Source organism: Bradyrhizobium sp. SBR1B (assembly GCF_014198205.1).
Lineage (GTDB): Bacteria > Pseudomonadota > Alphaproteobacteria > Rhizobiales > Xanthobacteraceae > Bradyrhizobium.
Genome location: NZ_JACIHC010000001.1, coordinates 725,713 through 783,244, shown reverse-complemented (window position 1 = coordinate 783,244; position 57,532 = coordinate 725,713). Strand labels below are relative to the sequence as shown.

The following is a 57,532-nucleotide window of genomic DNA, read 5'->3' as shown; positions in this document are numbered from 1 at the left end:
CCTCAAGTCATCCTTGCGGGCCGGCGCATCAATGACGACATGGGTGCATGGATTGCGCGAGAGTGCATTCGGCGTCTCCTGAAGAGGGGATTGCGCGACGGGGTTGTCACGGTACTGGGCGTGACGTTCAAGGAGAACGTGCCGGACCTCCGCAATTCCAAGGTCGTCGATATTGTTCGGGAACTGGAATCTTTCGGCATCAAGGTTCAGGTTAGCGATCCTTGGGCGAATCGCGCCGAGGCCCTTCACGAGTATGGAATTGAGCTCTCCGATCACAAACAGCAGCAACCGGCCGACGCGGTCGTACTCGCCGTCGCGCACGACACTTTCGTCCATCTGGGCTGGCCATTCTTGCAGTCGCTCCTGAAAGAGGGGCACGGTCTAGTCTTGGACGTCAAGTCCCGGCTGGACCGGGCGAGCAAGCCGGCCGAGATAGAACTCTGGCGACTCTAGCTCTTAAGCAGGTAACGGGCGCAATGACTGATCAAAAAATACTGGTGACCGGCGCCGCCGGATTCATAGGTTTTCACGTCGCGCATCGGCTTGCGTCGGCTGGTCGGGAAGTCATTGGTCTCGATATCATCAATGACTATTATGATCCCACGCTGAAGGAAGCGCGCCTTTGTTTGCTGCAGGAATTTCCATCCTTCCGTTTTGTTAGAATGGATCTTGCCAATCGCGATGCAATCATTTCACTTTTTTCCGAATTCCATTTTTCCCATGTCGTGCATTTGGCGGCTCAAGCCGGCGTGCGATATTCTCTCGAGAACCCGCGTGCTTATGTCGACGCGAACGTTCTAGGCTTCATGAACGTGCTTGAGGGCTGTCGGCATACGCAGTGTCGGCACCTTCTTTATGCTTCGTCATCCTCAGTGTATGGCTCGAACGAGAAGCTGCCATTCTCTGTCCACGACAACGTGGATCATCCAATAAGCCTCTACGCGGCTTCCAAGAAGGCGAACGAGTTGATGGCGCATGCGTACAGCCATCTCTTCTCCGTGCCGACCACGGGTCTGCGGTTTTTCACGGTGTATGGACCGTGGGGCCGGCCCGACATGGCGATGTTCATATTTGCAAAAGCGATCGTGGAAGGAAGGCCCATAAAGCTTTTCAATCACGGGCAGATGTCGCGCGACTTCACCTATGTCGACGATGTCGTGGAGGCCATCGTGCGGCTGATTGATCGGCCGCCCGCTCCCGGGCAGCAGGCTCCGACTGATGCTCCGGATCCCTCACGTAGCGCTGCGCCTTGGAAGATCTACAACATCGGGAACAACAGACCAGAGCAGCTCATGCATGTCGTTTCCCTGCTTGAGAAGGAGCTGGGCCGTGTTGCAGCGAAGGAAATGCTTCCGATGCAGCCCGGCGACGTTCCGGCCACATACGCCGATGTCGATGATCTGATGCGCGATGTCGGTTTCCGGCCGTCGACCAGCGCCGAGGAGGGGATCCACAAGTTTGTCAAATGGTATCGAGGATATTACAAAGTCTAGTTGAAGCGGTAGCCGCGGTGATCTCCCTTCTGACTACCAATCACGTCCTAAGGAGGGCTTTCCCGGCAAAATGAGTTGGATCTGCCGCATGATAGGCAAAATGTTGAGCTCATCACACGGACAGAACGCAAGAGGTTTCGTAGTCTCACTAAAGCCGAGGAGCATCCTTGCGGTGAGGAGTCAAGACGTCATCGGAAATCGTTGGCGCACAGGAGAATAGCCAAAATTGGCTCCCTTCAACACAACACTTGGCTGTACTACAGTCCTGAGCCCAAGCTTGACCGTCCGGTCCCCTGCAAAGGTAGCCTTCTTGCGTAGCGAGGTAAGCCAACGATGGAATGGTTGATTGCACTCGTTGCCACCTTCCTATTCGTCGGTGGACAGGATCGAGGCGCGTTCTGGATCATGGCACTCGCTGTAGTTGTGGGGATCGGCAGTATCGTGTTGCGTCTTCGCAGTGGCTATTCCGAGTCTGGATCGTGGCTTCCGCCCAAGCTGGTCATCTTGGCAGTCTTAATGAGCGCAGCGCTGTGGCTCGGTGCCCGATCTGCAATGATCTGAGCCGCTCCTCCCAGGCTGTATCCTTTCTACCGTCCTGATCAAGTAGATCGTTGCGGAAGCTGCGGAAGCGAACTTGCGCAGCCGCAGTTGCCGGCGAGAGGCGTTCGAAGCGACTGCAGGTCCAGCGGTACTAATTTTATTGCTAGCGCCGTCAATATTGTGTGGCAAGGATACGTCGATCCCAGTATCCATTTCCAATTGAGCTTGGCTTGCTCAAAAGAACCAGTCCTTGCCGCCACCTACTGCTTACGAGCGCGAGGGCAAATTGTTTGTATTTCAAGAGGGCACCGCTATATGAACAGGCGTATTGCTTTGATCACCGGCGTAACTGGCCAGGATGGGGCCTATCTAGCCGAGCATCTGCTGTCGCTCGGTTATGTCGTGCACGGCATCAAACGGCGTTCGTCCTCATTCAATACTGCGCGCGTAGATCACCTCTATCAGGACCCGCATGCCGGCAATGTGCCGTTCCTGATGCACTATGGCGACATGACGGATTCAACCAATCTGATCCGCCTGGTGCAGCAGATCCAGCCGACCGAGATCTACAATCTCGCCGCCCAAAGCCACGTTGCCGTCAGCTTCGAGACTCCTGAATATACTGCTAACGCGGATGCGGTTGGCGTGCTGCGGCTTCTGGAGGCGATCCGCATTCTCGGTATGGAGAAAGAGACGCGGTTCTACCAGGCCTCGACCTCCGAACTCTACGGCCTCGTGCAGGAAATCCCGCAGAAGGAGACCACGCCGTTTTATCCGCGCTCGCCTTACGGTGTTGCAAAACTCTATGGCTACTGGATCACGGTGAACTACCGCGAAGCTTACGGCATGTTCGCATCCAATGGCATCCTGTTCAACCATGAGAGCCCGATCCGCGGCGAGACCTTTGTAACGCGCAAGATCACCCGTGGCGTCGCCCGCATAGAGGTCGGGCTGGAGGATATACTCTACCTTGGTAATCTGGAGGCCAAGCGCGACTGGGGGCATGCGCGGGACTACGTCGAGGGCATGCATATGATCCTCCAAGCCGACAAGCCGGACGACTTTGTGCTCGCCACCGGCGAAATGCGCTCAGTGCGGGAGATGGTCGAACTCGCCTTCGCACATGTCGGCCGCCGCATCGAATGGCGCGGCAAGGGCGTTGATGAGATTGGAGTCGATGCCAAGAGCGGCAAAAGTATGGTTAAGATCGATCGCACCTATTTCCGACCCACTGAGGTCGATCTGCTCGTCGGCGACGCCAGCAAGGCGCGGCAGGTGCTCGGCTGGAAGCCGAAGCGGACCTTTGCCCAGCTCGTCGAGGAAATGGTAGCGAGCGATCTAGCGGAAGCAAAGCGGGACGCCGGAAGTGGCAAGCATACCGTTTGAGCTCAAGGTAAGAGGGTTTATGTTGCCGGCCATCGGGCATGGTCGGTGGTGCACTCGTGCGCCGGCTCGCCCGAGAGGACATCAGACTCGTGACGGTCGCTTGGCGCGAGGTCGATCTCTGCAACCAGGCCGCCGTGTTCGACTGGTTCGCACAGATGCATCCGCAGGTCGTATTCCTCGCCGCCGCCAAAGCCGGAGGAATTTTCGCCAACGATATGTTGCGCGCTGAGTTCATCTACGACAACACCGTAATCGCGGCGAACGTTCTCCATGCTGCGCATCAAAGCGGCGACGATTGTGGCCCTTTGAGAAAAGGAGGCCGAAAACATGCTCATGCCATTCCTGGCTCCAACATCGATGATGACTGGCGATGCATCGATATGAGCAAATATGAGCTCTCCGACTGTCGCGCCTTCGTGAGCCACAGGCAGAACAGAGAAAAAGCAAGTGCTAGCATCAGGGCGATCGTTCCCTCAGCGCCCTAGTAGGCGATAAGACGCCCCATAGAGTAGGGGAGCTAATTTGTACGCTCCAAGACTCCAGAGAAGGCGGACGGCTGCGGGTTGGTGCAAGCCGAAGGATTTGCCCCACGTAGCCTTCATTGCTATGCGATTGCGCTCATCGAGGACAAGAACACCGATCGAAGATGCTTCGAGTGGACGAACTGCTCCGACCCGCCTCGCATGATCGACATCTCGGCGGCGGAGTTCAACCCAATTGGGACCAGGGTTTGGGATAGCGTTCTCGTAAAAAATGCTCCCATCGCCAATGCTGGTAAAATAATCGTACTCCATACTGCCCTGGTGCAGATTATGGCTGGCAACAACGGAAACATGATCAGTCAGCGCGGCGGCCATCATGGAGATGGCAGGGGCGCCTTTTGGGCCGTCTGTGAGGAAGGCCGTTCGCTCTCGGGAATCTAGAGCGTAGCGCCCGAATTCCGCGTACGCGTTACCGCGGACTAAACGGAGAGATTTATAATTCACAAGGCGAAGACGGCATGCAACTGCGCGGTCTTGATCGCTCTCCAGGTCTATGGAGATTATCTTGGCTCCGGTGCGATCACCCCAGTCGCCAAGGATGGCGGTCGAGTAACCATCCTGTCTGCCGCTTTCGATGACTTTTTTTATCTTTTGGGAGTCGCAAACGGCTAGAAAGAACGCCATTTCGCTAGGGAAAATCGAGCCTTCAACCCATCTTTCAACGTGGCCGCCATCGAGTATGAGCTTCGCAGCAGATTCTGCCGCCTCAGAAAGGGTAAGATTATGGGTCATCAATGCGGGAACTTGTCGGCGGTGAGCCAAAGACAGAATAGCGCGAAAAGGACCGCGGCAAGGAAAGCCATGGTTCCGACCTCATCGGAGTGGTAGAATTTTCGCTCGTCTGGTTTCATGTAGAGCACTCTGCCAGAGCAGGCCAACTACGTAAAGCAGTCCAGCCAGCGAAATTGCGCTGCGGAAATGAGGCAACGAGCCGCCTTGGGGCGGCTTTTCTATGGAGAAATGAAAATGTCCTGGCGCCTCGTCGAGGGCTCGTGGCGCGCTACTTGTGAGTATCAATCACGCGGGTGAGTGCTGGATGTGTCCGGTTCTTCACCTTGATCCAATCCTTCGACCGGCCGGCGCATACCGCCGTTCGCGTCGTTTCGAGACGAGGCCTTCAAGCCCCATCTCGCAGGCCATGCGAAATAAATCTGTCCGATCTTGCCAATCTCAAACGGGGCGACGAACATGCCGTCAGAACGTCCTCTCAATAGGCGTGCTGCGTTGGCCTTGCGATCGTCAGGGGAAGCGGCGCAGGTCCTCGCCGTCGAGTGCGAGGATATGGAAGGCGTAGAGCTGCACCTCGTCGTCGTGCTGGCTGGAGTGCAGCGCGTTAAAATCTGATGCGCCATCGACCCCGAGCACTACAGCCTCGCCGTCGATGATGAATTGCTGCTCGCGGTTCTTGAGTGTGGCCTCGTGGCCATTCTTGGTGATCAGCCGCACGGCCTCGCCCTTGCGCCCGACGTGCAGGTGATAGCCGTCGCACCTGATTTCGTGGAGCCAGTCGTGGCCGATGGGAACGGCTTTGGCGGCCTTTGGCAGGCAGAACTCGAACGCGTGGGCAGATCGGGAGATAGTGCGGTACCGGCGCGGCGGAGTTCGTTGGTGCTGGGTCGGCTCTTCCGGGATCTCCTGGCCGTGCAGATGGTCGAGGGCCTCGCCGAGCTCGCGCATCTCCGGGCCTGCATTTTCCGAATCGGCTTCCCCTGCTCGCCCTGCCCAGTGCGTATGTTGAGGAAGTTGGATTGAGCCAGTTTCTATCGATGCTGCTGATTGTCCGCCGCAGTGGTGTTGACGGTCTGTTTCGGTGTGGCTGCATGGCGCCTCTCCGACGAGAGAGACGATGACATTACGGGCCGAATCCCGCATCAGTCCTACGGCTGGAAGTCGAAGCCAAGCAGCTGATCCTTGCTCCTCAGCACTGAAGCTGGTTATTTGGCCGTCCCAGTATAGTATCCTTCTTTATTGCCGTTCTTTGAGAATCTGGGACAGACGCAAAAGCTACCCGGCGAGCTGCGGGTAGGGCACATGACCCTTGGCGCTCCCGGCGGCAGTTCGGCCGCGCTCACGAGGCACTCTGAGTTGGGTCTCGGATCGTGCGGCGCGCTCTTGGCGAACGCGCCGGGTTCAGCGCTGGCTAGGAAAATTAGCAGCATCTGAAAGAAGCGCACGCGGATCTCTCCTCTGTTCCAGCCCTTAAACTGGCGATCCGCCGAACGCTAGGGGTGGGTCCCGAGGGGTATCGAAACCGCCCACATTACTGCACCGGGGATTGATCAAGTTGCACCGAAGATAAATCCGCGTTAACCTTGTCGAGGGCCGCAACGGTGATTGCCATTGGTCCCGGTTTCGATCTAATTGGCCCCAGCTCCTCAAGCTCTACTGAGGCCATAAATGGAGACACCGGTGAAACTTCTTGCAATTGGCTGGATCGCGTTCGCGATGTGCTGTGGGTTGGTGCTGAAACTCAATATCGACCAGGTCAAAGAGTACGAAAACGCGATGCCGAAGGATAGAAACTAGCGCTCGGACCTGCCTGTTTTCTTTTTGTCTAGGACACTCGATGTCGAACGCCTAGTCAATCGATTGATCGTTCAATATCTCATCGAGCGCATGGCGCGACGGGTGGCGGCTTTACGTTCGGCATGAGCCGTGCGAAGTATTCCTCAATACTTCTGGAGAGAAATGCTTTGCAACGCTTCGGGGACGCTGGAGATCAACGCTATCCTTGGCTGGATGCAGTACGAGGCCTCGCGGCGTTCATCGTGGTTCTGAGCCACACCGCAGCATTCGTAATGTTTGACAACAAGGATCTTTGGGCGACCGCCCAACTCCCGCCATTCGGCCTCCTATTTTCCGGCCATCAGGCCGTGATCGTGTTCTTTGTTTTGAGCGGCTTTGCGCTGTATCTCATGTGCGAGAGAGCTTCGCTTACAGCCGGAACTTTCCTGAAGGCCAGATTCGTCCGAATTTACCTTCCATACCTTGCCGCCCTCATCATCGCAGCCGCCACGCTCAAGATCCCGTTCTGGTCTGGCGTCGAATGGCCGCGACTGGAAACGGGCTTGGTACCGCGTGGCAGCTTTTCTCTGAGTGCATTCGTAAACCACGTTTTTCTGATCGGCCATTTCAGTCCAAAGCTCATAAATCCGCCCATTTGGTCCCTCGTCTATGAAATGCGCCTGTCGATAATATTTCCATTCATATTCTGGATCGTCGCGCGAACCTCCGCTGCGATCCTCGTTGGCCCGATACTGTTTTCTTGCGCTTTATCGGCGGCCCTTTACTTCCCAGCCCTCAACAAAACGATCGTCGATGACGGCAAACTGCTGGATTCTCTACGCACCATCCACTTTGCCGGGATGTTCTTCATTGGGGCTTACGTCGCAAAGTATCGAACACAGATCGTACGTTGGGCAATTCACAGATCGAGAGGCGTGCTCTGGGCTTTTGGGGCGACGGCGGTTGGCGTTTATTTCTATTCTTTTGGCTACTCCTGGCCCCAATGGCCTCGATACATCGGCGAGTTGTTTACTGCCGCTGCTGCTGCCGGATTCATCTCGCTAGCCGTTGCCTCGCCAATTGCAGTCCCAGCACCACTGCGAAGACTAGGCCGCATATCTTTCAGCTTGTTCTTGATCCACTATCCCGTGATGCACATTGTCGAGATCTACGGACACGGGCGGTTGAATGGCTGGACACTCTGGATCGTCGCGGTCTCTGGCTCCTTGATTTCAGCCGATCTATTTTTCCGATTTGTTGAGCGTCCGTCTCATTCAATGTCCAAGCGTATCCAGAAGGAAAACCAGTCTCTAAAAGCCGCATCGCTAGTAGAGGACTTTCCTGGCGCCGCAGCTTCGTGACCGTGCGACCGTGGGAGCTAAGCCCGAACGCGCATGCCTTAAGCACAAAGAGCTGCCACCCTCCTACTCCTCTCCGCCTGCTGGTCTCGGCTCAGCGGCGGGCATTTGTCGGTATTCCACAGATGCTCAAGCCGGGGTTGAATGGTGTAGTCGTTCAGCAGCGTCGTTTGGCCGCTCATTTGTCGTTCAGGATTCATTCGTCATAATGGCCCTTGGTCAAAAGAGGAGACGGGACAGTGAGGTTTTTATTGGCGACGTTGATTACAGCATCGGCGATTACGATGTCGATTATGCCAGCAGCCGCCCAAATGGGGTACCCCTACGGCTACGACCGATACGGTCGGAGTTTGGATCCAGATTGTTATCGGGGACCAAATCAGGTGTACGTTTGCGGCCCTCCGGGCGCCACCCTTCGGCGCGATCACTATGAGCGCCGCTATTATCGGAGAGCGCCGGGCTACGATCTCGACCAATATGGACGAAGCACTGATCCCAATTGCTATCGCGGCCCGTACGGTGCCTACGTCTGCTAACGTTCAAGGTTTAGAGCGACCAGCAACGTGTAGCCCCCTGATTAAGAGTCTGTTAACCATCAGCAGTTGATCGTTTCTGCATTGATTCTGTTCGGCAGCGTCCATTGCCAAGGTTATGGGAGACCACTATGGGGTTGCTTGCGTATGGCGTCACCACCATCGCTGCGGTTGCATTGACGGTTACGGCATTTACCTTGAACGAGGAGCGTCATGGATTGCCCACCTGCGATTCCGCTCTCGTGAAGAAAATTATCAACGAAAACGTCAACCAGGAAACGCAGAATTTAGTCGTCAGCGGATTGATTGACGTTACCAGTGAGCAGCGCGATGGCGCTTTGGATTGCGCGGCTGCGCTAGACACTGACCGCGGACCGATCCCCATCAAATACTCGCTAAAACTTGTTGGCCCTGGGAATCTGCAGGTGTCGATGGCGGCTTCATTGCCTAAGTGAGTTTGGTTAACCCTGATGGCCCCAGCTCCGTGCCCCCACGGTATTCCCGGCGAGCTGGGGCGATTTTGACGCAGAGGACGTCAGCTCATTTCTATTGCTCAAGACTTGGGGTCTCCTCTGGCAAGGGCCCGTAATGAAAGAGGCCAACCAGCCGATGAAATGGCGACGCTAGAACTAGCGAACCCTGAAAGACGCTGACCGCCGTGATCCGGTCGTCATTCCCGCGGGAGGACGATCGAAGCTTTCGTTGCGCTTCCTCGCGTCCGGCCTGGACATTGTTAGCAAGACGCTGAGCCAGCAGGAAATCGCTACCATCCAGACCACCCTGATCGAGCAGATCACGGGCCGGATCCATCTCACCACCCTGCTTGCCCATACCTCCGGAGAATGGATCTCCCCGGACCTGAGCGAGGGCAGCCGCGATGGTCCCGATCCTCTCACTGGACTGGTGCATCGAAGCCCACCGTCAACTGGGCCTCGAAGCTCACCGCGCCGGATTTGGAGCGCTTGCCTTTGATGCCGTGGCCCGTTGCGTCAGCTTCTTCAGATGCACCTTGGCGGTTTCATGCTTGCCATGCGCCTCTCGGGTTCGAAGGTATATCGCAGCATGCGCGGCCCATTGAATGGACATCGACATGTCGATGTCTTTAACCGCTTCCAAACGCGGGCGCGGTGTCCCGATACTGAAGAGTGCAGCGGCTCGCCGACCCTGGACGCAGCGCTAGAATTTTTTCTCGGCTGGTAGCAATAGATGCCGGTAGAGCGGATCGGCGGACTTTGATCTCGACCCACTTTCCGCCGTCGGCGATGATGCACCCACATTTTGTGTTGCAGCTGCTCCATGTGCTTCTCGGCAGCGGCTTCCTCGGTAGAGGCCCAGGGCAGCATGAATTTGGCCTCGAAGATTGCACCGGTCTGTTCGACCTCCTACGCAAGGCCAAGCGGCTTACTTGCCGCACTGTCTGAAGCCCCGCGTCCGCGAGGCGAGATACCGGCGCTATGATGGTCGCTGGCGCCCGGTCGAATCGGTAACGCTCCAATCGCCGTTGGATGCCAGTCCTTTCTGCAGCAATATCATTGCTCGTTTTAGCCGCGGAATAGCTCTTGTTCTCGCGCGCTGAAGGCAGGGACGACCGGAGGCCGACCAGCATAATGCGACAAAACGAAGCCAATTTACGCCTTAAAGGCAAATAGATGGACGCAAAAGGCACCGCGCAGACAAGGATCCTGTCTACGCGCGACATGTTGAAATAAAGCAGTCATTGTCGGAAGATCGGTAGTATCCCTTCCAGCGTGGGCAAGAGAGCTTTATGCGTCCGGCAGTCTTCTTTGATCGTGACGGCGTCCTCAACGAGGACGATGGCTACGCTTTTGATCCGAACAAGATCCGGTGGGTTGAGGGAGCCCAACAGGCCGTCAAAGCGGTCAATGACGCCGGGTATTTTGCATTTGTGGTGACGAACCAATCAGGAATTGCGAGGGGGTTTTACGAGGAACGTCATGTTCGCAATTTGCACGAATGGATGTCGCGTGAGCTTGGAAGCTTTGGCGCGCATATCGATGCGTTCGAGTTTTGCCCACATCACCCAGATGGCCTGATTGAGCGTTACCGTGTCCTCTGCAATTGTCGTAAGCCGCAGCCGGGGATGATCAGAGCCCTGCTTGAGCGGTACCCGGTTGATATCGATGCTAGTTTCATGATCGGCGACAAGCAGAGTGATCTTGATGCGGCGCAAGCGGCCGGCATCGCGGCCTACCTATTTGATGGGGCAAACCTCCATTCGTTCATCGCCCAGCTGTTAACAGACCGGCCCCTGGATCCCCTGCCTCAAATACATTCGCGTAGCGGAGCTGCGAGGAATGAGGATTGATGCCGTCGATTTCGCGACCTGACGAATCATATCGCTAGCTAGTGAAATCCGAGGGGAAGTTGGGGTCAAAGCGATGATCGAAGCCAATCGCGCAAACGCAGCGAAGCGTACCGGTCCGCGAACAAGCGCTGCTGGGAAAGCAATATCGGGCCGCAACACTCGTCGGCATGGATTATCTCATTAGGCCGAAGCGGATCTTTATGGTTCGATCGGTTCGATGCAGTTCTTGCCGAGAATCTGGCGCGGATATGGAAGCCGCACTTCAAGATCTGACTCAACCCAGGAGTCGGCTGGATCGCCTGCGAGCTCCTCAGGCTAGGTCTGATCCCAGTCGTGGTTGAGGGCGCTGAACAAAGGAATGAGATTGCTGTCGAACTTGGAGCGGTATGACAAGGCTGCGGCTTTCGCTCAGATGCTTATAGCGGCACAACGTATGAGGATCACAAGCGGGTTGGGACCGTAGAGGCGGGACTCAAAGCGCGTGCGCAAGCCGGGGAACTTCGTCCGATTGGACAGCTCGCAATCCGCTGCTAGTATTTTCATAGCCTTGGAGGGTGCATGAACTACATTTTCCCACTGCTGGCCGTCGCCATCACCATGAGCCTTTTTGTGCTCTACGCGATGGTGCGGCAGAACTTTGGTCGATCCGGTCCCACCGAATGAGATTCCTTATTGGCCTGACTCCAGCCTGAGATAAGGCGTCTCAGCGACTTACACCAGCCATTCGGTAGGCTTCGGCCCAAGATCCAGCGGTTCGCCAAAAAGGACACATCGAAAAAACCGAAATTTCGCTTGCTCCGTCGGGCAAAACAGTGGTTCATGAGATGCTGGTCCAGCCGCTAATGGAGCCCAGCCAATGGCCGACGAATGCAAGGCTTTGTCCGATCTGCCGGAAGTAGCTAAGCTTAACGGAGAATTCCGAAGGAACTACGGGAAGCTTCTTGGAGCTTTCTTATATCTGCGTTCTATCAGTGCCGCCCGCGGACGGTCCTGGTTTTGGACCGCTTTGCTTTCAGCCGTTTGCTCCGCCGCGCTGGCGTGGCTGGGGAAGCGGGGGGTCTCGCTATGAGCCGCAGGTGATCGGCTGGAACACAATTGGCCGTCGGCGGTGCATGATTTACGCCCGCGCTCTCTCAATCAAAGGGCGACGCACCTCATGACCAGGCGAGCGATTTCTCCAAGCGCTGCGGCGAGATCGCTGCAAGGTGCAGACATGCTGACGAGGGGCCCGTTAAACCACCCCGCCGAAGTCGATGCCTTCCTTGGCGAGCTTCTCGGCTTCCTCTGCGGAAGCAGTGGGCTTCGTGTCAAGGTAGGGATGTTCAGAAGCCGGCAGGATGGTGCGGATGTTTTGGCCATCCGCCCGCGTGATGCGGGCAACCCAGCCCCGCGGACCGTGCTCAACTCGCTCGATGTGGTACTGCTTGTACGTAATCATGACTCTCAAACGCAACTGACGCTGAAGGCCTTATCTATATGAGCCGGCGCCGCTGCACAACAGGTGTTAAAGCCAAGTTAATATCCCGCCAGTCCGGACCGGCGCCTCATCGTTCTTAAGGTTCATGGAAAAACCCGCCGACTTGGGAGCCGGCGGGAGTTAACTGAGAATGCGACCGCGTTAGTGGTCGCCTGCTGTCCATAGCACGGCGGCTTGCCAGTGTTAAACGGGGGGCTTGCCCGTTTTTTGCTCATCCATGCACGGTCTGCGGCCGGCGACGACGGCGTTGTGGTTTACAGCAGCCGAAGCTGAGATTGCTGACCCGGCAGCAGCCCGGTCGGTACCACCCGCCCTTTCGAGCCTGACGCGATCCGCGCTCTGCAACTTGCCGACGGAGGTCGGGCCGGCTCGGTGGCGCCCCAATACTTGCTTGGCCGGTCGTCGAAGCAGCACCTCGAGAGGAGGCTAGTCGCGACCTGGGCCTAGGGCGGCGAAATCACGAGCGGCAAGCTCCAATTCGAGCTCGGTGATCCGCTCGAAGATGCGAGCAGCGATCCTCTCCGACTCCTGGACAGTCAGCGACCGGATACCCAAAGAGGTGAGTTCGTCCCTTAGGATTTTCGCGACAATTGACCTAACACTCATACTTGGCACTCATAGAGGCATATCCTAAATGCGAGCATCAAAGCTGACCCTGAGCGTCGGCACAAGTTCTCAAATGCGGTCTGCCTGACGTCGACGTCGTCGGTGGATGTTGCTGGCTTTGAGTTGCGGCGCTTTCGGCCGCCCGCTCCTCGGCTTCTGGGCGTGGGACGTAAAATCCGGTTTTGTTAGTCGTCGGGCGATGGCTTGGACGAGGCCATTGATCGTCTTGAAGCGCGCAATTCCCCGCCGCGCTCGCGCTGATTAGGAAAAGCGGATCGTGCGTCTTACTTTGCCGTTGGTCGGCAACAATACGTAATCGAGTACGGTTTTGTTGTGCTCGGCTAGCCGGATAGCGGCAATCCAGCCGTCAGGGAGGCACGCCTCGCGCTGGATGCTCCAGTGGGGGCATGGCTTGGCTTTCGACCAGGGGTCCAGCGGGCCGCCCTAACGGAGAGACAGGCCATCCCGTTCACCCGCAGGCAATCGCTCCAGCCGCCCGAACTGATGCGCCCGCCTGCCGCCTTAATCGCGGCGGCGGTCTGTTCGACAAGCTTTGACCTCAACTCGGACCAGACAGGACGAGCGTCGAGAAATTCGTAACTCCGCTTCGGTGTGTAACCGAGCAATCGATAGAGATTTTCGAAAATTGCCGAAATGCGTTTGACACGTCACAGGAGCTGGGAAGTCCCGCCGTCCGATCCATGTTGGCGTCAAACCCCTTTTTGAGGAGAGTCTTCCGCAGCCGAACGAGCATCTCTGCCTCGGAAAGATCGGGGCGCCGGTCCTCGATAATCCTCCCGACGCTGAAAACGACCTCGCGATCGATGATGGGTTCGATGCAGCTCTTGCTTTCGACTCATTGCTCAGGAGGGTTTTTCACGGTGTTCTGCCGTAGCTTCCGGACTTCCGGCTGAAGATCAGGTTTCCGATATAGCTCTCTGAGCACAATACCAACCGCAGCGCGGTCCATGGCGCTCTTCTGTGCTCGAGACGAGTCCTTCTGGTTGAGCTCCCAGGCAATCACAGTTTCGGACCAAGAAGTTTTCGAATATCAGGTTTGGAATTCCCTGTTATTTTCCACCCATGCTCGCCAGAGACGCGCAGTCAGGATATTCCGTGGTTTTTGCGCGGATCCACGCCTGAATAGAGCTCAGCTTGCGAAATATTCGCTGCTAAGGAACGAAATTCAGCGTTATCGTTCGTCCGCGATCACCTTGCCGTCGTTCGGTAGCGCGCCAGGACTGACGAACTCGACGCTTCCGCCAAGTTTCGTCACGGCGCGCAAGCTTGTCGCGATCTCCTCGCGCAACGCCTCGCTCGCCGCCGCCGTTTCCGCTTTCAGCGTCATTGTGTCGGTCTCGCCCTGCCGTGTGACGACGAGGCGTAGTCTTCCGAGCGCAGAATGACGCTTGCCGATCTCGGCGATCTGTTCGGGACGGATGAACATGCCCTTGACCTTGGTGGTCTGGTCGGCGCGGCCCATCCAGCCCTTGATGCGCATGTTGGTGCGGCCGCACTTGCTTGGCCCCGGCAGCGCTGCGGTGAGGTCGCCGAGGGCGAGCCGGATCCAGGGATGGTGTTGATCGAGCGACGTCACCACGATCTCGCCGACGTCGCCCGGCGCAACGGGATCGCCGGTGCCGGGCTTGACGATCTCCATGATCAGATCCTCGTTCACGACCATGCCCTCGCGCGCCTCGGTCTCGAACGCGATCAGGCCGAGGTCGGCGGTGCCGAAGGCTTGGTAGGCATCGATGCCGCGCGCCTTGATCTCAGCCTGCAGCGAGGGCGGGAACGCCGCGCCAGAAACCAGTGCGCGCTTGATCGAGGAGACGTCCCGTCCCGAACTCGCTGCGGCATCGAGCAACATCTTCAGGAAGTCCGGCGTGCCGCTGTAGCCGACCGGGCGGTAGGCCTCGATCAGCTCGAATTGCTGTTCGGTGTTGCCGGGCCCTGCCGGGATTACGGCGCAGCCGAGCGCACGCGCCGAGGCATCGAAGATGAAGCCACCGGGGGTGAGATGGTAGCTGAAGGTGTTGAGGACGATGTCATCGGGTCGGAACCCGGCCGCGAACAACGCCCTTGCGCCGCGCCAGGGATCGGCCTGCCGCCCCTCCGGTTCGAAAATAGGGCCTGGGGAGGTGAAAAGGCGGGCGAATGACCCCGGCGCCGCTGCCACGAAGCCTCCGAAGGGCGCAGAGGCCTTGTGCAGGGCGGGCAGTTCCGACTTGTGCAGTACCGGCAGGCCCGCCAGTGCCTCCCGGGAGGTCACTGCGGCGGGATCGAGGCCTCTCAGCCGCTCGGCATAGGCCGGAGCGGCCATCGCGGCTCGCAGCACCTCTGGCAGGCGGGAGAACAGATCGGCCTCGCGGGCGGCTTGTTCGCGCGTCTCGCGGGCATCGTAGTGGGCGGTCATGGCTGTTCTTTCCGTGTTGGCATCCGTTGCGCGCCGCCGCTGGCGTGGGTATCAGACGGCCATTGGCGAGGCCTGGAGAGGACGCGATGCCGGACGAAGGAATCATTGCGGCGGAGGAAGCGACGGACGTCGTCGCGCGCCTTAAGCGCCGCATGATCGAGAAGGCGCTGCCGCTGTGGTCGACCGTCGGCTGGGATCCTGCCGCAGGCGGTTTCATCGACCGGCTGCACCGCGACGGCACGGCGGATGCGGCCGCGCCGCGGCGCGTGTTCGTGCAGGCCCGCCAGATCTATTGCTACGCCAAGGCCGCACAGATGGGCTGGTACACTGAGGGCCGCGCCATCGCGCTGAAGGGGTTGGAGCATTTGCTCGGCAAGGCCAAAGCGCCCGATGGCCGGCCCGGCTATGTGCACCGGTTGACGCCGGAAGGTGCGGTGCTGGACGGCCGGCGCGATGCCTACGACCACGCTTTCATCCTGTTTGCGCTCGCGACCGTCTACGCGCTCGACCAGGATGCGCAGGTTCGTGCCGAGATCGACGCGCTGCTGGCTTTCCTCGACGGCCATCTCCGCTCGCCGCATGGAGGCGTGCACGAAAGCCTTCCGGTGTCGCTGCCGCGCCGGCAGAACCCGCACATGCATCTGTTCGAGGCTATGATCGCGTGTTTCGAGGCGACCCACGACCTGTCGTTCCAGAACCGTGCCGGCGAGTTTTTCGCGCTGTTCCTGGCCAATCTCTACGACAAGCAGAAGCGCATCCTGACCGAGTATTTTGAGGAAGACTGGTCGAAGATCGAGCCGGTCAGCGTCGAGCCGGGCCACCAGGCGGAATGGGTATGGCTGCTGAAGGGGTTCGAGCGCATCACGGGATGCCCGACCGGTCAGCGCCGTGCCGAGTTGCTTGCGACCTCGATGCGCTATCGCGACGAGGTCACGGGCTGCTTGATCGACGAAGCCGACGACATCGGCAATATCCGCCGCAGCACGCGCCGGCTGTGGCCGCAGACCGAGATCGCGAAGGCGTGGATCGCGCAGGCCGAATCCGGCGAGGCGGGTGCGGCGGACGAGGCGCGCGCGGCGCTGGTGCGGCTCGAACGGCATTATCTCAGCCATCCCGTGAGGGGCGGCTGGTACGACCAGTTCGATCGCGACGGCAAATCGCTGATCGACACCATTCCTGCGTCGTCGTTCTATCATGTTCTCTGCGCGGTCACGGAAGCGGAGCAGGTGCTCGAACCCTAAGAGTTCAGAGCCAGCGCTTGCGCCGCTTGAAGCTCTTGAGGTTCTTGAAGCTCTTGCGCTGGTCGCCGGCCCCGCCGAGGTAGAATTCCTTGACGTCCTCGTTGTCGCGCAATTCGTCCGCGGTGCCGTCGAGCACGACCTTGCCCTGCTCCATGATGTAGCCGTGGCTCGCCACCGACAGCGCGGCGCGTGCGTTCTGCTCGACCAGGAGGATGGTGACGCCGAGATCGCGGTTGATCTTCTGGATGATGGAGAACACCTCTTTCACCAGCAGCGGCGACAGGCCCATCGACGGCTCGTCCATCAGGATCATCTTCGGGCGCGCCATCAGCGCGCGGCCGATCGCGAGCATCTGCTGCTCGCCGCCGGAGAGATAGCCGGCAAGGCCGGTGCGTTCCTTCAGGCGCGGGAAATAGTTGAACACCATGTCGAGATCGGCATCGACCTCGCGGTCCCTGCGGGTGAAGGCGCCGAGCTTGAGGTTCTCCAGCGAGGTCATGTCGGCGACGATGCGCCGGCCCTCCATCACCTGGAAGATGCCGCGGCGGACGATCTTGTCGGGGTCGATGCCGTTGATCCGCTCGTTCTCGAACACGATTTCGCCGCGTGTGACCTCGCCGTCCTCGGTCTTGAGCAGCCCCGAGATCGCCTTCAGCGTCGTCGATTTGCCGGCGCCGTTGGCGCCCAGCAGCGCCACGATCGCGCCCTTGGGTACGTCGAGGCTGAGGCCGCGCAGCACCAGGATGACGTCGTCATAGACGACCTCGATGTTGCGCACGGCGAGGAGGGCGGCGGCGGGCACTGCTGTGGGAGTGGTGCGAGTGGCTTCTGCGATCTGACTCATGCTTCAAAACTCCGCTGCTGTCGCCCGGCTTGACCGGGCGACCCAGTATTCCAGAGACGCCTGACGTTCCCCGAGAGGCCGCGGCGTACTGGATCCCCCGCCTTCGCGGGGGATGACAGTTGTGTGTAGGGAAACAGCGTGCCTCACCAGCCCAGCAATTCCGGCTTGCGCGGCAGCTCGACGGTCTTGACCTTCTCGAGCTTGATCGTGCCCTTGGCCATGAGGTCGTTGAGGTCGCCGTCGGTCGCGCCCGAGACCTTGGTGCGATAGAGATCGACCTTCAGCGTGCCGCGATGGTCCTTGTCGGTCCAGGTCGAGGGATTGCAGACGCCTTCCATGCCGGCCGGCACCCAATCCTTCTTCTGGTAGAAGCCCTTGGCGACGTTGTCTCCGGTGGCGCCGCCGTTCTTGGCAGCCCAGTCGATCGCCTCCTTCATGTACAGCGCAGAGCAGACCGCCGCCACGTAGTGCACGGGACGGTAGACCTTGCCGCTGGCGTCGGACATCTTCGAGATCTCCATCAGCGTCTTCATGCCGGGCGCGTCGCCGCCCCAGCTCACCGCGGTGCGCAAGGGGAAGATCACGCCGTTGGCGGCGTCTCCGGCCGTCTTGGCGGCGTTCTCGTCCATGCCCCAGACATTGCCCATGAACTGGATCTCGACGCCGGCAGTCTTGCAGGCCTTCATCACCGAGATGTTGGAGGCGGCGGTGTTGCCGAGATAGGCGTAGTTGGCGCCCGAGGATTTCAGGCTCAGGCACTGGGCGCTGTAGTCACCCGGCGCGAGCGCGAACACCAGCGGCGGCAGCACCTCGAAGCCGAGCTCCTGCGCCATCGCTTCACCGGCGGCCTTCGGCGCGTTCGGATAGGGATGGTTGGCGCCCATGTGCACGAATTTCGGCTTGCCGGACTTGCCCTTGGCCTTCCAGTCCTCGGCCGCCCATATCAGCATCGCGCGCAGCGAGTCCGAATAGCTAGGGCCATAGAAGAAATTGTAGGGCGCGGGCTTGGCCTTGCCGCTGACGCCCTCGGGGTCGGTGAGGGCGGCGGCATAGGAGCCGGACATGTCGGGAATCTTGTCCTGGGCGAGGAAGCCGGTCAGCGCCTCGGTGTCGGCGGTGCCCCAACCCATGATCGCGGCGACCTTGCTGTCCGGCGCCGACCACTTCTTGTAGAGCGCGATCGCGCGCGGCACCTGGTAGCCATAGTCGTTGGTGTCGACGTTGATCTGCTTGCCGCCGACGCCGCCGTTCTTGTTGACCCAGGCGAAGGTGTCGGCGACGGCCTGGCCATAGGGCGTGCCGACGTCGGAGGTGCCGCCGGAATAGTCGGCGAGGTGCCCGATCGCGATCTGCGCCTGTGCGCCGGCCGAGAATGCGGCGATCGCGACGGCGAGCGATGCGGTGCTCAAAAAGGATTTCATCGTCATGGGTCGGTTCCTCCTGTTTATTGTTTAAGTGAAGTTGCCCGCGCTCAATGCGAGAACGGGTAGAGTTTCCAATACGCCTTGATCTGCCGCCAGCGATGCGCGAGCCCGTCGGGTTCGAACATCAGGAAGGCGATGATGATCACCCCGATCGCGATCTCGCGCAGGAAGGTGATGTTGGTGTTGAGCGACAGCGCCTTGTCGATCGCGCCGCCCTTCAAATAATGGCTGATGAACTCCATCCCTTCGGGCAGCAGCACCACGAAGGCGGTGCCCATCAGCGTGCCCATGATCGAGCCGGTACCGCCGATGATGATCATGGCCAGGAACAGGATCGAGCGCTCGATACCGAAACCTTCCTGCGACACCACGAGCTGGTAGTGCGCATAGAGCGCGCCGGCGATGCCGGCGAAGAAGGCGGCGAGCCCGAACGACAGCGTACGGTATTTGGTGAGGTTGATGCCCATGATCTCAGCCGAGAGATAATGGTCGCGGATCGCCACCAGCGCGCGGCCGTCGCGGGTGCGCATCAGGTTGGTGACGAGGATGTAGCTGAGCAGCACATAGGCCAGAACGACGTAGAAATACTGTTTGTCGCCGCGTAGCGTGTAACCGAAGATCGAGAACGGGTTGGCGCTCGCCGGCACCGAGCCGCCGGTGAACCATTCGGCGCGGGAGAAGAAGTCGAGCAGGATATACTGCGCGGCCAGCGTCGCGATGACGAGATAGAGCCCCTTCAGCCGCGCCGCCGGGATGCCGAAGATCAGGCCGACCAGCGCGGTGACGATTCCGGCGAGCGGGATCGCGAAGAACACCGGGATCGGCGCGTTGTTGGAGATGTAAGCCGAGGTGAAAGCGCCGAGCAGGAAGAAGGCGGCATGCCCGATCGAGATCTGGCCGGTGAAGCCGACCAGGATGTTGAGCCCGAGCGCCGCGATCGAGAAGATGCCGATCTGGATCAGGACGCTGAGCCAGTATCCGCTGAAGAATTGCGGCGCGAGGCATAGCAACAGCACGCCTGCGATGGCGAAGTTGCGGCTGGTCGTGGTCGGGAAGATCGTGGTGTCGGCCGCATAAGTGGTGCGGAAATCACCAGCAGGAATGAGGGCAGGGCCGGCCATGGGTCAGATCCGCTCGATGTCGTGGGTGCCGAACAGCCCGTAGGGCTTGATCATCAGCACGATGATGAGGACGTAGAACGGCGCGATCTCGTAGAGATTGCCCCAGTGCAGGTACTCGCTGTCGACATATTGCGCGACATTTTCGAGCAGGCCGATGATAATGCCGCCGAGCACGGCGCCGCCGACGGAGTCGAGCCCGCCGAGGATCGCCGCCGGAAACACCTTGATGCCATAGGCGGCAAGGCCCGAGGACACGCCGTTCACGACCGCAACGACGACGCCCGCGACCGCCGACACCGTCGCCGAGATCGCCCAGGCCATCGCGAACACGCTTTTCACGGAAATGCCGAGCGATTGGGCGACCTGCTGGTTGAACGCGGTGGCGCGCATCGCAAGGCCGTATTTGGAGGCGCGGAAGAACCAGGCCATGCCGATCATCATGGCGACGGAGACCACCAGGCTCATGACATAGACGGTCTGGATCTGTAAGCCCAGCAAGCTGACCGACTGGCTCTCGAACACGCGCGGGAACGGCTGCGGATTGACGCCGAACATCCATTTCAGCGTTGCCTGGAGCACGGTGGAGAGGCCGATCGTCACCATGATCACGGAGATGATGGGCTCGCCGATCATCGGCCGCAGGATCAGCACCTGGACCGCGATGCCGAACACGAACATGAACACAAGCGTCATCGGCATGCCGATCCAGAACGGCACCTGATATTTGGCGAGCAGAGCCCAACACACCCAGGCGCCGACCAGCAGCAATTCACCTTGCGCGAAGTTGACGACCTGCGTCGCCTTGTAGATCAGCACGAACGACATCGCGACCACGCCATAGAGCGTGCCGACCACGAGACCGTTGACCAGGAGCTGGATGAGGAAGGCGGTGTTCATGTCGGTTGACCCAGCTCGTCATTGCCGGGCTTGACCCGGCAATCCATCGATGCGGAAGGAAGATTGTTCGGAAGAGGATGGATGCGCGGGTCAAGCCCGCGCATGACGACCATTTGTTTCACTCCGCAGCCTCCGCCATATGCCCGTGCCCGCCGAGGTCGACCACGCGCAGTGTCGTCCGCACGCGCTGGGTGGTGCCGTCCTGGAAGCGGATCACGGTGTCGACGGGGATGTCAGCATCGCCGCGGTAGATGGCATCGATGATGCCTTCGTATTTCTCGTTGATGACGCTGCGGCGCACCTTTCTTGTGCGGGTGAGCTCGCCGTCGTCGGCGTCGAGCTCCTTGTAGAGCAGCAAGAAGCGCGAGATGCGCTGGGCCGGCGGCAGCGTGGCGTTGACGGTCTCGACCTCCTTCTGAAGCAGCGTATAGACCTCCGGCCGCGAGGCGAGATCGCTGTAGGTCGTGAAGGAGAGGCGATTCTTCTCCGCCCATTTCGAGATGATGGAGTAGCGGATGCAGATCATCGCCGCGAGCGCATCGCGGCCGGCCCCGAGCACCACGGCTTCGGCGATATAGGGCGAAAACTTCAGCTTGTTCTCGATGAACTGCGGCGAGAAGCGCTCGCCGCGCGAGGTCTCGGCGAGATCCTTGATACGGTCGATGACGACGAGCTGCTGGTTCGCGTTGAAATAGCCGGCGTCGCCCGACAACATCCAGCCGTCCTTGATGTCGGCGACGCTTGCCTCGGGATTCTTGTAGTAGCCGAGGAACATGTTGGGATGCCGCACCACGATCTCGCCGACGCCGTGGACGTCGGCATTGTCGATGCGGATCTCGACCTGGTCGGACATAGGAACGCCCGTGGTGTCGGGATCGACCTTGCCCTCGGGATGCAGCGTATAGGCCCCCAGCAGCTCGGTCTGGCCGTACAGCGTGCGCAGCGGCACGCCCATGGCCTGAAAGAACTTGAAGGTCTCGGGCCCGAGCGCCGCGCCGCCGGTCGCGGCCGAACGCAGCCGGGTGAAACCGAGGCGGTCGCGCAGCGCCCGGAACAGGATCGCGTCGGCAAGGCTCGAGCGCTTGCCGTGTTCGAGCGCGGCGAGGCCGCTCTTCATGCCGACGTCGAACAGGCGCCGCTTGAGAGGCGTCGCGTCCATCACCTTGGCGCGGACGTCGGCGGCGATCGATTCCCAGACCCTTGGGGCAAAGAGCACGAATGTCGGCGCGATCTCGCGCAGATCGTTCATCATCGTGTCGGGCTCTTCGACGAAGTTGATCTTCATCCGGCAGAGCAGGCCTTTGCCGAGCACGTAGACCTGCTCCATGATCCAGGGCAGCGGCAGCACCGAGACGTATTCGTCGTCCGGGCCCTTGGGATCGAAGGCAAGATAGGTCGCGCAGTGGCCGAGCACGCGGCCGGCGGCGAGCATCGCGAGCTTGGGATGGGACGTGGTGCCCGACGTCGTGCAGAGGATCGCGACGTCCCCGCCCTTGGTGGCATCGACCAGTCTGTCGTAGAGCTCCGGCTCACGCGCGGCACGTGCCCGGCCGAGCTCGGCAAACCTCTCCGCCGACATCAGCCTGGAGTCGTCATATTTCCGCATCCCGCGCGGATCGGAATAGATGATGTGCTTCAGCTTCGGCGCGCGGTCGGCGAGGGTGAGCAGCTTGTCGACCTGCTCCTCGTCCTCGGCGAAGACGAGCTGCGCCTCGCCATAGTTGAGCAGATAGGAGGCTTCCTCGTCCAGCACGTCGCGATAAAGTCCGAGGCTGAGGCCGCCGATGGCGTGCGTCGCCACTTCCGCCGCCACCCAATCCGGCCGGTTATCGCCGATGATGCCGATGACGTCGCCGCGGCCAAGGCCCAATTCGAGAAGGCCGAGCGCAAAATCGCGCACGCGGGTCTGGTAGTCGCTCCAGGTGAACAGCCGCCAGAGCCCGAGATCCTTCTCGCGGAGCGCGATTTCGTTGCCATGCTCCTTCGCGTTGAGCCGGAGCATCTTCGGATAGGTGTCGGCCCGTGCGACGCGGCCTGCGTAATCCATCATGCCGCGCTCTCCTGCGCGGGTGCAGCGTCATCCGGATCGACCAGCACCTCGTCTTCTTCACCAAGATAGGCGCGCCTGACGTGAGGATCGGCGAGCACCGTCGCCGGATCGCCTTCGGCGATCTTCTTGCCGAAATCCAGCACCATGACGCGGTGGGAGATGTCCATCACCACGCCCATGTCGTGCTCGATCATCACCACCGTCATCCCGAATTCCTCGTTGAGATCGACGATGTAGCGGGCCATGTCCTCCTTCTCCTCGAAGTTCATGCCGGCCATCGGCTCGTCGAGGAGAATGAGACGCGGCTCCAGCGCCATGGCGCGGGCGAGCTCCACGCGCTTGCGCAGGCCGTAGGAGAGGGTGCCGGCGGTGGCCTTCCGCACCGATTGGAGGTCGAGGAAGTCGATGATCTCCTCGACCTTGCGGCGGTGCTTGAGCTCCTCCTTGCGCGCGCCGGTGAGCCAGTACAGCGAGCCCGTGAGGAAATTGTTCTTCAGGAGGTGGTGGCGGCCGACCATGATGTTGTCGAGCACGCTCATGTGGTGGAACAGCGCGAGATTCTGGAAGGTGCGGCCGATCCCGAGCGAGGCGCGGGCGTTCGGCGTCAGGGCGGTGATGTCGCGGCCCTGGTAGAACAGCTGGCCTTCGGTCGGCTTGTAGCGGCCGGAAATACAGTTCACGATCGAGGTCTTGCCGGCGCCGTTAGGGCCGATGATCGAGAACAGCTCGCCCTCCCTGATGGAAAAGCCGACGTCGGTCAGCGCCCGGACGCCGCCGAATCGCAAGGACACGTCGCGCACTTCAAGACTGGTAGCCACCAAACGAAACCCTCCCGGTGATGGCGCTTTTTAGCGGCGCTCTTCGTCCGTTCCTTCCCAGCGATCCTAGTACGGTGGTGCCGGTGAGGCCATGCAGCAGATGGTCTCGACCGGATCCGCGCCACTCTCGTTCCCGTCAGGGATCAAAAGCCGCATCGTCCGAGGTGGTCCTCAATAGGGGAAAGCGCTATTTTGAAATGTCTCGCGGCCGACAATTCTGCGACAAAGTTTGCCGGGCGGCGGCGGCCTTCATCTTTCGTCGGATGGCGGTTGGAAGCATCATGCTGCAATGCAGCAGAAGATGGAGTGACGAAACGGTGCGGCTGGCCGCGAGATCATGATTTCAGAAGATCAACTGAAGCGCGTCGCCGCATGGTCGCGCGAGCTCACGCAAGCGGAGATCGAGGTCGCGCGCGCCGGAATCACGGAGCGGTCCTACGGCACCGGCGAGACCGTGTTCATGCGCGGTGATATTTTTGGCTACTGGGCCGGCATGGTGGGCGGCCTGGCCCGCATGGGCGGGGTCTCCAGGGACGGCAAGGAGACCAGCCTCGCCGGGCTGACGGCAGGGGCCTGGTTCGGCGAGGGCAGCGTGCTCAAGAACGAGCCGCGCCGCTACGATGTGGTCGCGCTGCGCGACAGCCGCGTCGCGCTGATGGAACGCAGCGCCTTCATGTGGCTGTTCGAGAACAGCGTCGGCTTCAACCGCTTTCTGGTGCGCCAGCTCAACGAACGGCTCGGCCAGTTCATCGGCATGCTCGAGGTCAACCGCACCCTGGACGCCACCGCACGCCTCGCCCGCAGCATCGCCTCACTGTTCAATCCGATCCTCTATCCGGAATCGACCGCTCATCTGGAGATCACCCAGGAGGAGATCGGTGCGCTCTCCGGCATGTCCCGCCAGAACGCCAACCGCGCGCTGAACCGGCTGGAGAAGGAGGGACTGCTGCGGCTCGAATATGGCGGCGTCACCATCCTCGATATCGAGCGGCTGCGCGGGTATGGCGATTAGGCGCGGTCATCGCGCATTGGCAGGCGCGTGCACCGGCCAGAGGTCGGCGCGCCAGCGGATCGCGATCGCCAGCATGGCGATGAAGCCGGCGGCGGCATAGAGCGAACCCGTCGCGGAATAACCGATGACGTCGATCAGGCTGCCGGCCGCGAGCAATCCGATCGGCAGGCCGTAGATCACCATCATGCGCACGCCCATCACGCGGCCGCGAAGGTGTGCGCTTGCGGTGCGCATAAGGATCACGGCCGCCGAGATCATGGACATGCTCTGGGCGATGCCGGCGAGCACGAGGCAGGCCATCGCCACCGGCATGGTCCTGATCTCGACGAATACCAGCAGCATGGCGTACCAGGCCAGCGTCGCGCCGATCAGAAGCCGGGCAATGCGCAGTCCGCCGACCAGGCTGAGCGTGATGGAGCCGATCAGCGAGCCGACCGCGAAGCTCGCCGAGAGGTAGCCGAGGCCGGTCTGGTCGGTATGAAAGATCTCCCGGGCGATGTAGGGCAGCAATCCGCCGGTGAACGGGAATGCGGTGAGATTGGCCAGGAAGGCGACGCACAGCGCCGCACGCATTCCCGGGCCACTCCAGGCGTAGACGATCCCTTCCTTCAGATCGCCGAGCAGCCGCGAGATGGCATGGCTATTCGCCGGAAGATCGCTCGTGATGACGGCCCTCTTGGGCCGGGTCAGACACAGCATGAGAAGCGCTGCCACGAAGTAAAGACAGGCAATCGCCACGTAAACGAGGCCAATGCCGAGGACGGCGAACAGCCCGGCGCCCGTCAACGCTCCGGCGATGCGGGCGCTGTCCTGGGTCGTGCGCGCAACGCTGATGGCACCCACCAGCTGCTCGGCCGGCATGATCTCGGCGAGCAGCGCGCCGCGGACGCCCAGATCCGAGGGACGAATCAGGCCCATGACCGCGACGATGATCATGACGCTCAGCGGCGACAGATGACCGGTCAGCGCCAGAACCATGATGGTCGACGAGAGCACCGTATAGGCAAGACGCATCGCGACCAGCAGATCGCGATGGCCCATGCGGTCGCCGATCATGCCGAACACCGGCGCGACCAAGGTCCCGACGAACTGGAGCGAGGCAAGCACGGTCAGCAGCAGCACCGAGCCGGTCTCGACCAGGATGTACCAGCCCAGCACCAGCGTCTCGACCTCGAAAGCCCAGGAGGTGAGCAGGTCGGACGGCCATTGGAAGCGATAGTTGCGGATGCGGAATGGCGCGAGCGCCGACGCCCGCGTGGCTGCGCTCAAGACGCGATGACGCGTGTCACGGCGAATCCCTTGCCTTGTTGTTTCTTCTTTCGGATCAGCAACGTAGCGTTGGCGACGCGCGTGTCAATCGGACCCGCCGCATGCTGCCATGCATGGCTGCATCAGCACGGCCGCCCGCGGGCGCGTGACCGTCCGTACCAATGTCGTCCCCTGGTTTCTGCGATCGGTTCGTCCATGGACGCAGGAGGCGGTCATAGTGTCTTCATCTTGCTGTGGCCCAACAGGTCGCGGGCGCGGGGGGATCGGAGCGATCGCAGCATGTGGATAGGGTGGCCGAGGTTTGCCGCGCAGTCTTTTTGTTTTGTACTTCTCGTAAGCGTCATGGTCTCGCCGGGGCAGGCGGGGTCGCAAGACATGTTGGCGCTGATGCAGCGCATTACGGCGCTGGCGAAGGAGGGCCGCTATGGCGAGGCGGTCGGCTTTGCCAGGAAGCTCGTCGTTGAGGCCGAGAAAAGCACGGGGCGACAATCGCCCCTGACCGCGACCACGCTCGTCGTGCTGGGTCAGGCGCTCCAGACGAAAGGCGAGACCGCTGAGGCCGAAAGCGTGCTGAGGCGGGCCCTCGTCATTCGCGAGAAGAGCCTTGGTCCCAATCATCCCGATGTCGCAGCCGTGCTCGCTACGCTGGGCCAGATCGAGCTCGGCCAGAACCGGCTCGGCGATGCCGAACGCGACATGTCGCGCGCGATCGCCATCGACGAGAGCGTGCTGGGCCCTGACCATCTCACCACGGCGCTGGCGCGGATGCAGCTCGGCAATCTCCGTCACCGCCAGTTGAAGGAGACCGAGGCGCTCGATCTGTTCAACCGTGCGCTCGTGGTGTTCAGGAAATCTCCGGAACAGGCTGACATCATGATCCCGGTGACCTTGAACAACATCGCGGAGGTCAATCGGGCGCAAGGGCGGTTGCAGCAGGCCGAGGCGAGTTTTGCCGAAGCGCTTGTGCTTCAGGAGAAGCAGCATGGCCCGGACAGCATCTATCTGACTGCGACGCTCAACAATCTCGGCGAGCTCCGGCGGGCGCAGGGACGGCTCCCGGAGGCCGAGCAATGGGCCCTGCGGACTTTGGCCATCAGGGAGAAGGCGCTCGGACCTGATCATCCCGATGTCGCCGCGAGCCTCAACAATCTGGCCCTGGTGTTCTCGCGCGAGGGCCGGGACGCCGAGGCCGAGGGGCTGCTGACCCGGGCGCTCGCGATTCAGGAGAAGACCGTCGGGATAGCGCATCCGAACGTGGCGACGGCATTGAACAACCTTGCAGGGGCCTGGGCCCATCTCAATCGCAAGCAGGAGGCGGAGCAGCTGTTCCGCAAGTCGCTGGCGATCCGCGAGAAGGCGCTCGGTCCGGCGCATCTGGATGTCGCGATCGCGCTCGACAATCTGGTGACGCTGATGAGCGAGGCCGATCGTTACGCCGAGGCCGAACCGTTCGCGCGCCGGTCGCTTGCGATACGCGAGGCTGCGGTCGGGCATTCTCACCCGCTGGTCGCCAACAGTCTCAACAATCTGGCCGTCATTCTGGACAGCACCGGCCGGCCGCAGGAGGCCGAGCCGCTGCTGAAGCGCGCGCTGGATATCCGCCTGCGCGCTCTCGGCGAGCAGCATCCGGATGTTGCCAACAGCTTCGCCAATCTCGGCGCCCATCATATCGATTCGAAGGATTGGCAGCAGGCCCGCGACGCCTTCGCGCGCGCGGTCGCGATCCAGAACGGCCGCCGCGCCGCCGAGCAGGAGAGCCGCGGCGATGTGAAGGTCCATGAAGAGACCAATCCCTATCCCGGACTGATCGTTGCTGCCTATAATCTCGCGAGCGCCAATGCGGGGCAGGCCGGCGCATTGCGATCGCAGGCGTTCGAGGCGGCGCAATGGATCGGTGACGAGCAGGCTGCGCGGGCAATCGCCGGCATGTCGGCCCGCATCGCCGATGGCAGCGGGGATCTCGCCGCGCGCGTCCGCGAGCGGCAGGATCTCGCCGCGCAAGCCGTCGCGACCGACAAGATGCTCGTGGCGGCGATCTCGCAGGCGGATGCTGCGCGCAACCCGGCGGCGGAGCAGGCGCTTCGTGCCCGAGCCTCAACCATCGCAGGTCAAATCCGGGAATTGGATCGCACGATCGCTGCGCAGTTTCCGGACTATGCAGCGCTCGTCACCAAGGCGCCGATTGCAATCGAGGATGCCCAGAAGCAGCTTCGTCCCAACGAGGCGATGTTGCTGTTCACGACGACATCGCGCGCCACCTTCGTCTGGACCGTGACGCGCTCGGACGTGCGCTGGCATTCGGCAGATCTCGGCGAAAAGCAACTCGCTGAGGCCGTCGGCGCCTTGCGCTGCGGTCTGGATACGGATGCATGGCTGGACAAGGCGTCCACATGTCCGCAGAAGCTCGGCCGCAAGACCCCGCTTGGGGTGGACGAGCCATTGCCGTTCGACCAGGAGCGAGCCTTTGCGCTCTACCAGGCGCTGCTCGGGCCTGTCGCGCGCGACATCGACGGCAAGGAGCTGATCCTGGTGCCGTCAGGCCCGCTTGCGACGCTGCCCTTTCAGGTCTTGCTGACCGAGAAACCGGCTGCCGGCCAGGACCTCGCGAAGGCGCCCTGGCTGGTCAAGCGATTTGCCACCACAGTGCTGCCCTCCGTCTCCAGCCTCAAGGCATTGCGGCAGGTCGCACGCAAGAGCGCCGCGTCGAAACCGTTTCTCGGCGTCGGCAATCCCGTGCTCGACGGCGATGGCCGCAGCGATGTCGCGATGGCGCGTGCCAAGCTGGCGCGCCAGATCCAGACCTGCGCCGCTATTCCGACACAGACGACCCAGGTCGCACAACGGAGCTTGCGCGCCGTGGACGCGCTGTCGGGCGGCACGGCGGACATCGTCCAGCTCAGGCGGCAGATGCCGCTGCCGGAAACTGCGCTCGAACTATGCGCGGTGGCCAGCACCTTCGCGCCCATCAAGGGCGACGTCATCCTAGCCGGCGACGCCTCCGAGACCAGGATGAAGGCGCTCGGCCAAAGCGGCGATCTCGCGAAATACCGCATCCTGCATTTTGCGACCCATGGCGCGCTTGCGGGGCAGGTGCGTGGATCGATCGAGCCAGGACTCATCCTCAGCCCGCCAGCGGCGCCGACGCCCACCGATGACGGCTATCTCTCGTCGTCGGAGATATCCGGCCTCCAGCTCGATGCCGATTGGGTGATCCTGTCGGCCTGCAACACCGCCGGAGGGCAGGCCGCCAATTCGGAGGCCTTCTCCGGTCTTGCGCGGGCGTTCTTCTATGCCGGCACGCGCGCGCTGCTGGTGTCGCACTGGGCGGTGAACTCGGACGCCGCGGTCGCCATCACCACCGGTACGATCGACGCGATGAAGACGCATCCCGATATTGGCCGCGCCGAGGCGCTGCGTCGCTCGCTCTCGGCACTGATCACCAAGGGCGGCGACAGCGCGCAGCCCGCAACTTGGGCGCCCTTCGTGCTGGTGGGGGCCGGCGCCATGTAGCCGACCAGCGCGCCGGCGCGTGCTGAACCGGGATGAGCGAAGCCGCGCCCGCGGCCGTTAACCATCCACCGCTTGCTCTTCCTGTACGACGAGCCCATGCTTGCCAGGTTGCTGGGCCCATCGGACAGGTCCAGTAGACCGCGTCATCGCGGCTTCCGCGGGGTCTTGACCCATGAACTGCTCTTGCTGCGGATCCGAAGTTCAGAGCGGCTTTGCTTTCTGCCCGAAGTGCGGCACGAAGCAGCCGAACGCGTGCCCCGGCTGCGGCTATGCATGCGCACCGGATTTCGCGTATTGCCCGAAATGCGGTGCCCTCGTCAGTGAGGCTCCCAAAGCCGGGGGACAGGCGCAGCCGAGCCGGCCGACAGCGCCGGTCAGAGCGTCGTCACCGCCGCTGGCGCCGGCGGTCGACGCTCACCAGGCTTTTCGACCGCAGCCGGGCAGGATGGACAACGAAGCCAACCGCCGCACCATTACCGTGCTGTTTGCCGATCTCAGCGGCTTCACCGCGATGAGCGAGCGCCTCGACCCCGAGGTCATGCAGATGCTTCAGAACGAATTGTTCGAGGAGCTGACGGAAGCGGTGCAAGGCTTTGGCGGCTTCGTGGACAAATTCATCGGCGATGCGCTGCTAGCGCTGTTCGGCGCGCCAGCAGCGCACGAGGACGATCCGGAGCGGGCGGTCCGCGCTGCACTCGACATGATCAAGCGGACGGAGCAGCTCAGCGAGCGTGCGAAGGTCTATGCCGGCGCCCCGCTGCAGCTCCACATCGGCATCAATACCGGGCACGTGGTTGCGGGCGGACTGGGTGTCGGCGCTGCCAAGTCCTATTCGGTAACCGGCGACACGGTGAATACCGCGCAGCGATTGCAGTCGATGGCGCCGCCGGACGAAGTGCTGGTCGGGCCGTTGACGCACCGCCTGACGCGGCATGCGTTCTCGTATGAATCGCTCGGAGAGGTCTCGCTCAAGGGCAAGATGGGCAGTGTCCTGGTCCATCGTCTCAAGGGACCGCTCGACATGCCGCGTGCGGCGCGAGGCCTCGACACGCTGGGCCTCAGTGCGCCGCTGATCGGCCGCGACGCCGAGCTTGCCCGCATGATCGGCAGCCTCGATCGCGCGTGCGGCGGTGCGGCGCAACTGGTGCGGCTGGTCGGCGAAGCGGGTATCGGCAAAACGCGCCTAGTGAACGAATTCGTCGCCCGCATCCGCGATGAGGAGCGCTTCGCAGGTGTGGCGATTCGGCAGGCCGCCTGCTCGCCACTCGGCGAACAATCCTACGGCACGCTCGCCGCGGTCCTGCGCAGCGCCTATGGCATCGCGCAGAAGGCCAGCGCCGCGGCGGCTGAGGCCAGGCTGGCTGAGGCGCTGTCGGAGCTTGGCCTTGCGGCCGGAGAGGCAGAGCGGCTGATGCCGCTCTATGTGCATGTTCTTGGCCTCGGCGGCCCCGACGCCGCATTGCAGCACATCGAGCCGGAACAGCTTCGGCGGCAGATCTTTTTTGCGATCCGGACCGTTTTCGAACGGCGCCTGGCCTTGTCACCGCTTCTGATCATCGTCGAGGATCTGCATTGGGCCGACGCCGTCTCCCTTGAGGCGCTGCGGTTCCTGATGGATCGGCTGGAGCGCACGCGGTTGATGCTGTTGTTTACGCAACGGCCAATGCTGGAGCTGGATCAGTTCGGTTCGGGTCGGATCAGCCACACGACCCTTCGATTGCTTCCGCTCGGTGACGCCGACGGACAGAACTTGCTGGCGGCTTATTTCAGTCACGGTTGGCGCGAGCCGCCGGGAAATCTGTTCAGTCGAATCCTGGAGCGCGCGAGCGGCAATCCGCTTTTCCTCGAGGAAATCATCCGCGGTCTCATCGAGGCCGGCGCCTTGGAGCGTGACGGCTCGCAGTGGCGGATAAAGTCGGATGAGGCCGCCGCCGACATCCCGGCAAGCATTCAGGCGCTGTTGCTGGCGCGGCTGGACCGGCTGCCGCATGAGGTGCGCCGGCTGGCCCAGGAGGCCGCGGTGATCGGCCCGCGCTTCGACGCGGCTCTGCTCGGTGCGACGGCAACCGCGCCGGCGAAGGTCGAAGTGGGCCTCGAACTTCTGTGCGACGCCGAGATTGTCGAGGAGGTTGCGGGCGCAAACTCGATCTCGCTGCGATCCTACCGTTTCACGCAGACCATGCTGCAGGACGTGATCTATCAAAACCTGCTGTTGCAGCGGCGGATCGAGCTCCATGGACGGATTGGTGCCGCGCTGGAGCGGCTCTATGGCAGCGAGCCCGAACGGCTCGAGGACCTCATCCTGCTCGGCCATCATTTCAGCCTGAGCGCGCACAAGTCGAAAGGCGCGCGCTATCTGCGCGCGGCCGGCGATCGTGCACGCGCGACCTATGCCAATGCCGATGCCATCCGTCTCTACCAGCAGGCCCTCGCCATGTTGTTGACCGGCGGCGAATGCGTGCCGGAGCGCCTGGTTCTATACGAGCGGATCGCGGACCTCTGCGCCGCGGCGGGCCGCCGCAACACGGCCGAGGAGCACTACCAGAGCGCACTGGAGGGGCACCGCGCCGCAGAGGACCGCATTGGCGAAGCGCGAATCCTTCGCAAGCTTGGCAGGTTGTTGTGGGACGCCGGCAAGCGCATCAACGCAGAGAGGCATTACGCCGAGGCGGCTGACCTGCTTGGAGGGACCGATGCGCCGATCGAACGGGCGCACCTCTTGCAGGAGCGCGGTCGTCTCGCGTTTCGCATGGGCGATCACGTGGCCGCCGCGACATGGGCGGACGAGGCGCTTGGCTACGCCCGATCCGTCCCGGCGGACGCGGACGAGCAAGCCGGATTCGAGGCGGCGCGCGCCATTGCCGAGGCTCTCAATACCAAGGCGGTTGCGCTGGCACGGCTTGGACGACACCAGGATGCGGTGCGCGAAGTGGAGCAAAGTGTCGCGGCAGCCGAAGCCGCCGGCCTTCTCAATGTGGCCTGCCGCGGCTACACCAATCTCAGCGTGCTCTACACGATCGTTGACCCGGCGCAGGCCATGGAGGTTTGCCGGCGCGGACTGGACGTCGCGCATCGTATTGGCGATCTCGGGTTCCAGGCGCGTCTTCTCGCCAATTTTGCCGTTGCCTGTTGCACCTTCACGGACAAATGCACCGACGAAGGTGTGCCGGCTGCCGAAAAGGCAATCGAGATCGACCGTGCGCTCGATCAGCGCGAGCATCTCCCCGTGCCCCTGATCGTGCTCGGGCAAATCCATCAATGCCATTTCCGGCCCGATCAGGCCGCCCGCTGCTACAATGAGGCCATCAAGGTCGCGAGCGAAACCGGCGAGCCGCAGCAGCTTTTTCCGTGCTATGATGGTCTTGCGACGCTGAACCTTGATCGCGGCGACATGCCCGAGGCCGAGCGGTATTTCGCGCTGGCCGATGACGTCTGCACCAAGCACGGGCTTGATCCCGCCGGACTGATTGTATTGCCATTTCTTGACTAGGTCATGTGAAGGAGTTCAACCATGTCAGAACGTCATGTCGATGGACCGCTGCAACCGGGTGATCGCGCACCGAACATCGTGCTGGACGCCATCACCCGCGAAGGGAAGATCGCGCTCGAGGATTTTCGCGGGCAAAGTCCGATATTGGTCGGCCTGTTTCGAGGCCTGCACTGCCCGTTCTGCCGCCGCCATATCGCGGCCCAGGCGCAGCTTGACGCGGCACTGCGCGACAAGGGCGTCGAAAGTCTGACGGTCGTCAATACGCCGATCGAGCGTGCTCGGCTCTACTTCCGTTATCACCCGTTGCCCAATCTGCTTGCCGCGTCCGATCCCGAGCGGATCTCGCACCGCGCGTTCGGCCTGCCCAATCTGGAATTCACCGAGAAGGAAACCGAGTGGCCGCGCAAGGTGGGCATGGATGTGGTCATGAGCATGCAAGTGGACATTCCCGGAGAATTGCCCGGGCCGATGAATCGTTTGGCGGCCGCCGAGCAGCTCAACAACAAGGATGGCTACGAGATGATGGAGGCCGATCAGCGCATGGCGGCAACCGGCCAGGGTCAGCTATTCGGCCAGTTCCTGCTCGATCGGGAAGGGGTCGTGCGCTGGGCCTTTACAGAAGTTCCGGAAGGCGGCCAGCGCATGTTCGGGATGCCGAGCCCAGGTGAGTTGATGTCGGCAGCCTCGCAGGTGGCGGGCTAGGCATCGTCGCGCGGTTGGCGTGGTGCCCCTGACCGCAGCAGGCACGAGCCGGTGCGCGCGAGGTGCTGCCGCCATTTTCCCGACCACGCCTGCGCATGACGAACGATTAATCCGAGCGCACTTAATCCGAGCGCACAATGACCGACATTCAGGAAAGGCTCCTCGAAAGCAAGATGACCGAGATCGAGCGGGCCCGATCCTGGAGCCCCCGCGTGATCTCCAAGTTCGAAACGCTCATCAGGAGCGGTGACGATCTATCGCTCTACCGCGTCAATCCGCTGGCATTCGCGCGCGACCGCGCCATTGCAGAGCCGGAAAGTATTGACCTGTTTCTCTATGCGACGAGAAGCGGGCTATTCGAGATGAGCTGGGACGTTGTTTGTCCCCAATCCGGCATGGTGCTCGATAGCTTCGGCGCCTTGCGCACGCTCAAGACGCACTATGTTTGTGGTTTGTGCGACGTCACTGGTGAAACCGATCTCGACGACTTCATAGAGGTCACGTTTACGGTATCGCCCCAGCTTCGGCGGCTTCCGTTTCATGATCCTGCCTCCCTCTCGGTCGAGGATTTCCATTGGAAGCTTCGATTTCTGAATGACGCGCGGATACCTGGCCAACAAATCCGATTTCTCGACTATTTGCATGCGTTCGTTCGCGGCCTTTCGTTCTTGCCGCCAGGCTCCGCCACGACCATTCGTTGCGAACTCGGTCTCGGTGCGCTGGCGGGGGTCAATATTCAAAGCCAGGCCGCGTTCGTCGTCGCGGTGGCCGGCGAGCCGACAACCTCGCCGACAATCCTGCGAATTGGATACGACGGACAGCGCTTTTCCCCCTCGCTGGCCGCCGTGCCGCCCGGCCCCGTCATTGTCGAGGCGGAGAACCGCGGATCTACGCGAGGCTCCCTGCTCCTGATCAACTGGCCGCCTGAGGTTCTGGCTCAAGCGATCAAGCCGCCGCTTGATTTCGATCCCTACATGTCCCGCGGGATGTTGCTTGCGAGACAAACGTTTCGCCGCCTGTTCCGGTCAGAACGCGTGGACGAAAAGGAGGGCCTGGGTATTCGGCAGGTGACCCTGCTGTTCACGGATCTCAAAGGTTCGACCGCCATGTACGAACGGCTCGGCGATCTCAATGCCTATGCGCTGGTCCGCGAACATTTTGCTTTGCTCGGTGCGACCGTTCAGGAACATTCCGGGGCCATCGTCAAGACGATCGGCGATGCGGTCATGGCGGTCTTCTCTCGCCCGACGGACGCGATTTCGGCGGCGCTCCACATACTGGGGGAAATCGAACGTTACAATTCCGACCATGGCGATCCGAGCATCATCCTGAAGATTGGAGCCCATTGCGGCCCCTCCATCGCCGTGACCCTGAACGACAATCTGGATTATTTCGGCCAGACCGTAAACGTTGCCGCGCGTGTCCAGTCGCTGGCGGACGCGGGCGAGATTTGTATCTCGGAGGCGCTGTATTCGGCGCCGGGAGTGAGCGATCTCCTTTCCGGGCATGCAATCGCAGTGTTTGAAGCTCCTCTTCGCGGCGTTGAAGGAAATGCCAGCGTGTATCGTGTCGTGCCCGGGTAGGACCCTTACGTCCCTTGCCGGGGCAGCTTCTCCGCGAGCGCGACTGCCATCGCCGAGATCAGCGGTCGCATGAAATAGGCGTCTTCCGCGGGCGAGACGTCCGTCCGCAGTCCATGCGCAGCAAGCTCGCCCGAAACCGCCGGGCCCACCGACGCAATCAGCGTCCGGTCGAAGCCGGCGCGCAGCTTCGCCTCGCTGCCATGCGCCTTCGCGGCCTCGATCAGGCGGCGGACCTGGCCGAGATTGGTGAGCGCGACGGCATCGATCCGCCCCGCGGCCATGTCGTCGATCGCGGTGACGATGTTGGCATCCGCTGCCTTGGAATCGTAGGCATAGGGCAGCACGGCATCGACCTCGGCGCCTTGCGCGGCAAGGGCACCGATCAGCGCGCCATGGTCCTTGTCGGGATAGAGCTGAAGGCCAAGGCGCCGGCCCTTCAGGTCGAGCTTGCCCAGCATCTCGATCACGCCCTCGGTGGTCGGTTTCTCCGTGGTCTGCTGAGCCTCGAGGCCGATCTCACGCAGCGCCTTGCCGGGCTTCGGGCCGCGGGTGAATTTTCGCGATCCGGCGAGCGCCGCGACAAACGCGCCGTCGAGCCCACGCGCCCGCGCGAGCTTCATGATCCGCCGAAGGCCTTCGCCGGTCATCAGCACAAGGTCGTCAAGGGGCCTGTCGATGGCGCGGCGGATCCAGGCCTCGACCGGAGCAGGGTCCGGTGCATCCTGGATGGTAAACATCGGGCATTGCACGACCTCGGCGCCTTGCTCGGCCAGAAGTTTCGAGAACTGCGCCTCCTCGCGCGTTTCCAGGATCAGGATGCGGTAGCCGTTCAAGCGCTCGGCCATGGGCGCACTCCGGTTATTCAAAGCAATCGTCCGTTCATCCTGACTCCGCGCTTCAGGTCGAAGCAAGTCTTGGGATTGGCGCAAGGGGACGTCGGTGATAGAGCAGGGCGCAAATCGCGGGTCGTTCCGCATCATTTGCCCAAACCTTCATCAAGAGCCAAGCCTGTTCATCAACATGCCCGATCATCAATATGTCCTGACCCTGTCCTGTCCGGATCGTCCCGGCATCGTCTCGGCCGTGTCGACGTTCCTCGCCCACAACGGACAGAACATTCTCGATGCTCAGCAGTTCGACGACATCGAGACCAAGAAGTTCTTCATGCGCGTGGTGTTCACCGCGGCCGATCTCGCCGTGGAACTGTCGGCGCTGCAGACCGGCTTTGCCGCGATCGCCGAGCGTTTCGGCATGGACTGGCAGATGCGCGACCGGGCTGCGCATCGCAAGGTGATGCTGCTGGTGTCGAAGTCGGACCACTGCCTGGTCGACATCCTCTATCGCTGGCGCACCGGCGAACTGCCGATGACGCTTGCTGCCATCGTCTCCAACCACCCGCGCGAGGTCTATGGTGGGCTCGATTTCGGCGGCATCCCGTTCCACCATCTGCCCGTGACCAAGGAGACCAAGCGCGAGCAGGAGGCACAGATCCTTGACCTCGTCGCCAAGACCAAGACCGATCTCGTCGTGCTCGCCCGGTACATGCAGATCCTGTCGGATGATCTGTCGGCGCAGCTTTCGGGGCGCTGCATCAACATCCACCACTCGTTCCTGCCGGGCTTCAAGGGCGCCAAGCCCTATCACCAGGCCCATGAGCGCGGCGTCAAGCTGATCGGGGCTACCGCGCATTACGTCACGCGCGACCTCGACGAGGGCCCGATCATCGACCAGGACGTCGAGCGCATCAGCCATCGCGACACGCCGGAGGATCTGGTCCGCAAGGGCCGCGACATCGAGCGCCGCGTGCTGGCCCGTGCGATCCGCTACCATCTCGACGACCGCGTCATCCTCAACGGCCGCAAGACCGTGGTGTTCGTGGATTAGCGAATAGGGAGTGGCGAATAGCGAGTGGAAGCGGGAGAGCGCCTTATTCGCTACTCCCTATTCGCCATTTGTTTCCTTAACGCACCGCGCTGCCCGACGTCGTCCCCGTCGCGCCCTTCTGCGCCTGCTCTTCCTTCTCGCGATCCGCCGCCGGCAACAGCCGCTTGCGTTCGCGCTCCTTCATGTAGGCATCGTATTGCGGCGTGCCCGCTCGCGGCGGGGCGTCGGCCGGCAGCCCGCCGGCCCATTGCGGGACGTAGTCGCCCATGCCGGCGGAGAGTCTTTCGTTGACGGTGCCGCAGCCTGCAAGGTTGGAAGCCAGCAAGGCAATGACGGCAGCGATTGAAGGCAAACGGAAACGCATGAGCATCTTCTGGGTCGAACTGGACCGGGCGCGGATGGCGGGACGCCCGATGGCGCCAGCGGCGCACTCTAGTCCTCAACAAGTAAAATTGGCTTATTCGGCGGCGAATTTGTTTGTATACATTAAGGTAAGATAATACGCTGTTTTTGGCATTGATCGCCTTTGCCAAGGTGATACGGTATACAATCCGTATTCACGTTTAAGGGGAGGGATTGGGAATTCGATCCGGTGATGCCCGGCAAATGTTCGAATTCTGCAAAGCAGAGGCGGATTTCTCCAACCACGTCGCCGCCGGGCGTTCTTAGAGTGCAGCATCGGCCCGGAGGGCCAGCCAGCGCAGCGAAAGGCTTTCTTGTTGACATCGCCATTTTATTTGTACAATCGTACAAATGCCTCCCCCGCTGTCGATCCGATCGCGCGGCTTGCGCCGAATGGTCGCCCAACGTCCGATTGACAACGGGGTTGCAGAGGACGCCATGTGGCCGTGCGGCATGGCTTGTCCGTAGGTTAGAGCGCGGCAAGGACCGGGTACTCGGTCTGGCGCACAACAGGTCAGGAATGAAGGGGAGGGACATCGGATGTTCGAACGCAGAATTTTTTCACGCACCGTCGCAGCAGCCGCCATCGCGGGCGTTGCAGGCCTTGCGCCTGCCAAGGCGGAGGACAGCGTCAAGGTCGGCCTGATCCTGCCGATGACCGGCGGCCAGGCCTCGACCGGCAAGCAGATCGAGAACGCGATCAAGCTCTATATGCAGCAGAAGGGCGACGCCGTCGCTGGCAAGAAGATCGAGATCATCCTCAAGGACGACGCGGCGATCCCGGATAAGACCAAGACTGCCGCGCAGGAGCTGATCGTCAACGACAAGGTCAATTTCATCGCCGGCTTCGGCGTGACGCCGGCTGCGCTCGCGGCCGCGCCGCTGGCTACGCAGGCCAAGATCCCGGAAGTCGTGATGGCGGCCGGCACCTCCATCATCACCGAGCGCTCGCCCTATATCGTGCGCACCAGCTTCACGCTGGCGCAGTCCTCGACCATCATCGGCGACTGGGCGGTGAAGAACGGCATCAAGAAGGTGGCGACGCTGACCTCGGACTACGCGCCGGGCAATGACGCGCTGAACTTCTTCAAGCAGAACTTTACAGCCGGCGGCGGCGAGGTGGTCGAAGAGGTCAAGACGCCGCTGCAAAACCCCGACTTCGCGCCGTTCCTGCAGCGCATGAAGGACGCCAAACCGGACGCGATCTTCGTGTTCGTGCCGGCCGGCCAGGGCGGCAACTTCATGAAGCAATATGCCGAGCGCGGCCTCGACAAGGCCGGCATCAAGGTGATCGGGCCGGGCGACGTCACCGACGACGACCTGCTCAACAACATGGGCGATGCGGTGCTCGGCACGGTTACCGCGCATCTCTACTCCGCGGCGCACCCCTCGCAGATGAACAAGGATTTCGTCGCAGCCTACAAGAAGGCGTTCGGCAATCGTCCGGGCTTCATGGCGGTGAGCGGCTATGACGGCATTCACCTGATTTACGAGGCGCTCAAGAAGACGAATGGCGACACCGACGGCACCAAGCTGGTCGAGGCCATGAAGGGCCAGAAGTGGGAGAGCCCGCGCGGTCCGATCTCGATCGACCCCGAGACCCGCGACATCGTGCAGAACATCTACATCCGGAAGGTCGAGAAGGTCGACGGCGAGCTCTACAATGTCGAGTTCGCGACCTTCGAAGCCGTCAAGGATCTCGGCAAGACCAAGAAGTGACGCGCGAAAGTGCGTCATCCCGGGGCGCGCATTAGCACGAACCCGGGATCTCATGCCCCTTGCTCCGCGTCATGCCCGGGCTGTTCCGGGCATCCACGCGAAGCCAGGAAAACAAAGTCCGGACAAGAACGTGGATGGCCGGGGACAAGCCCGGCCATGACGATAACTCTAAGCTGAGACGATGACCTCTATCCTCACCAACCTGTTCGATGGCGTCGCCTACGGCATGCTGCTGTTCGTGCTCGCGTGCGGGCTCGCGGTCACGCTTGGATTGATGAACTTCGTCAATCTCGCCCATGGCGCCTTCGCCATGGCCGGCGGCTATATCTGCATGGTGCTGGTCAACCGGATGGGCTGGCCGTTCTTCGCAGCGCTCCCGCTCGCTTTCGTCTCCTCTGCCGCGATCGGCATCGCGCTCGAACGGACGCTGTACCGCCACCTCTATGCGCGCAGCCATCTCGATCAGGTGCTGTTCACCATCGGCCTGACCTTCATGTCGGTCGCCGCCGTCGATTACATCCAGGGGTCCTCGCGCGTCTTCATCAACCTGCCGGCGGCGCTTCAGGGCCAGTTCGACCTGTTCGGCGTCGGCATCGGCCGCTACCGGCTGATGATCATCGTGATCTGCGGCCTGCTCACCATCGCGCTCCAGATGGTGCTGGCAAAGACCCGCTTCGGCAGCCGCTTGCGCGCCGCCGTCGACGACCCCCGCGCCGCGAGCGGCCTCGGCATCAACGTGCCGCAGGTGTTCGCCTTCACCTTTGCCTTCGGTTGCGGCCTCGCCGGTCTCGGCGGCGCGCTGAGTGCCGAGATCCTCGGCCTCGATCCGTATTTCCCGCTGAAGTTCATGATCTACTTCCTGATCGTGGTCACTGTCGGCGGCTCGTCCTCGATCACCGGCCCGTTCCTGGCCTCGCTCCTGCTCGGCATCGGCGACGTCGCCGGCAAATATTACGTGCCGAAGATGGGCCCGTTCGTGATCTACACCATGATGATCGTAATCCTGATCTGGCGTCCGAACGGCCTGTTCGGACGCACGGCCGCGCGTTGAGTTCGCCGATGAGCGCTTCCTCCGACGTCGGTTTTCACGCCCAGCGCCAGGCGCGCTGGCACTACGGCGAAGTCGCCTTCTGGCTGATCGTGCTGGCCTGCGGCTTTGCATTTCCCACGCGCTATCTGATCATGACCGACATCCTGCGGCTGGCGCTGTTTGCGATGTCGCTCGATCTCATCCTCGGCTATGCCGGCATCGTCTCGCTCGGGCATGCTGCCTTCTTCGGCGTCGGCGCCTATGCCGCGGGGCTTCTCGCGCTCCATGGTATCGTGAGCGAGCCCGTGCTGGCGCTGATCGTCGCTGGCCTCGCCGCGATGGTGCTCGGCTTTGCCACCAGCTTCCTGGTGATCCGCGGCGTTGACCTGACGCGCTTGATGGTGACGCTCGGCATCGCGCTGCTGCTGGAAGCGCTCGCCGAACGCTTCTCCAACATCACCGGCGGCACCGACGGCCTGCAGGGCATCGAGATGCAGCCGATCTTCGGCGCGATTCCGTTCGACATGTTCGGCAAGGCCGGCTTCTTCTATTCGCTGGCTGTCCTGTTCCTCCTCTTCCTGTTCGCCCGCCGCGTCGTGCATTCGCCGTTCGGCCTGTCGCTGCGCGCGATCAAGAACAATCCGCTGCGCGCCGCCGCGATCGGCATTCCCGTCAACCGCCGCCTGATCGCGATCTATACGCTCGCGGCGTTCTACGCCGGCGTCGCGGGCGCGCTGTTCACCCAGACAACGGCGATCGCCTCGCTCGATGTGTTTGCCTTCGAACGCTCCGCCGATCTGATGCTGGTGCTCGTCATCGGTGGGACCGGTTACCTCTATGGCGGACTGGTTGGCGCGGTGATCTTCCGCATGCTCCAGGAAGTGTTCTCCACCATCACCCCGCAATACTGGCAGTTCTGGATCGGCCTGGTGCTGGTCGTGATCGTGCTGGTCGGCCGTCAGCGCCTGCACCGCTGGGTGCTGTACCTGCCCAATCTGGTCATCAGGCAGATTGCGGGACGCAAGGCCATCGTCGCCGTGCCGGAAAGCGACGCATGACCATCGTGCTCGAAACCCAAAATCTCGAAAAGCAGTTCGGCGGGCTGCGCGTCACCCGCGATCTGTCCTTGAAGATCGAGCAGGGCGCCCGCCACGCGCTGATCGGCCCGAACGGCGCCGGCAAGACCACGGTCATCAACCAGCTCACCGGCGTGCTCAAGCCGAATTCGGGCCGCATCCTGCTCGAGGGCCAGGACATCACCGATCTGCCCGTGCACAAGCGCGTGCTGCGTGGCCTCTCGCGCACCTTCCAGATCAACCAGCTTTATCCCGACCTGACTCCGCTCGAGACCATTGGCCTAGCCGTCTCCGAGCGCCTCGGCCATGGCGGCGACTGGTGGCGGCGGATGGGCACGCGCAGCGACGTCAACGGCGAGATCGCCGATCTGCTGGCGGGCTTCCATCTGCTCGACGTCATGAATGAGCAGACCGTGACGCTGCCCTACGGCAAGCAGCGCCTGCTCGAGATCGCGGTCGCGATCGCCGCCAAACCGCGCGTGCTGCTGCTCGATGAGCCCGCCGCCGGCGTGCCCGAGAGCGAGCGCCACGACATTCTCGCCGTGGTCGGCGCGCTGCCGCGCGAAGTCACGGTGCTGCTGATCGAGCACGACATGGATCTCGTATTCTCCTTCGCCGACCGCATCTCCGTGCTGGTTTCGGGTGCGCTGCTCACCGAGGGCCCGCCCGAGCAGGTGGCGCGCGATCCGCAGGTCAAGGCCGTCTATCTCGGCGAGGAGGCGGTCAATGTCTGACCTGCTCGCGATCGAGGCTTTGCGCGCCGGCTATGGCGAGGCGGTGGTGCTGCCCAACATGTCCTTGCGCCTCGCCGAGGGCCAGGTGCTGGCGCTGCTGGGCCGCAACGGCACCGGCAAGACCACGCTGATCAATTCGATCGTCGGCGTCACCCGCCGCTTCTCAGGCAGCGTGGCACTCGCTGGCACCGATGTCACTTCGCTCCGGCCCGACCAGCGCGCGCGCGCCGGCATCGGCTGGGTGCCGCAGGAGCGCAACATCTTTCGCTCGCTCACTGTGGAAGAGAACATGACCGCGGTGGCGCAGCCCGGTCCCTGGACGGTCGAGAAGGTCTACGAGATGTTTCCGCGGCTGAAGGAGCGGCGGAGCAATTTCGGCAACCAGCTCTCCGGCGGCGAGCAGCAGATGCTGGCGATCGGCCGGGCGCTCACCCTCAACCCGAAAGTGCTGCTGCTGGACGAGCCGACCGAGGGCCTTGCTCCCATCATCGTCGAGGAGCTCTTGAAGGCGATCGGCAGCATCACGCGGGCAGGCGGCATCTGCTCGATCATCGTCGAACAGAATGCCCAAAAGATTCTGGGGCTGGCCGACCGCGTTGTGATATTGGAGCGCGGAACGATCGTCCACGACGCTCCGAGCGCCGCGCTGAAAACCGACCCCTCGGTCCTGGAACGCCATCTCGGCGTCGCCGGGGCGGCGGCTCACTAAACTAAAATGTCCAGGGAGTAAGACATGCAGCGAACCAAAGCCCCCTTCCGCGCCGACGAGGTCGGCAGCCTCCTGCGTCCGGCCAAGATCAAGGAAGCCCGTAGCCGGCTCGAGAAGGGCGAGATCTCGGCCGACGATCTGCGCAAGATCGAGGACATGGAGATCGAGAAGGTCGTGCACAAGCAGGCCTCGATCGGGCTCAAGCTCGCGACCGACGGCGAGTTCCGCCGCTCCTGGTGGCATTTCGACTTCCTCGCCAAGCTCACCGGCTGCGAGCTGTTTCATCCTGACACCGGCATCCAGTTCGCAGGCGTGCAGACCCGGCACGACGCGGTGCGGGTGATCGACAAGCTCGACTTTCCCGACGACCACCCGATGCTGGCCCACTTCCGCTTCCTGAAGAAGGTCGCCGACCAGGCCCACGTGGCCGCCAAGATGACGATACCTTCGCCGGCGGTGCTGCACTTCCGCGGCGGCCGCAAGTCGATTTCCAAGGACGTCTATCCCGATCTCGAAGCCTTCTACGAAGACCTCGGCAAGACCTACCGGAAAGCCGTCAAGGCGTTCTACGACGCCGGCTGCCGCTATCTCCAGTTCGACGACACCGTGTGGGCCTATCTCTGCTCGCAGGATGAACTGCAGAAGGCGCGCGAGCGCGGCGACAATCCGGACGGTCTCCAGCAGATCTATGCCCGCATCATCAACTACGCGCTGGCCGAGAAGCCCGCGGACATGGTGGTGACGACGCATGTCTGCCGCGGCAATTTCCGTTCGACCTGGATTTCTTCGGGCGGCTATGAGCCGGTTGCCGAGACCATGCTCGCCGGCACCAATTACGACGGCTATTTCCTCGAATATGACAGCGACCGCGCCGGCGGCTTCGAGCCGCTGCGCTTCCTGCCCAAGGGCAACAAGGTCGTCGTGGTCGGCGTCATCACCTCGAAGTTCGGCGAGCTCGAGAAGAAGGACGATATCGAGCGCCGTCTGGAAGAAGCCGCCAAGTTCGCCCCGCTGGAGCAGCTCGCGCTGTCGCCGCAATGTGGCTTTGCCTCGACGGAAGAGGGCAACGTCCTCTCTGAGGAAGAGCAGTGGGCGAAGCTGAGCCTTGCGGTCGAGATCGCGAAGGAAGTGTGGGGCTAGTAAGCGTCACAGAACTCCGCTGTCATTCCCCGCGAAGGCGAGGAATCCAGTACGTCGCGGCTTCTCCGTATCACGTCGGCGTCTCCGGAATACTGGATCGCCCGGTCAAGCCGGGCGATGACACCTGAGTGTAGGGCCAATAGCGCGGCGCTCCTGACCTGCGGGCGCGCAAGCCCACCCTCACTTCTCCGCCAGACCTCGCCCGGCAGCATCGACCACGCACCTGCTTATTCGTCGTGGCCGACTCCGCCTCCCCCCGCACCCGCGTCATCATCTCTGCTCAACCTTCAGACTTGGCGCCGCGCATGGCGCGCGAGCGGCGAGTCGCGCCTCGGTTGTCGAACGCAACCTGGCCGGCGCGATCGCATCGGCAAGTGGATGGGACTGCGGCGCAACGGCATGGATCCCCTATTTCCTGAGTGGGCAGAATTTGCTAGGAGGCAGATCCCAATCATTCTGCCCACCGCGTCCCACTCATGAAAAACGACGAAATCCTGAGCCAGATCACGGAGTTCTGCCGCAAGGCGGACATGGCGGAATCGACGTTCGGCCGGCGCGCGGTGAACGATGGGAAGCTGGTGCATCGCCTGCGCGAGGGCAAGCGCATCACCATCGATACGCTGGACCGGATCCAGGCCTATATGGCGGCGTCCATGGCCGGCGGCGTGCCGCCGCCGCGCGGGCTTCAGGTGCCGCCCGAAAAGCGCGATCCGCGCGGCAATTTCCGCTTTTTCGAGAACCGCCAGAAATACCTGCTGTTCGTCCACACCTGCAGCGAAAAGCGGGTGATCGCCGACAGGGTCGCGCTGGAGCTTTCCTCCATCCATCCGCGCCCGCCGGCCCTGCGCGTGTTCGACGCCGGCGTCGGCGACGGCACGGTGCTGGCGCGGGTGCTGCGCGCGACGCACCAGCGCTACCCGCACATGCCGTTCTACGTCGCCGGCAAGGAGCTCAGCCTGGAGGACCTGCGCCTGACGCTGGAGAAGGTGCCGGATCGCATTTTCGAGCATCCGGCGTCGGTGTTCGTCTTCACCAACATGTTCTATTCGGAGGCGCCCTGGCTGACGCCGGCATCGCCTGCGGCGGCGGCGGCGACCGTCTGGCATGAGGTCCCGCTGCGGGGCGCCTCATCGGGCGAGTTCGAGCAGCAGATCGCGGAGCTGAGGCCGTTCCTCGAGCAGAACTGGCGTGCCGCGATCAGCCCACGCACCGCCATGCCGCTGTACGAGCGGCCGGTCGTCCTGGTGCTCTATCGCGAGGACCACAGGTTCTTGCTGGATTCGACCATTCCGCGGCCGGGCCAGACCGAAGCCAATTTCGACCTCGTCATCGCATCCCAGCCCTACCGCGCCCTGTCCTCGGTCAACTTCCGGGCCAAGCGGATCATCGCGCCCCTGGCGCGGGCGCTTCGGCCGGGAGGCCGTCTGATCGGAATCCACTCCCATGGCCAGGATCCGGGCATGGAAATGATCCAGGCGATCTGGCCCGGAGAAAATCCTTTCGCTGTGAGCCGTCATGAGCTATTGCGCGCCGTTAAGTACGAACTTGGTTCGTTGGGCCGCGACTTAAATTTTAATGCGTATGCGGATAACCGCTCGATCTTCAGGTATGATATGGAAGCGCTGCCCAACGAGGTAACCGGGACGATCGGAACCTCGACGGCCTTTGCAGCGTGGAATGCGGCGGTGTATGTCGCTCAGATTGAGGACGACCGGTTGACAGAAATGACTCAAAACGGCCGCACTCTGGATGCCGCCAGGGACGTGCTGCGGAAGTACAATGGGCTCTGGTTTCTCGACGAATCCTACGTCATCTCGCGCCGGCGTGATTGACATCATCCACAGGTAAACATCGCAAACGCCCGCCGGTCTAGCGGCGGAACAAGGGGTTACTGATGCGCGCGTCCTATCTCTTCACCAGCGAGTCCGTGTCCGAGGGCCATCCGGACAAGGTGTGCGACCGGATCTCCGACGAGATCGTCGATCTGTTCTACCGCGAAGGGCCGAAGGCCGGCATCGACCCCTGGCAGATCCGCGCCGCCTGCGAAACGCTCGCGACCACCAACAAGGTGGTGATCGCCGGTGAGACCCGCGGTCCGAAGTCGGTGACCAACGAGCAGATCGAGGGCGTCGTCCGCGGCGCGATCAAGGACATCGGCTACGAGCAGGAAGGCTTCCACTGGAAGACCTGCGACATCGAGATCCTCTTGCATCCGCAGTCGGCCGACATCGCCCAGGGCGTCGATGCGCTGCAGCCGGGCGAAGTCAAGGAAGAGGGCGCGGGCGACCAGGGCATCATGTTCGGTTACGCCACCAACGAGACGCCCGATCTGATGCCGGCGCCGATCTTCTACGCCCACAAGATCCTACGCCTGATCTCCGAAGCCCGTCACTCCGGCAAGGAGAAGGTGCTCGGTCCGGACTCCAAGAGCCAGGTCACCGTGCAGTACGAGAACGGCAAGCCGGTCGGCGTGCGCGAGATCGTGGTTTCGCATCAGCACCTGGTCGAGGACATCTCGTCCAAGCAGATCCGCGACATCGTCGAGCCCTATGTGCGCGAGGCGCTGCCGAAGGACTGGATCACGCCGAAGACGATCTGGCACATCAACCCGACCGGCAAGTTCTACATCGGCGGTCCGGACGGTGACTCCGGCCTGACCGGCCGCAAGATCATCGTCGACACCTATGGTGGCGCGGCCCCGCATGGCGGCGGCGCGTTCTCCGGCAAGGATCCGACCAAGGTCGACCGCTCGGCGGCTTATGCTGCGCGCTACGTCGCCAAGAACATCGTTGCCGCCGGCCTTGCCGACCGCTGCACGCTGCAGCTGGCCTACGCGATCGGCGTGGCGCGTCCGCTGTCGATCTACATCGACACCCACGGCACCGGTAAGGTGTCGGAGGAGCAGCTCGAGAAGGCGGCGGCGCAGGCGATGGATCTGACGCCCCGCGGCATCCGCAGCCATCTCGACCTCAACCGCCCGATCTACGCGCGCACCTCGGCCTACGGCCATTTCGGCCGCACGCCTGACAACGAGGGCGGTTTCTCCTGGGAGAAGACCGATCTCGTCGAGCAGCTCAAGCGCGCGCTCTGATTCACTTGCGTCATTCCGGGGCGCCGCAACAGCGGCGAACCCGGAATCTCGAAATGCTTGATTCCGGGTTCGCTCGTTTCGCGAGCGGGTCCGGAATGACGAGCCAAACAAACAGGAACCTCCAATGAACGCGAAGCCCGGCTTCACCGATTACATCGTCAAGGACATTTCGCTCGCCGATTTCGGCCGCAAGGAGCTCTCGCTCGCCGAGACCGAGATGCCCGGCCTGATGGCCACCCGCGAAGAGTACGGCCCGAAGCAGCCGCTGAAGGGCGCCCGCATCGCCGGCTCCTTGCACATGACGATCCAGACCGGCGTGCTGATCGAGACGCTGGCAGCCCTCGGCGCCGACATTCGCTGGGTCTCCTGCAACATCTATTCGACGCAGGACCACGCTGCCGCCGCGATCGCGGCCGCCGGCATCCCCGTCTTCGCCGTCAAGGGCGAGACGCTGACCGAGTACTGGGACTACACCGCAAAACTGTTCGACTGGCACGGCGGCGGTCACCCGAACATGATCCTCGATGACGGCGGCGACGCCACCATGTACGTCCATCTCGGTCTGCGCGCCGAGAACGGCGACGCTGCGTTCCTGGACAAGCCGGGTTCGGAAGAAGAGGAAGTCTTCTTCGCGCTGCTGAAGAAGCAGCTCAAGGAAAAGCCCAAGGGCTACTTCGCCGAGATCGCCAAGAGCATCAAGGGCGTGTCCGAAGAGACCACCACGGGCGTGCATCGTCTCTACGACATGCAGAAGGCCGGCACGCTGCTGTGGCCCGCCATCAACGTCAACGACAGCGTCACCAAGTCGAAGTTCGACAATCTCTACGGCTGCCGTGAATCGCTGGTCGACGGCATCCGCCGCGGCACCGACGTGATGATGTCGGGCAAGGTCGCGATGGTCGCCGGCTTCGGCGACGTCGGCAAGGGTTCGGCGGCCTCGCTGCGTCAGGCCGGTTGCCGCGTCATGGTGTCGGAAATCGATCCGATCTGCGCGCTGCAGGCCGCGATGGAAGGCTACGAAGTCGTGACCATGGAAGACGCCGCGCCCCGCGCCGACATCTTCGTCACCGCGACCGGCAACAAGGACATCATCACCATCGAGCACATGCGCGCGATGAAGGATCGCGCCATCGTCTGCAACATCGGTCACTTCGACAACGAGATCCAGATCGCGGGTCTGCGTAACCTGAAGTGGACCAACATCAAGCCGCAGGTCGACGAGATCGAATTCCCCGACAAGCATCGCATTATCATGCTGTCGGAAGGCCGCCTCGTGAACCTCGGCAACGCGATGGGCCATCCGTCCTTCGTGATGTCGGCCTCCTTCACCAACCAGACGCTGGCGCAGATCGAGCTGTTCGCCAACAACAAGGACGGCAAGTACAAGAAGGAAGTCTACGTGCTGCCGAAGTCGCTCGACGAGAAGGTCGCGCGCCTGCACCTCGCCAAGATCGGCGTCAAGCTCACCGAGCTGCGCAAGGACCAGGCCGACTACATCGGCGTCAAGCAGGAAGGTCCGTACAAGTCGGACCACTACCGCTACTGATCCGCACGCAGTTGCGACACAAAGGCCCCGGCGTGATCCGGGGCCTTTTTTGTTGGGCCTTCCTGTGGTACGCTTTCAGGTAGAGCCGAAACAAGCCTGCCACTTCCGGAGCGGGCGGCCGCTTTTTCCTACGTTCATTGTCAAAATGCATATGGAGGGAATGCGATGTCCAGCGAAGCCAACGTTCAGCTTCTGAAGGAAGCCTATCGCGAGTGGAGCGAGAGCAAGGGCAAGAACGTCGACTATTGGTTCGACCATGTCATTGGCCCGCAAATCAAATTCGATTCGATTCCGCAGGGAGCTGCGGCGGTGCCTTTTGCCAAGCGTTATGACGATCGCAATGCGCTGCGCAGCTATTTCGACGGTCTGCTGGCCGACTGGAGCATGCAGTACTATACGATGGACGAATTCGTCGCGCAGGGCGACACCGTCTTCGCGCGCGGCGAATGCGCGTGGACGAACAAGAAGACCAACAAGGTCGCGAAGACGCCGAAGGTCGATTACTGGCGCTTCAAGGACGGCAAGGTGGTCGAATTCCACGAGTATTTCGACACCGCCACAGTCTACGGCGCCACCGTCCCGTGATGTTGCAATTCGGCGCGGCGCTGCCCATGCTATGACGAGGGAGAACGCCATGACCGAAGCCAAAGAACATTTCGACGTCCTCATCGTCGGTGCCGGGCTGTCCGGCATCGGCGCGGGTTATCACTTGCAGACCAAGTGCCCCACCAAGAGCTACGTCATCCTGGAGGGGCGCGACTGCATCGGCGGCACCTGGGACCTGTTCCGCTACCCCGGCATCCGCTCCGACAGCGACATGTTCACGCTCGGCTATTCGTTCAAGCCGTGGACCGATCCGAAGGCGATCGCCGACGGGGCGCAGATCCTGAACTATGTGCGCGAGACCGCGGCCGAGAACGGCATCGAGAAGCACATCCGCTTCCGCCATCGCGTCAAGCGGGCTTCGTGGTCGACGCCGGACGCGCGCTGGACCATCGAGGCCGAGCGCATCACGGGCGAGGGCGCGACGGAGCTGGTGCGCTTCACCTGCAATTTTCTCTTCATGTGCTCGGGCTATTACAAATACGAGGCGGGCTACACGCCGGAGTTCAAGGGCTCCGCTGATTTCGTCGGCCGCATCGTGCATCCGCAGAAATGGACCGAGGACATCGACTACGCGGGCAAGCGCGTCGTGGTGATCGGCTCGGGCGCGACCGCGGTGACGCTGGTGCCGGAGCTCGCCAAGAAGGCGACACAGGTCATTATGCTGCAGCGCTCGCCGACCTACGTGGTGTCGCGCCCGGCGCAGGATCCCGTCGCCAACAAGATCCGCCGAAATCTGCCGACGCGGCTTGCCTATCATGTCATCCGCTGGCGCAACGTGATGTGGGGGATGTTCTTCTTCCAGCTTAGCCGGCGCCGGCCTGCGAAGGTCAAGGAGCTCGTCCTCAAGGGCGTGCAGATGGCGCTCGGTCCGGACTACGACGTCGCCACCCATTTCACGCCGCGCTACAATCCCTGGGACCAGCGGCTCTGCCTGGTGCCCGATGGCGACCTGTTCAAGGCGATCCGCGAGCAGCGCGTCGCCGTCGTGACGAGCGAGATCGACACGTTCACGCGCGAGGGTGTTCGCCTGAAGGATGGCAGCGAACTTGCGGCCGACATCATCGTGACGGCGACCGGGCTGGTGCTTCAGGTCGTCGGCGGTCTCGACGTCAGTGTCGACGGCCGTGCCGTCGATTTCGCCAATACGCTGACCTACAAGGGCATGATGTATGCGGACGTGCCCAACATGGCCTCGGCCTTCGGCTACACCAATGCGTCCTGGACGCTGAAATGCGACCTCACCTGCGAATATGTCTGCCGGCTCATCAACTACATGGACCGGCACAATTTCCGCCAGTGCGTGCCGCATAATGACGACCCCGAGATCACCGCGCAGCCGTCGCTGGACTTCACCTCGGGCTATGTGCAGCGCTCGGTGGCCAAGATGCCAAAGCAGGGCTCCAAGCAGCCGTGGCGGCTGTACCAGAACTACGCGCTCGACATCGTCTCCTTGCGCTTCGGCCGGATCGACGACGGCGTGATGCGATATTCCTGATCGCGCCGCCGCCGGTCGTTACGCCTTGCGCCTGGCAAGCGCCATTGCAAGGTCGACCGCGAGCGCCAGCACCACCGCGCCGCCGCCGAGTGCGAACAGCACCTGATAATCGCCGCCGGTCTGCGCGTAGATCCAGGAGAAGCCGTAAGCGGCCGCGGCCTGGAACAGTGCAAAGCTGGTAGTGGCATGGCTCCAGGTCGCGCGCTGCTGCTCGGCGGAGTGCGGAACGAGTTCATGGATGCGTCCGAGCACCAGCGGCACGATGCCGGGCGTGAAGCCGCCGATCACGATGCTCGATACGATCAGCGAAAGAGGCGCGGTGCTGACGGTCGGCAGCAGCACGGCGGCCGCCTCGATCAGAAAGGCCGCCCGCAGCGCCGGACCGAACCCGGCGCGGTCACCGAGATGGCCGGTGACGAGCGGACCGACGATGGCGCCGAGGCCGTACAGCACCCAATAGCGCGATCCAGCGGCAATGCCCTGGCCGAGGCCGCGCGCCACGAAATCGACGATGAAGACCATGTGCGGCACCAATGCCACCGCGTTGAGGCCGTACTGGATCATCAGCGCGCGGGCGATGGGCGAGGTTTGGTGCTTGGTTTGAGAAGGCGCAGTGTCGCTGTTCGCTTCGGCAGGCCAGTTCCACCAGCTTGCGAGGGTGAGCAGGGCGGAGAGCACGCCGAGCCCATACCAGCTCTGCTGCAGTCCCTGTTGCAGCAGCAGCGGCACCAGCGTGCCCGATGCGGCGACGCCGAGGCCGACGCCGGCGAAGATCACGCCGCCGACGATGCCGCGCCTCGCAGCTGAGGTGTGCGGCAGAATGACGGAGGCCGCCAGCACCATGATGATTCCGCCAGTAAGGCCGGAGAGGAAGCGCCAGGCGAAGAACCAGGTGAACGACACCGGCGATGAGCTGGCGAAGAAGGAGAGAGTCGCAAGCAGCATCATCGCCCGCAGCGCGCGAACCGCGCCGATCCGACTGGCGGCACGCCGTGCGGTGAGCGCGCCGGCGAGATAACCGGCGAGGTTCGCAGCACCGAGATAGACGACATCCGATGCGCTGAACCAGTTTGCAGCGATCAGGGCGGGGATCAGCGGCGTGTAGGAAAAGCGGGCGAGGCCAAGTCCGACGAGTGAGGCGGACAATCCCGCCACCGCATATCGCCAGGTCTGTTGCGAAGAACGTTGCTTTGACGAAGCCTCTCGTGAAGCCGATGCCGCCGTCGGATGCGGCCGAGCCTCGACGAGTGGTTTCAGATCTGCGCTGGTCATGTCATCCTCCTGCGCGCACGATCGCGCGCGGATCATCCTGTCTGGGCGGCGCGACGGCGCCGGAACTCCGGCACGGGCAGGCCGCCCCAGCCCCAATTGTCGGTGTCGACTTCCTCGATCACGACGAATGTCGAATCGAGCGGCTTGCCGAGCACGTCGAGCAGCAGCTGGCTCGATCCCTTGATCAGCGCGGCCTTCTCCTCCGCGGTGAGCGACGCCGCTCCCGGCGTCGTTCCTTCGCGGGTCACTTGGATGGTGACGATGGGCATCGTGGCTCTCCTCTCACGCTCAGTGGCCGGCGCTCTGGCCGCCGTCGACATGCAGGATCTCGCCGGTGACGAAGGAGGCGCCCTCGAGATAAAGGACGGCTTCGACGATGTCGGACATCTCGCCCATGTGACCGACCGGGTGCAGCGCGTTTAGCTGGGCATGCGTCGCGACCGGATGCATCGGCGACTTGATGATCCCCGGCGAGACCGCGTTTACGCGAATGCCGCGCTTGGCGTATTCGATCGCAAGCGACTTGGTCGCGGCGTTCAGGCCGCCCTTGCTCAGCGAGGCCAGCACCGCGGGAACGTTCGAATTGGCCTGATCGGTCAGCGTGGTCGTGATCTGAACGACATGGCCCGAACCCTGCTTCTCCATCTCGGCGATGGCGAGCTGCGTGATGTGGAAGAAGCCCGCGACGTTGGTGCCCATCACCGCCGCGTAATCCTCGGCCGTGTACTGCGTGAACGGCTTTGCGACGAAGATGCCGGCATTATTGACCAGCGTGTCGACTCGTCCGAAGCGGGCGACGGCCTGCGAAACCACACGCTCGGCGGTGCTCCGCTCGGCGATGTCGCCCGCCACGGCGAGGACGTCGTCGTCACCCGACGGCTTGATGGAGCGTGCCGTTGCGACGACGCGGTAGTTGCGATCGCGAAAACCCTGGACCAGGGCGGCGCCGATGCCCTGCGAAGCACCGGTGATGATGGCGACTTTCTGCTCGATACCCATGACGGGCTCCTGTTGTTGGCCTTGAGAACCTGCGTCAGCACTCGGCTGGCTTGGGTCCTGAGGTACGCTGCGGCAGCCCGGCCGCGAATGCCCGCCGTCCGTCAGACACTCTTTCGCGGCGCGTACGAATGACGGGTCGGCGCCTGGCGACGGTTGTCGCCGCGGAGGGGAACGCCTAGCCTGCGGCCGGAATCCAAGGGGGCGACGGGAAGGCATGGATCGTCTGGATGCGATGAAAGTGTTCGTCCTTGCGGTGGACGAGGGCAGCCTGGCTGCCGTCGGCCGCAAGCTCGGCCGCTCGCCGGCGGCGGTGAGCCGCGCCATCGCCTTTCTCGAGGAACGGGTCGGCGCGGAGCTGCTGCACCGGACGACGCGCTCGATCAAGCTCAGCGAGGAGGGCGAGCGCTATGTCGCGATCTGCCGTCGCGTGCTCACCGAGTTGGAGGAGGCCGACGACATCGCGGCCGGACCGCGGTCGGCGCCGCGCGGCCTGCTCACGATCACCGCTCCCGTGGTGTCGGGCGAGATAGTGTTGCGGCCGATTCTGGATGCATTTCTCGACGCCTGTCCGACGGTGTCGGCCAAGCTGTTGCTGTTCGATCGCGCTGTCAATCTGATCGAGGAGGGCATCGACATCGCGCTTCGCATCGGCCCTCTCGCGGACTCGGCAATGGTGGCGATGCGGGTCGGCGAGATCAGCCGCGTGGTCGTCGCGGCCCCGCGCTATCTGAAGCAGCATCCCCGCATCACCGAGCCCGGCGATCTTGCCAAGCATCAGATCGTGGCGATGGCCCATCTGCCCAATTCCTGGACCTTCGCGCCGCAGGCCGGTGGGTCGGTGCCGCGTACGGTGCAGTTCACGCCGCGTCTTATCGTCAACAGCACCTACGCGGCCGTAGCCTCCGCCGTTGCCGGCCGCGGCGTCGCGCGGATGTATTCGTACCAGGTGGCCGAGCAGGTTGCGCGCGGCGAGCTCGAGATCGTGCTGGCCGGCGAGAAGGATCCGGAGATGCCGGCGCACCTGATCTGCCCGCAGGGTCGGCTCTCCGTGCCGAAGGTGCGGGCCTTTACCGATTTTGCCGTGCCGCGGCTGAAGAAGCACTTTGCGCAGCTGAAGAAGAGCGTGAGTGCACACTGAGTTACCGCGCGCCCGGCAATGCGTCGTTTTACGTATTCGGCCGCGAGGAGGAATCGGCGACGCTGCCCCGAACGGTTAACGCCGGATTAACCGCGGACTCCTAGCCTGTCTCGGCCGGGGTTACTCGCAAGGCCGAGGTGAGCCTAATGGAAGCCCAGAAGATCGCGGTCGACGCCGTTGTCGCGCTGACCGATTGCGACCGCAGCGCTGTCGTAGCCTTTATCCGCCAGCTCTATCTCGCCGGGGTGACCGACCCCAAACGCCTGACCTTCAAGGGTCTGCAGGCACTGTCGCGGGCGTAGCCGGCTGGTTTCGGCGGGCCATCCCTGCGCTCTCGCCAGTGTGACCGCAGCGCAGCGGTGAATATATTGCCGCTCGGCCCGGCTCAAGGTAGATGACGTCCTCAGCTAAGTCTCTGGGGAACGGGGATATGCTGAAACAGCTTTTTGCACCGCAACTTGTCATCCTTTATGTGCTTGCGGCCTCGACGATTTACGTTCACTTCCGCGGCAAGCAGCGATTGCGCTTTGCGCGCCAGCTCGGCGATCACTCGACCTATCTCGCGCCCTACAATGTGCTGATGTATGCGGGCTCGGCGGTGCCGAACAAGCCGGTGATCCCGGTCGAGCAATTTCCGGAGTTGAAGCCGCTCAGTGCGAACTGGGAGACGATCCGTGACGAGGCGGTGCGCCTGTTCGACGAAGGCTTCATCCGCGCGGCTGCGAAGAACAACGACTGGGGCTTCTACTCGTTCTTCAAGAGCGGCTGGAAGCGGTTTTACCTGAAATGGTATGACGACTTCCTGCCTTCGGCGCGCACGCTGTGCCCGAAGACGGTGGAGCTGCTCAACGCGATCCCGAGCGTGCACGGCGCGATGTTCGCGATGCTGCCGCCGGGCGGCAAACTCGGTGCCCATCGAGATCCGTTCGCGGGCTCGCTGCGCTACCACCTCGGGCTCGTCACGCCGAACTCGAGCAAGTGCCGCATCCTGGTCGACGGCGTCGAATGCGTCTGGCGTGACGGCGAGGCCTTCATGTTCGACGAGACCTTCATCCACAGCGCCGAGAATGCGACCGACGTCAACCGCATCATCCTGTTCTGCGACGTTGAGCGCCCGATGAAATTCGGCTTCATGACCGCGATCAACCGCTGGGTCAGCCATCACATCGTCAAGGCGTCGGCGACCCAGAACGTCGACGGCGAGAATGTCGGCGTGCTCAACAAGGTGTTCGGCAAGCTCTACGAGATCCACCTCGCCAGCCGCAAGGTCAAGGCATGGAATCGCAACGTCTATTATGCGCTGAAATACTCGCTGACCGCGCTGATCCTCGGCCTGATCGTGTTGTCCGCGCTGCGCTAAGTACGAATGCGTAGGGTGGATCAGCGAAGCGTAATCCACCATTCGGCATATCGGCGATTGACGATTCCCGTGTGGCACGATGCGTTGGCGGATTACGCTGCGCTAACCCGCCCTGCGATTTCTGCGGTGATCCCGCGCGTGTCTAGTGATGGTGTTTGTGCCCTGCGGAGCTATCAGGGCGCTGGTAGCCTCGCAGTTCTGCGTATCTTTGCATTTGGCTCTGATTGAGCAAGGCCGCGGTCGACAGGTAAGTCCATATCTTGCTGGAAGGTCTGTCCCATGGCAACAAGGCTTGCCGTGATCACGTAGCCGAAGATGGAGCAGGTGATGGCCCGCTTGCCGACCGCCGACAGCGAGACGAAGCAGTTCTTCCTGGCCTGGCTGGAAACCTTCGCGGGCTACGTCCGCGAGGTCGACTACGCCTCGGCGCGGCCGCTCTTCCATCCGGACGTGCTTGCCTTCGGCACGCATAACGACGTCATCCCCGGCCTCGATCAGTGGGTCTCGACGCAATGGGACAATGTCTGGCCGAAGACGACGGACTTCCGTTTTGTGCTCGATCAGACCTCGGTCCTGGCATCCCGCGACGGCACGATGGCCACGGTGATCGCGCCGTGGACGAGCACGGGCTATCATTCCGACGGCGGCGCCTTTCCGCGCCCGGGCCGTGCGACCATGATCTTTGCGAAGAATGCCGATGGCTGGCTGTGCGTGCATTCGCACATGTCGCTCAATCGCGGTGTGCCGCAGGTGAGCCACGCCAATCGGCCGGTGAAGGCCTGGTAGATCCACCCCGTCCGCCCGAAATGCAAAAGGCCCCGGACACGTCCGGGGCCTTTCGATTTCCGGATGTCGTGCGGCCTATTCAGGCTGGCCGATGCTCACCTTCAGCGTGCCGACGCCGTCGACGCCGCATTCGAGCTTGTCGCCGGGCTGGAGCTGGGAGACGCCGGCGGGGGTGCCCGTCATGATGATGTCGCCGGCGGCGAGCTTCACCTGCTGGGAGAGCTGCCAGATGATCTCGGGCACGTTCCAGATCAGCTCGGTCAGGTCGCCCTTCTGGGCTTCCTTGCCGTTGACCGTGAGCCAGATCTTGCCCTTGGCGGGATGGCCGATCTTGGAGGCCGGCTGAATCGCGGAGGACGGCGCGGAGCCGTCGAACGACTTGCCGATCTCCCAGGGACGCTCCTTCTTGCGCGAGGCGATCTGGAGGTCGCGGCGGGTGAGATCGATGCCGACGGCATAGCCATAGACGTGCTCCAGCGCCTTGTCGGCGGGAATGTTCAGGCCGCCGCTCTTCATCGCGACGATCAGCTCGACCTCGTGATGCAAATCCTTGGTCAGCGGCGGATAGGGAATGGTGGCGCCATCAGGCACCAGCATGTCGGCGTGCTTGGCGAAGAAGAACGGCGGGGCGCGCTCGTCATTGCCCATCTCGCGGATGTGCTCGAGATAGTTGCGGCCGACGCACCAGATGCGGCGCACCGGATAGCGGCCGCTTTCGCCGACGACGGGAAGCGAAGCCTGGGGCGGAAGCGGGATGACGTAGGAGGCGGCGTTCATGCGGGTCTCGCTGCTCTTGAGGTGAAGTGGAACTCTATGCGGTTGCGCTGATCGGCGCCAGAGCGCCGGCATCGTAGTGTTGCAGGCGGAAGAACGAGGCATAGCGGCCGCCGCGGCGGAGCAGCTCGTCATGCCGGCCCTGCTCGACGATCTCGCCGCCCTCGATCACCAGGATCGCGTCGGCATGCATGATGGTGTGCAGGCGATGCGCGATCACGATGGTGGTGCGGTTCTGGCAGAGATGCTCGATCGCCTCCTGCACCTGCCGCTCGGATTCGGAATCGAGCGCGGCGGTGGCTTCGTCCAACAGGATGATCGGTGCATTCTTGATCAGCGCGCGCGCCACGGCGATGCGCTGGCGCTGGCCGCCTGAAAGCTGCGTGCCGTGCTCGCCGACCGGCGTGTCGTAGCCGAGCGGAAAGCCCATGATGAAATCATGCGCGCAAGCCGCTTTCGCCGCCTCGGTGATCTCGTCCTCGCTCGCGCCTGGCCGGCCGAAAGCGATGTTGTTGCGGATGGTGTCGCGGAACAGATAGACGTCCTGCCCGACATAGGCGGTCTGCGCCCGCAGCGACTTGCGAGAGACTGCGCCGATCGACTGGCCGTCGATCACGATGTCGCCTTG

The 57,532-nt window shown here is 62.5% G+C and carries 47 protein-coding genes and 2 pseudogenes (2 of these 49 running past the window's edge); 30 read left to right on the top strand and 19 right to left on the bottom strand.

The genetic code is table 11. The features are described from left to right. From GGD61_RS03865 to GGD61_RS03845, 5 genes and pseudogenes are all read left to right on the top strand, one after another. Window positions 1-453, top strand: the 3' portion of a protein-coding gene (locus GGD61_RS03865; protein WP_409362449.1) for a nucleotide sugar dehydrogenase. Its footprint begins 822 nt before the window's first position; 453 of the gene's 1,275 nt are visible here — the last part of the coding sequence; the start codon falls outside the window, past its left edge; its stop codon occupies window positions 451-453. A gap of 23 nt (window positions 454-476) precedes the next feature. Further along, on the top strand, window positions 477-1,493 hold the full coding sequence (locus GGD61_RS03860) for an NAD-dependent epimerase (protein WP_092261014.1): 1,017 nt from the start codon (window positions 477-479) through the stop codon (window positions 1,491-1,493). Window positions 1,494-1,826: 333 nt separating this feature from the next. Beyond that, window positions 1,827-2,054: a hypothetical protein gene (locus GGD61_RS03855; RefSeq protein ID WP_092261027.1), complete on the top strand. Its 228-nt coding sequence runs from the start codon at window positions 1,827-1,829 to the stop codon at window positions 2,052-2,054. Between the two features lie 294 nt (window positions 2,055-2,348). Continuing rightward, on the top strand, window positions 2,349-3,419 hold the full coding sequence (gmd, locus tag GGD61_RS03850) for a GDP-mannose 4,6-dehydratase (protein WP_092261029.1): 1,071 nt from the start codon (window positions 2,349-2,351) through the stop codon (window positions 3,417-3,419). Beyond that, window positions 3,400-3,709 (top strand): annotated as a pseudogene (locus GGD61_RS03845) (NAD-dependent epimerase/dehydratase family protein); the annotation flags it as partial. The gene gmd and the pseudogene GGD61_RS03845, both read left to right, overlap by 20 nt. Window positions 3,710-3,892: 183 nt before the next feature. Here the strand turns inward: GGD61_RS03845 and GGD61_RS03840 are convergent. Continuing rightward, window positions 3,893-4,693: a hypothetical protein gene (locus GGD61_RS03840; protein WP_092261031.1), complete on the bottom strand. Its 801-nt coding sequence runs from the start codon at window positions 4,691-4,693 to the stop codon at window positions 3,893-3,895. Window positions 4,694-5,200: 507 nt separating this feature from the next. After that, window positions 5,201-5,638 carry a hypothetical protein gene (locus tag GGD61_RS40330; RefSeq protein WP_244550757.1) on the bottom strand — a complete coding sequence of 146 codons (438 nt, stop codon included), beginning with the start codon at window positions 5,636-5,638 and terminating at the stop codon, window positions 5,201-5,203. Window positions 5,639-6,609: 971 nt separating this feature from the next. Here GGD61_RS40330 and GGD61_RS03830 point away from each other — a divergent pair. After that, window positions 6,610-7,827, top strand: coding sequence for an acyltransferase (locus GGD61_RS03830; protein WP_092261033.1), 1,218 nt, complete (start codon window positions 6,610-6,612; stop codon window positions 7,825-7,827). Window positions 7,828-8,488: 661 nt separating this feature from the next. Then, on the top strand, window positions 8,489-8,812 hold the full coding sequence (locus tag GGD61_RS03825; protein ID WP_092261035.1) for a hypothetical protein: 324 nt from the start codon (window positions 8,489-8,491) through the stop codon (window positions 8,810-8,812). Between the two features lie 437 nt (window positions 8,813-9,249). Here GGD61_RS03825 and GGD61_RS40325 read toward each other — a convergent pair. Then, window positions 9,250-9,736: pseudogene (locus GGD61_RS40325) on the bottom strand (endonuclease); the annotation flags it as partial. 386 nt (window positions 9,737-10,122) lie between these two features. Between GGD61_RS40325 and GGD61_RS03820 the strand changes: the two are divergent. Next, window positions 10,123-10,683, top strand: a complete 561-nt coding sequence (locus GGD61_RS03820) for an HAD-IIIA family hydrolase (RefSeq protein ID WP_092261037.1) — start codon at window positions 10,123-10,125, stop codon at window positions 10,681-10,683. A gap of 1,231 nt (window positions 10,684-11,914) precedes the next feature. Here the strand turns inward: GGD61_RS03820 and GGD61_RS03815 are convergent. Beyond that, window positions 11,915-12,121 carry a hypothetical protein gene (locus GGD61_RS03815; protein WP_092261039.1) on the bottom strand — a complete coding sequence of 69 codons (207 nt, stop codon included), beginning with the start codon at window positions 12,119-12,121 and terminating at the stop codon, window positions 11,915-11,917. Between the two features lie 1,837 nt (window positions 12,122-13,958). After that, entirely contained in the window at window positions 13,959-15,182 is a 1,224-nt protein-coding gene (locus GGD61_RS03810; RefSeq protein WP_143109101.1) for a phenylacetate--CoA ligase family protein, read from the bottom strand. Window positions 15,183-15,268: 86 nt separating this feature from the next. Between GGD61_RS03810 and GGD61_RS03805 the strand changes: the two genes are divergently transcribed. Further along, entirely contained in the window at window positions 15,269-16,423 is a 1,155-nt protein-coding gene (locus GGD61_RS03805; protein WP_183230226.1) for an AGE family epimerase/isomerase, read from the top strand. Window positions 16,424-16,427: 4 nt separating this feature from the next. Here GGD61_RS03805 and GGD61_RS03800 read toward each other — a convergent pair whose 3' ends face one another. The 6 genes from GGD61_RS03800 to GGD61_RS03775 all read right to left on the bottom strand — a co-directional run bounded on the left by GGD61_RS03800 (window position 16,428) and on the right by GGD61_RS03775 (window position 23,577). Continuing rightward, window positions 16,428-17,267, bottom strand: coding sequence for an ABC transporter ATP-binding protein (locus tag GGD61_RS03800; protein WP_018317431.1), 840 nt, complete (start codon window positions 17,265-17,267; stop codon window positions 16,428-16,430). A 143-nt stretch (window positions 17,268-17,410) separates the two neighbouring features. Then, window positions 17,411-18,694, bottom strand: coding sequence for an ABC transporter substrate-binding protein (locus GGD61_RS03795; RefSeq protein WP_183230224.1), 1,284 nt, complete (start codon window positions 18,692-18,694; stop codon window positions 17,411-17,413). Window positions 18,695-18,738: 44 nt separating this feature from the next. After that, on the bottom strand, window positions 18,739-19,812 hold the full coding sequence (locus GGD61_RS03790) for a branched-chain amino acid ABC transporter permease (protein ID WP_092261043.1): 1,074 nt from the start codon (window positions 19,810-19,812) through the stop codon (window positions 18,739-18,741). A 3-nt stretch (window positions 19,813-19,815) separates the two neighbouring features. Beyond that, on the bottom strand, window positions 19,816-20,709 hold the full coding sequence (locus GGD61_RS03785) for a branched-chain amino acid ABC transporter permease (protein ID WP_018317428.1): 894 nt from the start codon (window positions 20,707-20,709) through the stop codon (window positions 19,816-19,818). A gap of 118 nt (window positions 20,710-20,827) precedes the next feature. After that, window positions 20,828-22,759 (bottom strand): long-chain fatty acid--CoA ligase, encoded by a 1,932-nt coding sequence (locus GGD61_RS03780; RefSeq protein ID WP_183230222.1) that lies wholly within the window; start codon window positions 22,757-22,759, stop codon window positions 20,828-20,830. Then, window positions 22,756-23,577: an ABC transporter ATP-binding protein gene (locus GGD61_RS03775; protein WP_183230220.1), complete on the bottom strand. Its 822-nt coding sequence runs from the start codon at window positions 23,575-23,577 to the stop codon at window positions 22,756-22,758. Before GGD61_RS03775 ends, GGD61_RS03780 begins: the two co-directional genes overlap by 4 nt. Window positions 23,578-23,914: 337 nt before the next feature. Between GGD61_RS03775 and GGD61_RS03770 the strand changes: the two genes are divergently transcribed. Beyond that, complete coding sequence (locus GGD61_RS03770; RefSeq protein ID WP_018317425.1) at window positions 23,915-24,589, top strand: Crp/Fnr family transcriptional regulator; 675 nt, start codon at window positions 23,915-23,917, stop codon at window positions 24,587-24,589. Between the two features lie 6 nt (window positions 24,590-24,595). Here GGD61_RS03770 and GGD61_RS03765 read toward each other — a convergent pair whose 3' ends face one another. Next, window positions 24,596-25,858: an MFS transporter gene (locus tag GGD61_RS03765; protein WP_092261047.1), complete on the bottom strand. Its 1,263-nt coding sequence runs from the start codon at window positions 25,856-25,858 to the stop codon at window positions 24,596-24,598. Window positions 25,859-26,233: 375 nt separating this feature from the next. Here GGD61_RS03765 and GGD61_RS03760 point away from each other — a divergent pair, with 375 nt between their 5' ends. The 4 genes from GGD61_RS03760 to GGD61_RS03745 all read left to right on the top strand — a co-directional run bounded on the left by GGD61_RS03760 (window position 26,234) and on the right by GGD61_RS03745 (window position 35,143). After that, window positions 26,234-29,368 carry a CHAT domain-containing tetratricopeptide repeat protein gene (locus tag GGD61_RS03760; protein ID WP_183230218.1) on the top strand — a complete coding sequence of 1,045 codons (3,135 nt, stop codon included), beginning with the start codon at window positions 26,234-26,236 and terminating at the stop codon, window positions 29,366-29,368. Between the two features lie 172 nt (window positions 29,369-29,540). Then, a complete protein-coding gene (locus tag GGD61_RS03755; protein WP_183230216.1) occupies window positions 29,541-32,858 on the top strand; it encodes an adenylate/guanylate cyclase domain-containing protein in 3,318 nt (1,105 codons plus the stop codon). 21 nt (window positions 32,859-32,879) lie between these two features. After that, window positions 32,880-33,560, top strand: coding sequence for a redoxin domain-containing protein (locus GGD61_RS03750; protein WP_018317421.1), 681 nt, complete (start codon window positions 32,880-32,882; stop codon window positions 33,558-33,560). A 137-nt stretch (window positions 33,561-33,697) separates the two neighbouring features. Further along, window positions 33,698-35,143, top strand: a complete 1,446-nt coding sequence (locus GGD61_RS03745) for an adenylate/guanylate cyclase domain-containing protein (protein WP_183230214.1) — start codon at window positions 33,698-33,700, stop codon at window positions 35,141-35,143. A gap of 5 nt (window positions 35,144-35,148) precedes the next feature. Here GGD61_RS03745 and GGD61_RS03740 read toward each other — a convergent pair whose 3' ends face one another. Next, on the bottom strand, window positions 35,149-35,988 hold the full coding sequence (locus GGD61_RS03740; protein ID WP_092261056.1) for a uroporphyrinogen-III synthase: 840 nt from the start codon (window positions 35,986-35,988) through the stop codon (window positions 35,149-35,151). Between the two features lie 175 nt (window positions 35,989-36,163). Here GGD61_RS03740 and purU point away from each other — a divergent pair, with 175 nt between their 5' ends. Beyond that, window positions 36,164-37,027: a formyltetrahydrofolate deformylase gene (gene purU, locus GGD61_RS03735; protein ID WP_092261213.1), complete on the top strand. Its 864-nt coding sequence runs from the start codon at window positions 36,164-36,166 to the stop codon at window positions 37,025-37,027. Window positions 37,028-37,103: 76 nt separating this feature from the next. On the opposite strand, the gene GGD61_RS03730 is transcribed toward purU, so the two are convergent. Then, a complete protein-coding gene (locus GGD61_RS03730) occupies window positions 37,104-37,397 on the bottom strand; it encodes a hypothetical protein (RefSeq protein ID WP_092261058.1) in 294 nt (97 codons plus the stop codon). A gap of 572 nt (window positions 37,398-37,969) precedes the next feature. Between GGD61_RS03730 and GGD61_RS03725 the strand changes: the two genes are divergently transcribed. From GGD61_RS03725 to GGD61_RS03675, 11 genes are all read left to right on the top strand, one after another. Continuing rightward, window positions 37,970-39,148, top strand: a complete 1,179-nt coding sequence (locus GGD61_RS03725) for an ABC transporter substrate-binding protein (RefSeq protein ID WP_092261060.1) — start codon at window positions 37,970-37,972, stop codon at window positions 39,146-39,148. A 181-nt stretch (window positions 39,149-39,329) separates the two neighbouring features. Beyond that, entirely contained in the window at window positions 39,330-40,199 is an 870-nt protein-coding gene (locus GGD61_RS03720; RefSeq protein ID WP_018317415.1) for a branched-chain amino acid ABC transporter permease, read from the top strand. A gap of 8 nt (window positions 40,200-40,207) precedes the next feature. Continuing rightward, the gene (locus tag GGD61_RS03715) at window positions 40,208-41,236 is read left to right on the top strand and encodes a branched-chain amino acid ABC transporter permease (protein ID WP_092261062.1); all 1,029 of its coding nucleotides are present in this window, start codon (window positions 40,208-40,210) and stop codon (window positions 41,234-41,236) included. Then, complete coding sequence (locus GGD61_RS03710; RefSeq protein WP_183230212.1) at window positions 41,233-41,988, top strand: ABC transporter ATP-binding protein; 756 nt, start codon at window positions 41,233-41,235, stop codon at window positions 41,986-41,988. The genes GGD61_RS03715 and GGD61_RS03710 overlap by 4 nt, the downstream gene beginning before the upstream one ends. Next, window positions 41,981-42,697 (top strand): ABC transporter ATP-binding protein, encoded by a 717-nt coding sequence (locus GGD61_RS03705; protein ID WP_092261064.1) that lies wholly within the window; start codon window positions 41,981-41,983, stop codon window positions 42,695-42,697. Before GGD61_RS03710 ends, GGD61_RS03705 begins: the two co-directional genes overlap by 8 nt. 24 nt (window positions 42,698-42,721) lie before the next feature. Further along, entirely contained in the window at window positions 42,722-43,837 is a 1,116-nt protein-coding gene (locus GGD61_RS03700; protein WP_183230210.1) for a cobalamin-independent methionine synthase II family protein, read from the top strand. 476 nt (window positions 43,838-44,313) lie between these two features. Continuing rightward, window positions 44,314-45,669, top strand: a complete 1,356-nt coding sequence (locus tag GGD61_RS03695; RefSeq protein ID WP_018317408.1) for a hypothetical protein — start codon at window positions 44,314-44,316, stop codon at window positions 45,667-45,669. 62 nt (window positions 45,670-45,731) lie between these two features. After that, window positions 45,732-46,928 carry a methionine adenosyltransferase gene (gene metK, locus GGD61_RS03690; RefSeq protein WP_092261068.1) on the top strand — a complete coding sequence of 399 codons (1,197 nt, stop codon included), beginning with the start codon at window positions 45,732-45,734 and terminating at the stop codon, window positions 46,926-46,928. Between the two features lie 124 nt (window positions 46,929-47,052). After that, complete coding sequence (gene ahcY / locus GGD61_RS03685; protein WP_092261070.1) at window positions 47,053-48,474, top strand: adenosylhomocysteinase; 1,422 nt, start codon at window positions 47,053-47,055, stop codon at window positions 48,472-48,474. A gap of 165 nt (window positions 48,475-48,639) precedes the next feature. Beyond that, on the top strand, window positions 48,640-49,059 hold the full coding sequence (locus GGD61_RS03680) for a nuclear transport factor 2 family protein (protein WP_092261071.1): 420 nt from the start codon (window positions 48,640-48,642) through the stop codon (window positions 49,057-49,059). 49 nt (window positions 49,060-49,108) lie between these two features. Beyond that, a complete protein-coding gene (locus GGD61_RS03675) occupies window positions 49,109-50,575 on the top strand; it encodes an NAD(P)/FAD-dependent oxidoreductase (protein ID WP_092261214.1) in 1,467 nt (488 codons plus the stop codon). Window positions 50,576-50,593: 18 nt separating this feature from the next. On the opposite strand, the gene GGD61_RS03670 is transcribed toward GGD61_RS03675, so the two are convergent. The 3 genes from GGD61_RS03670 to GGD61_RS03660 are packed head-to-tail and all read right to left on the bottom strand — an operon-like array spanning window position 50,594 to window position 52,846. Next, entirely contained in the window at window positions 50,594-51,847 is a 1,254-nt protein-coding gene (locus tag GGD61_RS03670) for a YbfB/YjiJ family MFS transporter (RefSeq protein WP_177237348.1), read from the bottom strand. Between the two features lie 32 nt (window positions 51,848-51,879). Then, the gene (locus GGD61_RS03665; protein ID WP_028173203.1) at window positions 51,880-52,116 is read right to left on the bottom strand and encodes a 4-oxalocrotonate tautomerase family protein; all 237 of its coding nucleotides are present in this window, start codon (window positions 52,114-52,116) and stop codon (window positions 51,880-51,882) included. 19 nt (window positions 52,117-52,135) lie between these two features. After that, window positions 52,136-52,846, bottom strand: coding sequence for an SDR family NAD(P)-dependent oxidoreductase (locus GGD61_RS03660; RefSeq protein WP_092261076.1), 711 nt, complete (start codon window positions 52,844-52,846; stop codon window positions 52,136-52,138). Between the two features lie 214 nt (window positions 52,847-53,060). Between GGD61_RS03660 and GGD61_RS03655 the strand changes: the two genes are divergently transcribed. The 4 genes from GGD61_RS03655 (at window position 53,061) to GGD61_RS03640 (ending at window position 56,130) form a co-directional block, all read left to right on the top strand. Further along, entirely contained in the window at window positions 53,061-53,984 is a 924-nt protein-coding gene (locus GGD61_RS03655; RefSeq protein ID WP_092261078.1) for a LysR family transcriptional regulator, read from the top strand. Window positions 53,985-54,130: 146 nt separating this feature from the next. Continuing rightward, complete coding sequence (locus tag GGD61_RS03650) at window positions 54,131-54,286, top strand: hypothetical protein (RefSeq protein ID WP_018317399.1); 156 nt, start codon at window positions 54,131-54,133, stop codon at window positions 54,284-54,286. A gap of 128 nt (window positions 54,287-54,414) precedes the next feature. Beyond that, the gene (locus GGD61_RS03645) at window positions 54,415-55,344 is read left to right on the top strand and encodes an aspartyl/asparaginyl beta-hydroxylase domain-containing protein (protein ID WP_092261080.1); all 930 of its coding nucleotides are present in this window, start codon (window positions 54,415-54,417) and stop codon (window positions 55,342-55,344) included. A 327-nt stretch (window positions 55,345-55,671) separates the two neighbouring features. Continuing rightward, window positions 55,672-56,130, top strand: coding sequence for a nuclear transport factor 2 family protein (locus tag GGD61_RS03640; RefSeq protein WP_092261215.1), 459 nt, complete (start codon window positions 55,672-55,674; stop codon window positions 56,128-56,130). A 75-nt stretch (window positions 56,131-56,205) separates the two neighbouring features. Here the strand turns inward: GGD61_RS03640 and GGD61_RS03635 are convergent, their stop codons facing one another. Continuing rightward, window positions 56,206-56,907 (bottom strand): fumarylacetoacetate hydrolase family protein, encoded by a 702-nt coding sequence (locus GGD61_RS03635; protein WP_092261081.1) that lies wholly within the window; start codon window positions 56,905-56,907, stop codon window positions 56,206-56,208. Window positions 56,908-56,941: 34 nt separating this feature from the next. Continuing rightward, window positions 56,942-57,532: the 3' end of an ABC transporter ATP-binding protein gene (locus GGD61_RS03630; RefSeq protein WP_018317395.1), read on the bottom strand. It continues 1,212 nt past the right edge of the window; 591 of the gene's 1,803 nt are visible here — the last part of the coding sequence; its start codon lies beyond the right edge, outside the window — the gene reads right to left on this strand; it ends in the stop codon at window positions 56,942-56,944.

Excerpts from the sequence above, each read along its gene's own strand:
- GGD61_RS03860 (WP_092261014.1), top strand. The coding sequence starts at position 477 with ATGACTGATCAAAAAATACTGGTGACCGGCGCCGCCGGATTCATAGGT.
- GGD61_RS03855 (WP_092261027.1), top strand. The coding sequence starts at position 1,827 with ATGGAATGGTTGATTGCACTCGTTGCCACCTTCCTATTCGTCGGTGGA.
- gmd (WP_092261029.1), top strand. The coding sequence starts at position 2,349 with ATGAACAGGCGTATTGCTTTGATCACCGGCGTAACTGGCCAGGATGGG.
- GGD61_RS03840 (WP_092261031.1), bottom strand. The coding sequence starts at position 4,693 with ATGACCCATAATCTTACCCTTTCTGAGGCGGCAGAATCTGCTGCGAAG.
- GGD61_RS40330 (WP_244550757.1), bottom strand. The coding sequence starts at position 5,638 with ATGCGCGAGCTCGGCGAGGCCCTCGACCATCTGCACGGCCAGGAGATC.
- GGD61_RS03830 (WP_092261033.1), top strand. The coding sequence starts at position 6,610 with ATGAGCCGTGCGAAGTATTCCTCAATACTTCTGGAGAGAAATGCTTTG.
- GGD61_RS03825 (WP_092261035.1), top strand. The coding sequence starts at position 8,489 with ATGGGGTTGCTTGCGTATGGCGTCACCACCATCGCTGCGGTTGCATTG.
- GGD61_RS03820 (WP_092261037.1), top strand. The coding sequence starts at position 10,123 with ATGCGTCCGGCAGTCTTCTTTGATCGTGACGGCGTCCTCAACGAGGAC.
- GGD61_RS03815 (WP_092261039.1), bottom strand. The coding sequence starts at position 12,121 with ATGATTACGTACAAGCAGTACCACATCGAGCGAGTTGAGCACGGTCCG.
- GGD61_RS03810 (WP_143109101.1), bottom strand. The coding sequence starts at position 15,182 with ATGACCGCCCACTACGATGCCCGCGAGACGCGCGAACAAGCCGCCCGC.
- GGD61_RS03805 (WP_183230226.1), top strand. The coding sequence starts at position 15,269 with ATGCCGGACGAAGGAATCATTGCGGCGGAGGAAGCGACGGACGTCGTC.
- GGD61_RS03800 (WP_018317431.1), bottom strand. The coding sequence starts at position 17,267 with ATGAGTCAGATCGCAGAAGCCACTCGCACCACTCCCACAGCAGTGCCC.
- GGD61_RS03795 (WP_183230224.1), bottom strand. The coding sequence starts at position 18,694 with ATGACGATGAAATCCTTTTTGAGCACCGCATCGCTCGCCGTCGCGATC.
- GGD61_RS03790 (WP_092261043.1), bottom strand. The coding sequence starts at position 19,812 with ATGGCCGGCCCTGCCCTCATTCCTGCTGGTGATTTCCGCACCACTTAT.
- GGD61_RS03785 (WP_018317428.1), bottom strand. The coding sequence starts at position 20,709 with ATGAACACCGCCTTCCTCATCCAGCTCCTGGTCAACGGTCTCGTGGTC.
- GGD61_RS03780 (WP_183230222.1), bottom strand. The coding sequence starts at position 22,759 with ATGATGGATTACGCAGGCCGCGTCGCACGGGCCGACACCTATCCGAAG.
- GGD61_RS03770 (WP_018317425.1), top strand. The coding sequence starts at position 23,915 with ATGATTTCAGAAGATCAACTGAAGCGCGTCGCCGCATGGTCGCGCGAG.
- GGD61_RS03760 (WP_183230218.1), top strand. The coding sequence starts at position 26,234 with ATGTTGGCGCTGATGCAGCGCATTACGGCGCTGGCGAAGGAGGGCCGC.
- GGD61_RS03755 (WP_183230216.1), top strand. The coding sequence starts at position 29,541 with ATGAACTGCTCTTGCTGCGGATCCGAAGTTCAGAGCGGCTTTGCTTTC.
- GGD61_RS03750 (WP_018317421.1), top strand. The coding sequence starts at position 32,880 with ATGTCAGAACGTCATGTCGATGGACCGCTGCAACCGGGTGATCGCGCA.
- GGD61_RS03745 (WP_183230214.1), top strand. The coding sequence starts at position 33,698 with ATGACCGACATTCAGGAAAGGCTCCTCGAAAGCAAGATGACCGAGATC.
- GGD61_RS03740 (WP_092261056.1), bottom strand. The coding sequence starts at position 35,988 with ATGGCCGAGCGCTTGAACGGCTACCGCATCCTGATCCTGGAAACGCGC.
- purU (WP_092261213.1), top strand. The coding sequence starts at position 36,164 with ATGCCCGATCATCAATATGTCCTGACCCTGTCCTGTCCGGATCGTCCC.
- GGD61_RS03730 (WP_092261058.1), bottom strand. The coding sequence starts at position 37,397 with ATGCTCATGCGTTTCCGTTTGCCTTCAATCGCTGCCGTCATTGCCTTG.
- GGD61_RS03725 (WP_092261060.1), top strand. The coding sequence starts at position 37,970 with ATGTTCGAACGCAGAATTTTTTCACGCACCGTCGCAGCAGCCGCCATC.
- GGD61_RS03720 (WP_018317415.1), top strand. The coding sequence starts at position 39,330 with ATGACCTCTATCCTCACCAACCTGTTCGATGGCGTCGCCTACGGCATG.
- GGD61_RS03715 (WP_092261062.1), top strand. The coding sequence starts at position 40,208 with ATGAGCGCTTCCTCCGACGTCGGTTTTCACGCCCAGCGCCAGGCGCGC.
- GGD61_RS03710 (WP_183230212.1), top strand. The coding sequence starts at position 41,233 with ATGACCATCGTGCTCGAAACCCAAAATCTCGAAAAGCAGTTCGGCGGG.
- GGD61_RS03705 (WP_092261064.1), top strand. The coding sequence starts at position 41,981 with ATGTCTGACCTGCTCGCGATCGAGGCTTTGCGCGCCGGCTATGGCGAG.
- GGD61_RS03700 (WP_183230210.1), top strand. The coding sequence starts at position 42,722 with ATGCAGCGAACCAAAGCCCCCTTCCGCGCCGACGAGGTCGGCAGCCTC.
- GGD61_RS03695 (WP_018317408.1), top strand. The coding sequence starts at position 44,314 with ATGAAAAACGACGAAATCCTGAGCCAGATCACGGAGTTCTGCCGCAAG.
- metK (WP_092261068.1), top strand. The coding sequence starts at position 45,732 with ATGCGCGCGTCCTATCTCTTCACCAGCGAGTCCGTGTCCGAGGGCCAT.
- ahcY (WP_092261070.1), top strand. The coding sequence starts at position 47,053 with ATGAACGCGAAGCCCGGCTTCACCGATTACATCGTCAAGGACATTTCG.
- GGD61_RS03680 (WP_092261071.1), top strand. The coding sequence starts at position 48,640 with ATGTCCAGCGAAGCCAACGTTCAGCTTCTGAAGGAAGCCTATCGCGAG.
- GGD61_RS03675 (WP_092261214.1), top strand. The coding sequence starts at position 49,109 with ATGACCGAAGCCAAAGAACATTTCGACGTCCTCATCGTCGGTGCCGGG.
- GGD61_RS03670 (WP_177237348.1), bottom strand. The coding sequence starts at position 51,847 with ATGACCAGCGCAGATCTGAAACCACTCGTCGAGGCTCGGCCGCATCCG.
- GGD61_RS03665 (WP_028173203.1), bottom strand. The coding sequence starts at position 52,116 with ATGCCCATCGTCACCATCCAAGTGACCCGCGAAGGAACGACGCCGGGA.
- GGD61_RS03660 (WP_092261076.1), bottom strand. The coding sequence starts at position 52,846 with ATGGGTATCGAGCAGAAAGTCGCCATCATCACCGGTGCTTCGCAGGGC.
- GGD61_RS03655 (WP_092261078.1), top strand. The coding sequence starts at position 53,061 with ATGGATCGTCTGGATGCGATGAAAGTGTTCGTCCTTGCGGTGGACGAG.
- GGD61_RS03650 (WP_018317399.1), top strand. The coding sequence starts at position 54,131 with ATGGAAGCCCAGAAGATCGCGGTCGACGCCGTTGTCGCGCTGACCGAT.
- GGD61_RS03645 (WP_092261080.1), top strand. The coding sequence starts at position 54,415 with ATGCTGAAACAGCTTTTTGCACCGCAACTTGTCATCCTTTATGTGCTT.
- GGD61_RS03640 (WP_092261215.1), top strand. The coding sequence starts at position 55,672 with ATGGCCCGCTTGCCGACCGCCGACAGCGAGACGAAGCAGTTCTTCCTG.
- GGD61_RS03635 (WP_092261081.1), bottom strand. The coding sequence starts at position 56,907 with ATGAACGCCGCCTCCTACGTCATCCCGCTTCCGCCCCAGGCTTCGCTT.